50 protein-coding genes (1 of these 50 running past the window's edge) are annotated in these 57,671 nt (G+C 52.8%); 38 read left to right on the top strand and 12 right to left on the bottom strand.

The window, feature by feature from the left end:
• Positions 1–768, bottom strand: the 5' portion of a protein-coding gene (locus BHAP_RS01950; RefSeq protein ID WP_094729116.1) for a carbohydrate kinase family protein. The gene continues 129 nt to the left of window position 1, outside the view; the window shows 768 of its 897 coding nt (coding positions 1–768); the start codon lies at positions 766–768; its stop codon lies off the left edge, out of view.
• An 81-nt stretch (positions 769–849) separates the two neighbouring features.
• Complete coding sequence (locus tag BHAP_RS01945) at positions 850–2,052, bottom strand: ROK family transcriptional regulator (protein ID WP_094729175.1); 1,203 nt, start codon at positions 2,050–2,052, stop codon at positions 850–852.
• A 214-nt stretch (positions 2,053–2,266) separates the two neighbouring features.
• Between BHAP_RS01945 and BHAP_RS01940 the strand changes: the two genes are divergently transcribed.
• The 8 genes from BHAP_RS01940 (at position 2,267) to BHAP_RS01905 (ending at position 12,839) form a co-directional block, all read left to right on the top strand.
• Entirely contained in the window at positions 2,267–3,004 is a 738-nt protein-coding gene (locus tag BHAP_RS01940) for a copper homeostasis protein CutC (RefSeq protein ID WP_094729114.1), read from the top strand.
• A 276-nt stretch (positions 3,005–3,280) separates the two neighbouring features.
• A complete protein-coding gene (locus BHAP_RS01935; RefSeq protein ID WP_244569247.1) occupies positions 3,281–4,606 on the top strand; it encodes an ABC transporter substrate-binding protein in 1,326 nt (441 codons plus the stop codon).
• A gap of 184 nt (positions 4,607–4,790) precedes the next feature.
• Complete coding sequence (locus tag BHAP_RS01930) at positions 4,791–5,762, top strand: carbohydrate ABC transporter permease (protein WP_094729112.1); 972 nt, start codon at positions 4,791–4,793, stop codon at positions 5,760–5,762.
• Positions 5,759–6,709 carry a carbohydrate ABC transporter permease gene (locus tag BHAP_RS01925; protein WP_094729110.1) on the top strand — a complete coding sequence of 317 codons (951 nt, stop codon included), beginning with the start codon at positions 5,759–5,761 and terminating at the stop codon, positions 6,707–6,709. Before BHAP_RS01930 ends, BHAP_RS01925 begins: the two co-directional genes overlap by 4 nt.
• A gap of 16 nt (positions 6,710–6,725) precedes the next feature.
• Positions 6,726–8,975, top strand: a complete 2,250-nt coding sequence (gene gnpA, locus BHAP_RS01920; RefSeq protein ID WP_094729108.1) for a 1,3-beta-galactosyl-N-acetylhexosamine phosphorylase — start codon at positions 6,726–6,728, stop codon at positions 8,973–8,975.
• 263 nt (positions 8,976–9,238) lie between these two features.
• Positions 9,239–10,321, top strand: coding sequence for a phosphotransferase enzyme family protein (locus BHAP_RS01915; protein WP_094729106.1), 1,083 nt, complete (start codon positions 9,239–9,241; stop codon positions 10,319–10,321).
• A gap of 1 nt (position 10,322) precedes the next feature.
• Positions 10,323–11,855: a UDP-glucose--hexose-1-phosphate uridylyltransferase gene (locus BHAP_RS01910; protein ID WP_094729104.1), complete on the top strand. Its 1,533-nt coding sequence runs from the start codon at positions 10,323–10,325 to the stop codon at positions 11,853–11,855.
• A gap of 81 nt (positions 11,856–11,936) precedes the next feature.
• The gene (locus BHAP_RS01905; RefSeq protein WP_094729102.1) at positions 11,937–12,839 is read left to right on the top strand and encodes an ROK family protein; all 903 of its coding nucleotides are present in this window, start codon (positions 11,937–11,939) and stop codon (positions 12,837–12,839) included.
• An 11-nt stretch (positions 12,840–12,850) separates the two neighbouring features.
• Here BHAP_RS01905 and BHAP_RS01900 read toward each other — a convergent pair whose 3' ends face one another.
• Positions 12,851–13,999 (bottom strand): ROK family transcriptional regulator, encoded by a 1,149-nt coding sequence (locus BHAP_RS01900; RefSeq protein ID WP_094729100.1) that lies wholly within the window; start codon positions 13,997–13,999, stop codon positions 12,851–12,853.
• 313 nt (positions 14,000–14,312) lie between these two features.
• Here BHAP_RS01900 and nagB point away from each other — a divergent pair, with 313 nt between their 5' ends.
• The 8 genes from nagB (at position 14,313) to BHAP_RS01865 (ending at position 19,034) form a co-directional block, all read left to right on the top strand.
• Positions 14,313–15,125 carry a glucosamine-6-phosphate deaminase gene (gene nagB / locus BHAP_RS01895; RefSeq protein WP_094729173.1) on the top strand — a complete coding sequence of 271 codons (813 nt, stop codon included), beginning with the start codon at positions 14,313–14,315 and terminating at the stop codon, positions 15,123–15,125.
• A 101-nt stretch (positions 15,126–15,226) separates the two neighbouring features.
• Positions 15,227–16,486: an N-acetylglucosamine-6-phosphate deacetylase gene (gene nagA, locus BHAP_RS01890; RefSeq protein ID WP_094729098.1), complete on the top strand. Its 1,260-nt coding sequence runs from the start codon at positions 15,227–15,229 to the stop codon at positions 16,484–16,486.
• Between the two features lie 192 nt (positions 16,487–16,678).
• Positions 16,679–16,894: a BrnT family toxin gene (locus tag BHAP_RS01885; RefSeq protein WP_094729096.1), complete on the top strand. Its 216-nt coding sequence runs from the start codon at positions 16,679–16,681 to the stop codon at positions 16,892–16,894.
• Complete coding sequence (gene brnA, locus BHAP_RS01880; RefSeq protein ID WP_094729094.1) at positions 16,878–17,162, top strand: type II toxin-antitoxin system BrnA family antitoxin; 285 nt, start codon at positions 16,878–16,880, stop codon at positions 17,160–17,162. The genes BHAP_RS01885 and brnA overlap by 17 nt, the downstream gene beginning before the upstream one ends.
• Before the next feature lie 525 nt (positions 17,163–17,687).
• Positions 17,688–18,071, top strand: coding sequence for a helix-turn-helix domain-containing protein (locus BHAP_RS01875; RefSeq protein WP_094729092.1), 384 nt, complete (start codon positions 17,688–17,690; stop codon positions 18,069–18,071).
• Between the two features lie 6 nt (positions 18,072–18,077).
• Positions 18,078–18,251 (top strand): VapC50 family PIN domain-containing toxin, encoded by a 174-nt coding sequence (locus BHAP_RS12215; protein ID WP_476693223.1) that lies wholly within the window; start codon positions 18,078–18,080, stop codon positions 18,249–18,251.
• Between the two features lie 137 nt (positions 18,252–18,388).
• A complete protein-coding gene (locus BHAP_RS01870; protein ID WP_094729090.1) occupies positions 18,389–18,703 on the top strand; it encodes a type II toxin-antitoxin system Phd/YefM family antitoxin in 315 nt (104 codons plus the stop codon).
• Positions 18,687–19,034: a type II toxin-antitoxin system RelE family toxin gene (locus BHAP_RS01865; RefSeq protein ID WP_094729089.1), complete on the top strand. Its 348-nt coding sequence runs from the start codon at positions 18,687–18,689 to the stop codon at positions 19,032–19,034. Before BHAP_RS01870 ends, BHAP_RS01865 begins: the two co-directional genes overlap by 17 nt.
• Positions 19,035–19,328: 294 nt before the next feature.
• Here BHAP_RS01865 and BHAP_RS01860 read toward each other — a convergent pair whose 3' ends face one another.
• The 5 genes from BHAP_RS01860 to BHAP_RS01840 all read right to left on the bottom strand — a co-directional run bounded on the left by BHAP_RS01860 (position 19,329) and on the right by BHAP_RS01840 (position 27,991).
• Positions 19,329–22,160, bottom strand: a complete 2,832-nt coding sequence (locus tag BHAP_RS01860; protein ID WP_094729087.1) for a transglutaminase-like domain-containing protein — start codon at positions 22,158–22,160, stop codon at positions 19,329–19,331.
• 89 nt (positions 22,161–22,249) lie between these two features.
• Entirely contained in the window at positions 22,250–22,771 is a 522-nt protein-coding gene (locus BHAP_RS01855) for an NUDIX hydrolase (protein WP_094729085.1), read from the bottom strand.
• A 15-nt stretch (positions 22,772–22,786) separates the two neighbouring features.
• Positions 22,787–24,388, bottom strand: a complete 1,602-nt coding sequence (locus BHAP_RS01850) for an aminopeptidase P family protein (protein ID WP_094729083.1) — start codon at positions 24,386–24,388, stop codon at positions 22,787–22,789.
• A 93-nt stretch (positions 24,389–24,481) separates the two neighbouring features.
• On the bottom strand, positions 24,482–26,677 hold the full coding sequence (locus tag BHAP_RS01845) for an alpha-galactosidase (RefSeq protein ID WP_211279662.1): 2,196 nt from the start codon (positions 26,675–26,677) through the stop codon (positions 24,482–24,484).
• Between the two features lie 99 nt (positions 26,678–26,776).
• On the bottom strand, positions 26,777–27,991 hold the full coding sequence (locus BHAP_RS01840; RefSeq protein ID WP_143248705.1) for a hypothetical protein: 1,215 nt from the start codon (positions 27,989–27,991) through the stop codon (positions 26,777–26,779).
• 271 nt (positions 27,992–28,262) lie between these two features.
• On the opposite strand from BHAP_RS01840, the gene BHAP_RS01835 reads away from it, so the two are divergent.
• The 10 genes from BHAP_RS01835 to scpB all read left to right on the top strand — a co-directional run bounded on the left by BHAP_RS01835 (position 28,263) and on the right by scpB (position 37,256).
• Complete coding sequence (locus tag BHAP_RS01835) at positions 28,263–28,589, top strand: type II toxin-antitoxin system HicB family antitoxin (RefSeq protein ID WP_094729077.1); 327 nt, start codon at positions 28,263–28,265, stop codon at positions 28,587–28,589.
• 143 nt (positions 28,590–28,732) lie between these two features.
• On the top strand, positions 28,733–30,091 hold the full coding sequence (locus tag BHAP_RS01830; protein ID WP_094729075.1) for an MATE family efflux transporter: 1,359 nt from the start codon (positions 28,733–28,735) through the stop codon (positions 30,089–30,091).
• A 70-nt stretch (positions 30,092–30,161) separates the two neighbouring features.
• Positions 30,162–31,847, top strand: a complete 1,686-nt coding sequence (locus BHAP_RS01825; protein WP_244569246.1) for a spermidine synthase — start codon at positions 30,162–30,164, stop codon at positions 31,845–31,847.
• A gap of 322 nt (positions 31,848–32,169) precedes the next feature.
• On the top strand, positions 32,170–32,871 hold the full coding sequence (gene infC, locus BHAP_RS01820; RefSeq protein WP_094729073.1) for a translation initiation factor IF-3: 702 nt from the start codon (positions 32,170–32,172) through the stop codon (positions 32,869–32,871).
• A gap of 18 nt (positions 32,872–32,889) precedes the next feature.
• Positions 32,890–33,084, top strand: coding sequence for a 50S ribosomal protein L35 (rpmI, locus tag BHAP_RS01815; protein WP_094729071.1), 195 nt, complete (start codon positions 32,890–32,892; stop codon positions 33,082–33,084).
• Positions 33,085–33,137: 53 nt separating this feature from the next.
• Positions 33,138–33,521 carry a 50S ribosomal protein L20 gene (gene rplT / locus BHAP_RS01810; protein WP_094729069.1) on the top strand — a complete coding sequence of 128 codons (384 nt, stop codon included), beginning with the start codon at positions 33,138–33,140 and terminating at the stop codon, positions 33,519–33,521.
• A gap of 172 nt (positions 33,522–33,693) precedes the next feature.
• Positions 33,694–34,701: a site-specific tyrosine recombinase XerD gene (xerD, locus tag BHAP_RS01805; protein WP_094729171.1), complete on the top strand. Its 1,008-nt coding sequence runs from the start codon at positions 33,694–33,696 to the stop codon at positions 34,699–34,701.
• Positions 34,702–34,909: 208 nt separating this feature from the next.
• On the top strand, positions 34,910–35,749 hold the full coding sequence (locus BHAP_RS01800) for a ParA family protein (protein ID WP_094729170.1): 840 nt from the start codon (positions 34,910–34,912) through the stop codon (positions 35,747–35,749).
• The gene (locus BHAP_RS01795) at positions 35,746–36,594 is read left to right on the top strand and encodes a segregation and condensation protein A (RefSeq protein WP_094729067.1); all 849 of its coding nucleotides are present in this window, start codon (positions 35,746–35,748) and stop codon (positions 36,592–36,594) included. Before BHAP_RS01800 ends, BHAP_RS01795 begins: the two co-directional genes overlap by 4 nt.
• The gene (gene scpB / locus BHAP_RS01790) at positions 36,591–37,256 is read left to right on the top strand and encodes an SMC-Scp complex subunit ScpB (RefSeq protein WP_094729065.1); all 666 of its coding nucleotides are present in this window, start codon (positions 36,591–36,593) and stop codon (positions 37,254–37,256) included. Before BHAP_RS01795 ends, scpB begins: the two co-directional genes overlap by 4 nt.
• 18 nt (positions 37,257–37,274) lie before the next feature.
• On the opposite strand, the gene BHAP_RS01785 is transcribed toward scpB, so the two are convergent.
• Positions 37,275–38,225 carry a hypothetical protein gene (locus BHAP_RS01785; RefSeq protein WP_094729064.1) on the bottom strand — a complete coding sequence of 317 codons (951 nt, stop codon included), beginning with the start codon at positions 38,223–38,225 and terminating at the stop codon, positions 37,275–37,277.
• A 229-nt stretch (positions 38,226–38,454) separates the two neighbouring features.
• Here BHAP_RS01785 and BHAP_RS01780 point away from each other — a divergent pair, with 229 nt between their 5' ends.
• From BHAP_RS01780 to BHAP_RS01760, 5 genes are all read left to right on the top strand, one after another.
• Positions 38,455–39,321 (top strand): NUDIX hydrolase, encoded by an 867-nt coding sequence (locus BHAP_RS01780; protein ID WP_094729062.1) that lies wholly within the window; start codon positions 38,455–38,457, stop codon positions 39,319–39,321.
• A 118-nt stretch (positions 39,322–39,439) separates the two neighbouring features.
• The gene (gene typA / locus BHAP_RS01775; RefSeq protein ID WP_094729060.1) at positions 39,440–41,368 is read left to right on the top strand and encodes a translational GTPase TypA; all 1,929 of its coding nucleotides are present in this window, start codon (positions 39,440–39,442) and stop codon (positions 41,366–41,368) included.
• Positions 41,369–41,777: 409 nt separating this feature from the next.
• Positions 41,778–42,269 carry an alcohol dehydrogenase gene (locus BHAP_RS01770; protein ID WP_094729058.1) on the top strand — a complete coding sequence of 164 codons (492 nt, stop codon included), beginning with the start codon at positions 41,778–41,780 and terminating at the stop codon, positions 42,267–42,269.
• 17 nt (positions 42,270–42,286) lie between these two features.
• Positions 42,287–43,315, top strand: a complete 1,029-nt coding sequence (locus tag BHAP_RS01765) for a prephenate dehydratase (protein WP_094729169.1) — start codon at positions 42,287–42,289, stop codon at positions 43,313–43,315.
• The gene (locus BHAP_RS01760) at positions 43,309–44,349 is read left to right on the top strand and encodes a prephenate dehydrogenase (protein WP_275542092.1); all 1,041 of its coding nucleotides are present in this window, start codon (positions 43,309–43,311) and stop codon (positions 44,347–44,349) included. Before BHAP_RS01765 ends, BHAP_RS01760 begins: the two co-directional genes overlap by 7 nt.
• Before the next feature lie 33 nt (positions 44,350–44,382).
• On the opposite strand, the gene BHAP_RS01755 is transcribed toward BHAP_RS01760, so the two are convergent.
• The 3 genes from BHAP_RS01755 to BHAP_RS01745 all read right to left on the bottom strand — a co-directional run bounded on the left by BHAP_RS01755 (position 44,383) and on the right by BHAP_RS01745 (position 48,659).
• Complete coding sequence (locus BHAP_RS01755) at positions 44,383–44,634, bottom strand: DUF6725 family protein (protein ID WP_094729056.1); 252 nt, start codon at positions 44,632–44,634, stop codon at positions 44,383–44,385.
• Between the two features lie 249 nt (positions 44,635–44,883).
• Entirely contained in the window at positions 44,884–47,814 is a 2,931-nt protein-coding gene (locus BHAP_RS01750; protein WP_094729054.1) for an ABC transporter permease, read from the bottom strand.
• Entirely contained in the window at positions 47,811–48,659 is an 849-nt protein-coding gene (locus tag BHAP_RS01745) for an ABC transporter ATP-binding protein (RefSeq protein WP_094729052.1), read from the bottom strand. Before BHAP_RS01745 ends, BHAP_RS01750 begins: the two co-directional genes overlap by 4 nt.
• A 75-nt stretch (positions 48,660–48,734) precedes the next feature.
• Between BHAP_RS01745 and BHAP_RS01740 the strand changes: the two genes are divergently transcribed.
• From BHAP_RS01740 to BHAP_RS01710, 7 genes are all read left to right on the top strand, one after another.
• The gene (locus tag BHAP_RS01740) at positions 48,735–49,661 is read left to right on the top strand and encodes a tyrosine recombinase XerC (RefSeq protein ID WP_094729050.1); all 927 of its coding nucleotides are present in this window, start codon (positions 48,735–48,737) and stop codon (positions 49,659–49,661) included.
• A gap of 412 nt (positions 49,662–50,073) precedes the next feature.
• Entirely contained in the window at positions 50,074–51,717 is a 1,644-nt protein-coding gene (locus BHAP_RS01735) for a peptide ABC transporter substrate-binding protein (protein WP_094729048.1), read from the top strand.
• A gap of 218 nt (positions 51,718–51,935) precedes the next feature.
• Positions 51,936–52,862, top strand: coding sequence for an ABC transporter permease (locus BHAP_RS01730; RefSeq protein WP_094729046.1), 927 nt, complete (start codon positions 51,936–51,938; stop codon positions 52,860–52,862).
• 22 nt (positions 52,863–52,884) lie between these two features.
• Positions 52,885–53,874 (top strand): ABC transporter permease, encoded by a 990-nt coding sequence (locus BHAP_RS01725; protein WP_094729044.1) that lies wholly within the window; start codon positions 52,885–52,887, stop codon positions 53,872–53,874.
• Positions 53,875–53,891: 17 nt separating this feature from the next.
• Positions 53,892–55,904: a dipeptide ABC transporter ATP-binding protein gene (locus tag BHAP_RS01720; RefSeq protein ID WP_094729042.1), complete on the top strand. Its 2,013-nt coding sequence runs from the start codon at positions 53,892–53,894 to the stop codon at positions 55,902–55,904.
• Positions 55,905–56,083: 179 nt separating this feature from the next.
• On the top strand, positions 56,084–56,917 hold the full coding sequence (locus BHAP_RS01715) for an exodeoxyribonuclease III (protein WP_094729040.1): 834 nt from the start codon (positions 56,084–56,086) through the stop codon (positions 56,915–56,917).
• 74 nt (positions 56,918–56,991) lie between these two features.
• A partial coding sequence (locus BHAP_RS01710) for a DUF3710 domain-containing protein (protein WP_143248704.1) occupies positions 56,992–57,671 on the top strand: 680 nt, incomplete at its 3' end.

Raw genomic sequence — 57,671 nt, 5'->3', positions numbered from 1 at the left:
CAGGATCTTTGCAGTGAACGTACCGGAGAACGAATCACCGGCGCCAACGGTATCGTTGACTTCAACATGCGGAGTGCTCAGCGTGGAGCTTTCGCCATTCTTAGAGATGATGGTCGAGAAGGTCGAGCCACCGGTCAGGATGACATAGTCGAGGTTGTATTCGTTCATAAACCAACGGCATGCCTCGTCGTCGGAGGTGCCGCGAATGTCGAACATGTCACGCAGGAGCAGCAGTTCGGCATCGTTGATCTTGAACACAGTCGCGTAGCCGAGTTCTTCTTCGATGAGTTCCTTGGAGTAGTGGTCACCACGCAGGTTGATGTCGAAGAAGCGCATCGCATTGGACTTGGTGTGCTTGAGCAGCTCGATAATGGTGTCATGCGACTCCTGAGAGCGCAGTCCCAGCGTACCGAAGCATACAGCGTCAGCCTGTTCAGCAACTTCAATGAGCTGGCGGGTGAGCAGCAGGTGATCCCAAGCAACGCCCTTGACGATGGTGTATTCCGGGATACCGTTCTTGAGAGCGACTTCAACGGTGGAGGTCGGCCATGCGTTGCGCTGAATGATGGTGTGAATGCCAGCCTTTTCGGCTTCCACGAGCAGCTCGTCGCCGAGTTCATCTTCGCCAACGGCGCTGATGGACCAGCCTTCGGTGCCGTTCATCATTGCGTGGTAAGCGAAGTTAACAGGGGCGCCGCCTGCGCGCTTGCCGGTGGGGAGCATGTCCCACAGGAGCTCTCCAAGGGACAGGACGATTGGCTTGGACATGATGGTTCCTTTCTGTTTGTGACGTCGTGGCGGCGTCGTTGTTTTTGATGGTTGGTTTGCCGTAGGGGCCGACGGCGTGGTTTACACGTCGTCGAAGAACACTGAGGGGTGCTCTAAAAACTGCGTGATCGCTACAGCTGCGGCTCCGGTGACGGTTGCGTCAGTCGGTAGCGTTGACAGGGCGATGGTGGTGGCTCGTGCGATATCAGGAATAGCGCGCTCGTCGATGACTTCGTGAATTGCGTCGAGTAAGGGCTGTCCGGCTTCGGAAACAATGTCGCCGACAACAATGCGCTCGGGATTGTACGCATTGAGGATGGTAACGCAGCCGTATCCGGCATATCGGCCGATATCGTGAACGAGCACGCGTGCGGCACTGTTACCGGTTTCAGCTGCAGCAAAGAGCGCACGGCAAGCTTGCGCATGAGTCATGGACTGTGTGCCGGCAACGATGTGACTGTTGTTGAGTCGTTCGTGTATGGCAACGGCTGAACAGTATCGTTCAAGACATCCGACGTTGCCGCAATCGCAAGGAATACCGTTGATATCGATACTGATGTGTCCGATTTCGGTGGCGGCTCCTTGCGCGCCGTTGATGAGTTGGCCGTTGTTGATGACGCCGAGACCGACTCCTTCGCCCATGAGATAGTAGGCGAGGTTTTCGCATGTACTGTGCCTGTCGAATAAGTATTGGGCAAGGGCACCTGCGCGTGCATCCTGCTCAATGTAGACGGGAACGGGGAAAGCATCGGCGAATTCAGTGCGGAAGTTGACTGATCGCCAGCTGGTCATCGAGGAGACGACGGCAGTTCGTCCTTGATCGCGCAAGTATGGACCAGGAACTGCGATACCGACGGCGACAATGGCATCGTCGGACGCGATGAGACGGTTAACGTGATCACGGATTGTAACGAGGGTTGCAGGGATCGTGTCTTCGCTGACGGTTGGTAGATCTTCGAGACTGATACGGTTACCTGCGAGGTCAAATAAACCAATTTCGACAAGGCTGCGCGCAAATTTAACGCCAACGACATGGAAACGTGTGACGTCAAGCGTAAGGCCAATCGAACGGCGATTCTTGCTGCCTTCAAAATCACCAGTTTCGGTAATAATGCCAGCTTCGAGTAGCCTCGCAGTAATTTTGGTAATCGCGGCTGGAGTGAGTCCAAGGGCTTTGGCAATCTGTGCTCGGGAGCTAATGCCGTTATGATAGAGGTGCTGTAGGATTCGCGAACGGTTGGATTCTGAGACGGTTGCCTGTGATGTGGTCGTGTTGGTATTCACGGTTTTCACCTCCTCGTGTTCAGCTTCGTTGCACAATTTCTTTCAATCTGAACCTAATTCATATATTAACCCTGTTAATTAGGGAATGCAAATTGAACCTGTTCTGCGTGTCGCAAACGCGGATTCGATCGACCGGTAGATGGTACGCTGGCTTAATCATGAACGGTCGATGACGACACGGTAAATATAAAGGTGAATATAAAGGAGTGACATTATGACAACCATCGAGATCGCAGTGCAGGATGCTGATGGTGCATATATTGCCTTGGAAGAAGGTGCTGACCGTATTGAACTGTGTTCAGCATTGGGTGCTACCGGCGGATTAACGCCGAGCTATGGCATGATTCAATCGTGCGCGCATGCGGGACTGCCTCAAGGTGTGCAAGTGCTCGTTCGCTCGCGTGCGGGGTCGTTTGTTTTTGATGAACGCGAAAAGCAAGTGCAGTTAACTGATGTCAAGTCGGCGATTTTAGCTGGTGCACGAGGTGTTGTAGTTGGCGGCCTGATGCAAGGTGGACGCATCGACGTGGAATTTGCCGAACATCTTATCGATGCGGCGCGCGAAGAAGGGCGGCGCTGCAACCGCAATGTGCAAGTGACATTCCATCGAGCGTTTGATATGGTACCTGACCAGTTCTCTGCACTCGATGTGCTGATTGGTTTGGGATATGACCGGGTACTTACCTCAGGTGGCGCGCCAAACGTCACTGAAGGACTTGGGCGATTGAGCGCGCTGGTACATCATGCGGCTGGTCGTATCCAAATTGAAGCTGGTGGTGGTGTGCGACCGTCTTCGATTGCCGATATTTGTGCAACGGGAGTTGACGCAGTGCATTTATCGGCCAAGATGCTCGTTTCTGCCGCTGGTGGACCAGGCGGTGGTGGAGATACGCCGATTGAACGTACTGATCGCCATGTAGTGCGTGCGGCAGTTGCTGCTGCTCATGCATAATGTGTGGAAGTAGGTAGATGATATCACTCTGTTATATGGTGTATCGATAGACTGCTGGTGACTATTGATAATGAGACCAATGTTAAGTTAGTTAACTATACGATGGTTTGTACTATTGAGCCATTTATCGGTAGTTTATATGGATATAATGCGGCTATATACTGCGGGACACGCTGTTAATGTAAAGGTAGTTGACAATTAATCCTAATCCCTCTATATTGGCATGTAGTTACCGCAATGAGGCGGTGACTCCCATCTCATAGAGGAGTAGGAATAATGATCAATAAACGAATGATGGCGGGATTCGCAGCTGTAGCCGCACTGTCGATGGGCTTAGCTGGCTGCGGTTCAGACACTAGTAACAATACCAACACGAACGCTGGTGGCGATACGGGTAGCACGGATGAAGTAGTCAATATCACGTACATGCATCGTCTGCCTGACAATGACGGTATGGTGCTCGTCAATGACATTGTTGCCAAATGGAATAAAGAGCATCCGAATATTCAAGTTAAGGCCACAAAGTTTGACGGCAAAGCTTCGGAAATGATTAAGAAGCTTGAGACGGATGTTAAGTCTGATACGGCACCGGATCTCGCGCAAATTGGCTACTCTGAGCTGCCAGAAGTATTCACCAAAGGCATGCTACAGGATGTAAGCGAGTATGCCGAACAGTACAAAGATCACTTTGCGGCTGGTCCGTACGCTCTTATGCAGGTCAATGGTAAGTCGTATGGCTTGCCGCAGGATACTGGCCCGCTGACATACTTCTACAACAAGGCTGAGTTTGATAAGCTCGGCATTACAGTTCCTAAGACTGCTGACGAGCTGATTGAAACCGCGAAGAAGACAGCTGCTCAAGGCAAGTACATCATGTCTTTCCAGCCTGATGAAGCTATGATGACTATGTCTGGTCAGGCGGGTGCATCTGGTGCGTGGTACAAGATTGACGGCGACCAATGGGTTGTAGACACGCAGACCGCAGGATCGAAGGCTGTGGCCGACGTGTACCAGCAGCTGCTTGATGCAAAGGCCGCCACCACGAATCAGCGTTGGGATGCGTCGTTCGACGCGTCGCTACAGGACGGTTCTCTGATCGGCACCGTAGCTGCAGCATGGGAAGCGCCACTGTTCATGTCTTCAGCAGGCGATGCAAGCTCCGGCCAGTGGCAGGTTACCCAGATTGGTGACTGGTTTGGTAACGGTACTAAGACTGGTGCTGACGGTGGTTCTGGTGTAGCGGTGCTCAAGACTTCCAAGCATCCCAAGGAAGCAATGGAATTCCTTGACTGGTTCAATACGCAAGTTGCTGACCTTGTTTCGCAGGGCCTCGTTGTAGCTGCTACTACTGCGGACGCCGAAACTCCTGAAGATTGGGCTACGTTCTTCGGTGGTCAAGACATCATGGCTGAGTTCAAGACTGCGAACGCGAACATGAGCGACTTCATCTATATTCCGGGCTTCTCGGCAGTTGGCGCAAAGATGAGCGAGACGGCAGCAAAGGTTGTTGACGGTTCTGCAAAGGTTGCAGACATCTTCGCCGATGCACAAACCACTTCGGTGGCAACGCTCAAGGATTTGGGTCTATCGGTTAAGGAGTAGTGACATTGACCGGGGCCTTTCCCGGTCGATGACATTCATCCTGTCATCACCAATTGTATGAAAGGCCGGAGTACCTTGCTCCGGCCTTTTTACATGACAGGAACGATGACAGTGACGGCATTGACATTATCGTTGAAGTTTTCTTCCATTGTTTCGACCATCGTCTGAAAGGACAGGTTCGATTATGACTACAACTACGAAACCGGCAATGAAGGGGTCTGCTGGACAAACCGCAAAACCGAAGCGAACTGACGCAGAAAAACGCGAAAGTCGTATTGGCTGGGCATTCATGGCACCATTCGGCGTCCTGTTTGCACTTGTATTCATCCTTCCTATTTTCTGGGCTATCTACTCAAGCTTCTTCCGTCAAGTCAGTGAAGGAGGCGGCGCATACGGTGGTGGCGAGCTCGTCAACAAATTCGTTGGGCTCCAGAACTTCCAATATGCCATCACGTCATCTGCGTTCTGGACTGGCGTTGGCAGAGTACTGATCTACACTGTTATTCAAGTTCCGATCATGATTATCAGCGCGCTTGCACTGGCTCTGCTTCTCGACTCATTCATCGTTAAGCGCGTTACTGCATTCCGCCTTGGCTACTTCTTACCGTACGCCATCCCCGGTGTTGTTGCCTCGATCATCTGGGTCTACTTGTATAACGGACAGATTTCACCGATTGTCAAAGGACTTGCAGCAATCGGCATCAATGTCGACTTTTTCGCAACCAATGTGGTGCTCGGCTCAATGGCCAACATCACCACATGGACGTTCACCGGATACAACATGCTGATCTTCCTCGCAGCATTGCAAGCAATCCCGCATGATCTCTACGAAGCTGCTCGCATTGATGGCGCGAACGGATTCCAGATTGCCATGCGCATCAAACTACCTAACGTGCGAGCCGCTGCGTTGCTTGCCATGCTGCTCTCTATTGTCGGCACTATTCAGCTATTCAATGAGCCGCAGGTCATGTCTACTGCTGATTCGGGTATCGGTAAAGCGTACACGCCCATGATGATGGCATTGAGTACTTCGCAAGGCACGCTCACCCCGGGCGGTGACGGACCAGCATCTGCAATCGCCATTGTTATGGCACTTATTGCTGGCGTGCTTGCTGCCCTTTACGCTCTCGTTGAAAGGAAGGTGAATGAGCAATGAGTGATATGACTCGTGGAGGACGTGCGGAACGTCGCGCTCGCAAAAAGGCCGACCGCATCCGTGACTTGCATGCGAATGATTTACCTCGCTCAATGCAACCATCCGTGGCAGTGAAAACCATCACTATTGTCGTGCTGGTGTTTGCGTTGTTCTACTTCCTGTTTCCGATCTATTGGGCGATTATCGCATCCACGAAAACAGCGAGCCAAATGACAGGTAGTAATGGCATGTGGTTTGCGGTCGGTCTTGATCAGTTACCAAACGCGATTGCCTATAACTACGGCAAACTCATCGGCTGGACCCGTGGTAACTTTTGGCGTTGGGTGTTGAACTCGTTGATCTATTCGGGTGTTTCCGCGTTTGTTGGCACATTGGTGGCTGTTATGGCAGGCTATGCGACTGCTAAATTCCGCTTCCGCGGTAAGAATATTGCGATCGGCGTCATTATGGGTTGCATGCTCATGCCGGCGGCTCTCTTGACTATTCCACAGTATTCAATCTTCCACACGTTGCACTTAACGAACACAATGCTCGCAATCATTATCCCATGCTGTGTCTCACCGTTTGGCTTTTTCCTTGGCCGCGTGTATGCGCAAACGTCGGTGCCTGACGAGTTGCTTGAAGCGGCGCGTATTGATGGTGCGAGCGAGGCGAGGATTTTCTTCACGATTGTGCTGCGATTGCTTGCTCCCGCGATGGTGACGATTTTCTTATTCCTGTTTGTGGCAACGTGGAATAACTTCCTGCTACCGCTCATGATGGTTTCGTCTGATACGTTGAAGCCTGTCACACTCGGCCTGTACGGCATGGTGTCACTCGCCACATTCACCGATCGAGGTGCCTTGATGATGGGTGCGTTACTCGGCGTACTCCCTGTAATCGTACTGTTCCTCGGTCTGCAACGCTACTGGCAAGCCGGCCTAGCAGCTGGAGCGGTTAAAGGATAACGAAGGAGTGATCTTTATGACTACTGGACGTTTTACGCTTCCCAGTGAATCAAATTTTGCTGAGAAAACCAAAGAACTTGCCGATCTGTGGGGTGCGGACGCAATCCGCAACTCCGACGGCACACATCTCGATGACGCGGTGCGTGCACTCGGCAAGAAAATCTACAGCGCGTACTTCCCAACGCGTGCTCATAACGAGTGGATCACACTCCACATGAATGAGACGCCGCAAGTCTACTTGCTTACGCAGCGCGTGCTCGCTGAAACAGAGTCAGTCACCATCGATCTCATGTCTGGGTTCTTTGAAGAACAACTCACCCCAAACTATGATGCTGATCCGGCTCGATATTGGGAAGTCATAGACCGTACTACCGGTGGTATTGTACCGACTAAGGACTGGAACGTTGACTCGGCGGCGCACACAGTAACTGTCGCCAACACAATCCCCATGCATGAGTACACGGTTTCCTTCCTCGCCTACATCATCTGGGACCCAGTTGAGATGTACAACCATCTCACCAACGACTGGGGAGACAAAGAACATGAGATTCCGTTCGATATCTACCATCCAGCCACACGCAAATTCGTATTCGATACGTTCACACAGTGGCTTGACGATAATCCCGATACTGATGTCGTACGTTTTACCACGTTCTTCTACCAGTTCACGTTGATTTTCGACCCGCGCCACCGTGAGAAAATTGTCGACTGGTTCGGCTGCTCCTGCACCGTCTCGCCAGCTGCACTCGACGATTTTGAACAACAATACGGTTATCGACTGCGTCCTGAAGATTTCGTGGATGAAGGCTGCTACAACAGCGCATGGCGTGTACCGCGTAAACCACAACGCGACTGGATTGACTTCTTGTCAAATTTTGTACGGGCAAACGTCAAAAAACTCGCCGACATGTCTCATGCTGCCGGCAAAGAGGCAATGATGTTCCTTGGTGACCAGTGGATCGGCGCCGAACCATACAAGGATGGTTTTGCAGATCTTGGCCTCGACGCAGTTGTCGGCTCAATTGGTGACGGAACCACCACGCGTATGATCGCTGACATCAAGGGCGTCCGATACACCGAAGGCAGGTTCCTACCATACTTCTTCCCCGACACCTTCTACGAAGGCAACGATCCAAGCATTGAAGCATGGGATAACTGGCGTAAAGCACGTCGTGCGATCCTGCGCTCGCCGATTGCGCGCATGGGTTACGGTGGTTACCTGTCGTTGGCTGCACAATTCCCGAAGTTTGTAGACGCGGTAACGCATATTGCTGACGAATTCCGCGACATTCACGATAAAACCGGGGGAGAAGCGGCAACTGGCGAACTCAACGTTGCAATCCTCAACTCGTGGGGCCGAATGCGCTCGTGGATGGCGTATACAGTTGCACACGCGCTGCCTAATAAGCAGACGACTACATACTATGGCATTCTCGAAGCTCTATCTGGCATGCGAGTCAACGTACGATTCGTCAGTTTTGACGATGTGCTCGATCATGGTGTTGACAGTGATATTGATGTAATCATCACTGGCGGTCCAGTTGACACTGCATATTCAGGCGGAGATATTTGGGCGACGAATCCACGACTTGCTGAAGTATTGCGTACATGGGTACGTGGCGGAGGTGCGCTCGTTGGTGTTGGTGAGCCGAGTGCGCAATGGTTCCAAGGAAGGTTCTTCCAGCTTGCGGATGTGTTCGGCGTGGATGAGGAGCGTTTCCAGACCTTGTCTGTTGACAAATACTTCCCACCGGTTACGCCTGATCACTTCATTACAGCTGACGTACCTGTTGACTCGGCCGCGCGCGAAGCTTGGCAACATGCAGGCTATCGTATTCCACTGTCTGGTTGCGGTGGAGGCCAAGGGAAAGTGCCGCTGGGTGGTATCGACTTCGGTGAGGCGATTGCGAATACATTCCCGATTAACGAACAAGTGACGTTACTGCGCGCAGACAATGGCCAAGTTCAGCTTGCTGTCAATGAGTACGGATCAGGTCGTGGCGTATACGTATCCGGACTGCCGTATTCGGCGGCGAATGCGCGACTACTCGAACGTATCTTGTTCTATGCGAGCCATCACGAAGATCAGTATGCTGCGTATAGTTCCACTAATCCTGAGTGCGAAGTTGCGCGTTTCGTGGAATCGGGCTGGTATTGCGTCATCAACAATACTGATCGGCCACAGTCAACCGATATCACGCTTCCTGACGGCACGAGTGAGCATGTTGATCTTGATGCTAGCGGTATTGCGTGGCGACGACTATAACACGAACGGTTACATGATCGTGGTGTGTATGGTTCAGCATCCTTCCAGCGGTAGGAAGCTGAACCATACACGCGAATATTGTTCTGCTTCTATGCATACTTTTTGACATTAGTAATGATGCTAATGTTACAAACGCCGAAATTGCGGTTTTTTATTTATGTATATAATATTAACAAATACATGATGTCAATGTGTGCAGTTGTGACATGACTTGCCTAGCCATACGCGTCTGCCATTGTTTATCAGTTATGAAAGAGGTTCCCATGACGGACATCGATGCCACGCTCGCTGCGGTTGCTTCCCGTTTTCCTCTTGAGGGAACGGTTGAAAGCATTGCCCCATATGGTGATGGTCATATCAACGCTACCTATCTGATCACAACCACTGAGAAGCGATATATTTTGCAGCGCATGAACACGAGTATCTTCCCAGATACGGTACATTTAATGCGCAACATCGAACTCGTAACTGCTTTTCTGCGCGAACGAGGTCAGGAAACACTCGACATTATTCGCACCAACGACGGTGCAACCTATATCGACGAGCCGTCTGGCGCGTGGCGAGTATACGCGTTCATCGAACATACGATTTCCTATAACCTCGTCACCGACGCCGCTGTATTCCGCGGCGCAGGAGCAGCATTTGGCGAATTCCAAAACCAACTTGCCAATTTCGATGCATCGCAGTTGACGGAGACTATCGCTCACTTCCACGATACCCCGCATCGTTTTGAAGACTTCAAGGCAGCTGTTACCGCCGACGTGAAAGGTCGCGCAGCCTCATGCCAGCCGGAAATCGACTTCTACATGGCACATGCCAACGTGTATGACACGATTACCACAGGACTGGCCGACGGCACAATCCCACTGCGTGTGACTCATAATGACACAAAACTCAACAACATCCTCATGGATGAGACCACCGGCAAAGCGCGCGCAATTATCGATCTCGACACCGTCATGCCAGGCTCGCTGCTCTACGATTTTGGTGATTCCATTCGCTTTGGTGCATCCACTGCGCTCGAAGACGAACAAGACCTCGACAAAGTACACTTCAGTACCGAACTATTCCGCGCGTATACAGAAGGATTCGTAGGCGAGCTACGCGACAGTATTACTACCCGCGAAGCTGAACTGCTGCCAATGGGCGCGATGATGATGACGCTCGAATGCGGCATGCGTTTCCTCGCTGACTATCTCGCTGGCGACACCTATTTCGCCACCAAATATCCTGAACACAACTTGGTTCGTTCTCGCACGCAAATCAAACTCGTGCAAGAAATGGAAACCAAGACGGATGAGACTGCGTCAATCGTAGCTGACGTGATGAGGGAGGCGAGTCACTGATATGACTAGTGAGACAACGTCGACCGCAACTGCGGCACCACTCGATACTGTGTATGCGAGCATTGATCGACTTATCGATCATGCTATCCATCATCTTGACTTAGATCCTCGCGATGCAGACTGGACGCGCAATCGCATCTTTGCCCTGTTTGATCTGTCTTCGTATCAACCAACCGGCGCAACAGCTGACGGACAGAGCATAGACGAACTCGTAGCTGGATTGTGTCAAGCTGCAATTGCAGCAGGACTGTTCACGCAAGACGAAAACACGTCAATCGCGGACGAAGTCATGGGTCTTCTATCAGCATCGCCGTCGGCTATTGACGATCGATTCAAGGAAATCGAATCACGCGGCGGCGCCGCACACGGCGGCATGCAGGCAATGCAATGGTTCTACGAGTACTGTGTCAACAACACGTACGTAAAAAAGAGCATGCTCGACCGCAATCCGCGATTCGACTCGCATGGCATCGTAGTCACCATCAATCTCGCCAAGCCAGAATTCAAAAACATGAAAAAAGCAGCAGCCGGTAACGCGGTTGCTGGCGGCTATCCTGCATGCACTATTTGCCACGAAAACGAAGGATTCGCGGGACGTAACAAGCGCACATTGCGCACTATCCCAGTCACGCTCGGCAGCCAACCGTGGTTCTGGCAATTCTCCCCATATGGGTATTTCCACGAACACGGCATCTGCGTGAACATGGAACATACACCCATGCACGTCGACCGCGATACCTTTACCCATCTGCTCGACTTCGTAGACCAATTCCCCGGATACTTCCTCGGCTGCAATGCTGCATTACCACGCATCGGCGGCTCAGTACTCGCCCACGACCACTATCAGGGTGGTGGCGAAATACTGCCCATGCTCAAATCTCCAGCATGGGCGTCACTCACCGTGCCACACCATGACAACACAATCGTAGAAATCCTCGACTGGCCAGGCACCGCAATGCGCGTCATCTGCCAATCGCGCGACGAAATCATCGCTATCGCTGACCTCATTCGCACCGCTTGGATCGACTACGATGACGCAGCAGCTGGCATCGCCAGCCATGATGCAACCGGCAACCGGCAATCAGCGCTCTCACCAAGCGTTATTCACACAGCGCGTGGATACGAAATGAACCTCATCTTACGCAATAACACGATCAGCGATGAGTATCCAGAAGGCATATTCCACGCTCACCCCGAATTCTGGCCGGTTAAACAAGAACCAATTGGTCTGATCGAAGCCCAAGGACTCTTCATCCTACCCGGACGACTCACTCGACAACTCAACGTAATCGAAGATGCGCTCGCTGCTGGTAGCGCTAAGCTACCGGATGAAGTCAGTGAATTCACGCTCGTTTGGGATGAGCTGAACACTGCCTTAGATGGTTCACGTGATCGCGATGCCATTCGTACAGCAGTGCGCGACGAACTCGGTAGCATATGTGAGCGTATTCTCGGCAATACCGCTGTATTCAAGAGCAAAGAACAGACGCTTACATTCCTCGAAGAACTTGGAATGCACGCCAATCGTGACTGACCAATCATGACTGACCAATCATGACTGATCGCAGATGATCGTGAGTATTGACGCAATCGTAAAAAACAGAAAGGACTCATAATGACTGAAGGACATCTGGTCGGTGTAGACATTGGTGGCACCAAAATCGAAGCAGTACTGCTCGACCCGAACGATACTGTCGTCGCATCGCATCGCGTACCAGCTCGCCGCGGCGGAAACAACGTCATTGAGGATGTTGTCACACTCGTACGCACAGTAGCTGGCGACCAACTTGCTGACGTGGAACGTATCGGTATCGGTACGCCAGGCCAAGTTGACTCGGCAACCGGTCGTATCGCAAACGTCGTCAATCTCGACATTGATACACTCGAACTTGGTTCTCTCATCGAGGAACAACTCGGGATACCAGTTCAAGTCAACAATGATGTGAATGCGGCTGCAGTAGGCGCAGAAAATGTCGTGTGCGGCAACGACGTTCGTGGCACAGTAGTCATGGTGAACTTTGGTACAGGACTTGCAGCGGGCATTCTTATTGACGGTGAACTGCAGCACGGATATAGCGGCGCAGCGGGGGAGATTGGTCATGTGCCGGTTGACCCAAACCAATTGCCTTGCGCATGTGGTCAACATGGTTGCTTGGAAACCGTGTGCTCTGGTGCATCGGTTGCACGATTATGGCCGACAGCAGACGGCGTGCCGCCTATGCCTGACTTGATTGCCAAAGCACGGAGCGGTGATGCTGAAGCACAGCGTGTGCTTGGCATGGTAACGCATGCGATTGTAGACACATTACAGATCGTCGCTCAGTCAGTTGACCCGCGCATGATCATTCTCGGCGGTGGCATGGCGAAAACTGGACAACCACTACTCGACGTAATCTCGGAAGAACTACAGCGGCGTGAAGCAGCATGCCCGTTCCTCGCTGGGTTAGATCTCAGCGCGCGTATTCAGCTTGCACCAGTCAACGAACCGCTCGGCGCAATCGGTGCTGCGCTCGCCTGATTGAACCAGTATTAACCTTCCTCAATGTAGTGACGTACAACAGCAATCGCACCACCGCGCAAAGTGATGTCAGTGCCGCACTGGCAACGACGAATTACACTACGGGCATGAAACTTTGACGTAGTGGTTCGATCAAGCCGTTCTTGCGCAGCCTCAAGAAACGCGTTGTTGATAATGTCAGCCGGACCGTACACACAGATATCAGTGATATCAAGCAGTCCAATAGGCATTGCCAAAGCAGCTGCTAGATACGTACCAGCTTCACGGATAATCCGCATTTGTTCATCGTGTGATAGTCCGCGCATGCGTTCGCGTAATGCAGTTGCTGAAATCATGCGTTCCATGCAGCCGCGCTTGCCGCACGGACATTCTGGCCCATGATCTGGATCGATGGAGATATGTCCAATTTCACCAGCTGCGTGACTTTCTCCGACTACCGGAACATCATCAATGAGTGCTGCTGCGCCGATACCTTGATCGTTACGGACAAACAGAAGATTTGGTCCACCTTGTCCGAAGAATCGTTCGGTGAGTATTGAACTGGTCACATCGTTGGTAATAGTAACTGGAATCCCAAATCGGCGTTCCAATATAGATTTCAGATCAACGTTGTGCCAGCCGAGCGCTGTAGATTCACGGATAACGCCGCGATCAATCACGCCAGTCGTGCAGATACCGATACCGATAATCCGGTTTACGTCAAGATCAGAACGCAACTCGTCAGCAAATTGAACGATAGTATCCACGTCAATATGGTTATCAGGGCCGAGTGCAATCTCCATGCGTTGCTGCGGAAGACCGAGTAAATCAGTAACGGCACCCTGTATGAGATGTTCTTGGGACAAGTCAATGCTAATAATGCGCAGTCGCGTAGTGTCGATACTCAGTAGCGTGCCGCGCTTGCCTTTGCCAGTGGATGCTGTTTCAAACCCGTTCTCACGAATCAGTCCTTCCTCGAGCATGTCATTGACCACGTCAGAGACAGCCACGCGCGACAAGCCAGTTCGACGTCCAAGCTCGGCGCGCGAGCACTGGTTCGATGGAAAGAGTAGACTGAAAATAAGAGACCGATTCCTGCGACGAACGTCGGAAGGGCTGGCCTTAGTGATCTTCCCCGGGGTATGCAGGGGGAATGAACCCGTGTAGGTATGTTCGGCCATGTGCTTTCCGCCTTTCCTTGACTGTCTCATATCGGTAAACGCTGTGGCGGGAGCACAACGCCGGACTCCCCAAACTGTCTTTTCATTATAGCGGTTGATTATGGCTTTACAAGCTGGAAAACGCCGAAAGATGGCGGTTTTCTATTTATGTAAGTATTATTAACAATTGCGGGTGTCGCTGTGGATGTCATGTATTGCATACAGGCCATCATCATACAGCGTTTCTCGATGGGAACCATAACTGTATCGACGAACGAGCGCAGGTCGTGTGAACGGCCATCGTACGTCGTACGCAACGAACGAAAGGATGACAATGACTGAAGTCATCATCGTTAAGAACGAAGACGAAGCTGGCGAAATCTACGCGAACTGCGTTGCCGGACTAATCAAGAACAAGCCGAATGCAGTGCTGGGACTTGCCACTGGATCAAGCCCGTTGGCTGCATACCGCGCATTGGCTGCAAAGGTCAAAGCAGAACACATTGATGTGTCTGAGGTGCGCGGCTTCGCACTTGATGAGTATCTGGGTCTACCACTCACGCATCCAGAGTCGTATCACTCGACTATTCATCGCACCGTGGTTGAACCACTAGGACTCAACCCGGATCTCGTGCATGTGCCGGGTGACGTGCTCGACGGTGCACCACTTGAAGATGGCGAGAAAATCGAGCATGCAGGCGCTGACTATGATGCTGCAATCGAAGCTGCTGGCGGCATTGACGTGCAGATCCTCGGCATTGGTACGGACGGTCATGTTGGCTTCAACGAGCCGGGTTCCTCGCTCGCTTCTGGTACGCGGGTGAAGACACTTGCCGAGCAGACTCGTATCGATAACGCGCGTTTCTTCGACAATGACATCAATCAGGTGCCGACGCACTGCATTACGCAAGGTATTGGCACGATTATGAAGGCACGTCACCTTGTATTACTTGCATTCGGTTCAGGTAAGGCTGAAGCAATTGAAGAGACTGTTGAAGGCGGTGTGAGCGCATTCTGTCCGGCATCTGCGCTGCAAATGCACCCGCATGCGACCGTGATCATTGACGAAGAAGCAGCGTCGCGTCTTCGTCACAAGGATTACTATCGTTACGCCTTCGAGCATAAGCCGGCGTGGCAAGGTATCTGATCGTATGTTTGGCTCCCCTGCCTGTGTGCTTTCACTCGTAGGGGAGCCGTTTGCTTGTATTTGGTAGATGTACGGCTACGTGGTCAAGGAAGGAACCTGACATGACCCAGACACGAGAGCAGACTGTGACTCAAGTAACGGCAGCACTCACCGGCAAGCCGACGCCGGTTGCTATCCACCGTGCACGTAAAGTCGATGCGCGCGGTGTACAAGATCATTATTGGGTGGTTTCGGATGCTCGTGGTGTGATTATCGCCACCGGAACCAATGAGGAAACGTTTGAATCTGCATGTCGTTCGGTCGGTATTGATCCAGCTGACGAGAGTGCAATTATTGACGCTAACGGGCGTATTCTTACGCCGGGTTATGTTGATATTCACGCACATGGTGCATGGGAGCATAGCTTCGATGATGGGCCAAAAGGCATTGATATTGCTCGTGCTGGGCACGCTGTACATGGCACTACTCGCCAAGTGCTGTCACTGATTACCAACCCGGTTGACGTGATGTGCCATAACCTTGCGAACGTGCGTAAGGCAATGAGCGCGCGTCCAGATATTCTCGGCGCGCATCTTGAAGGACCATTCCTCGCATTGTCGCGTAAAGGTGCGCACGACCCGGAATGTCTCAAAGATCCTGTGCCTGAGCTCGTTGACGAGTTGCTGACTGCGGCGGACGGCTGCATTCGACAAATCACTATCGCGCCTGAACTGCCACACGGTATCAGTGCAATCAAACAGTTTGCTGCAGCTGGCGTAGTGCCTGCAGTCGGCCATTGCGACGCGGACTATGAGACCGCTCAACGCGGTTTTGACGCTGGTGCGGGCATCATGACGCATATGTTCAACGCAATGAATGGATTACATCACCGCAAGCCCGGTCCAATTCCGGCGGCCGTTGAAGACCCGCGGGTGATTATTGAACTGATCAACGACGGTTTCCATGTGCAGAACCCTATGGTGCGACTCGGATTTGGTTTTGAACCGCATCGTATTGCGTTCGTTACCGACGCTATGGCTGCCACTGACTGTCCGGATGGTGCATACAAGCTCGGAGCTCTCGACGTGAATGTGGTTGACGGTCATGCGCGTCTTGTATCAAACGGAGCGATTGCTGGCTCGACTTTGCTCCTCGAGGTTGCTGTACAACGTGCAGTACTTGAACTCGGGTTTGAAGCTCCTGCAGCTGTTGAAGCAGCGACGCTCACACCGGCGCGTGCTCTCGGCCTCGACCGGCCAAACCCGGTTACCGGAGCGCCGCTTGGCTTACTTGCTCCGGGTTACGCTGCTGATCTACTTCTCAGTGACCCGGCTACGTGGCAAGTCAACGAAGTATGGTGCGCCGGTCGCAAGGTGCGGTGAAATGACAGTGTACTAACACGCGTGACTGTGTGACTGTGTGACGCCGATGAGTGACTGACAATCCAATATTCGGAGAGTGAGTCTATCATCGGCGTCACGCGTCTCGCGTCCATTATTGCAGAATGAGCTGGCTTGCGGAATATTTTCGAATACGATCCGGCGTAGAGTGCGAAGAACCTTGCCAAGCACGGCATCGACTTCGAACAGGCCCAGCGCATGTGGGACAACTCGAAGACGGTGACGCTGATCGCTCCGAATCCCGGCAACGACGTGCGTTACATTGTGCTCGGCATGATCGACGGCAAACATTGGACGGCGATCACGACCAAGCGAGGCAAGCGCATCCGCATCATATCCGTACGCAGGTCACGAAAGAACGAGGAGGCATACTATGACAGCCAAGACTAAGCTCGATGCGAAGTCGATCACTAGCGACCAGCTTGAGGAGATGTTCGACAACGGCGACGGCATTCTCGACTACGTCGATCTGGAGCATCCCGTGGTCGAGCATCATCCCCCGCTGGAGAAGCGCATCACGTTGACGATGCCCGCATGGATGGTCAGCGAATTGGACGATGAGGCTGCAGAACTGGCGATCAGTCGCAACGCTGTCGTCAACACATGGATTGCTGACCGTCTACGAGCTATGCGTCAACGTGAGGCCGTCCACGCCTGACCTCTCAAACAAGGAAAAGCCCCCGATCCTGCCGCGAACTGTGGTGAAGGTCGGGGGCTTCGTGTCATTCGGTCTTGAAGACGCGGGCCCTGAGGGCACTTGCGCCGATGGCTACCCCCTCAGTCGATTTCACCGACAGTTCGTCCTACAATTAAGGACGTGCTGTTGCGCGCGTTGTGGCGTTGGCTCGCCTGTTGGCTCGCACAGCACCTACAAACAGCTCTGCTGTTTGCTTAACGGTGCTGTCCTGACAAGTGGAGTTATTTTTCTAACTGAGGGGTAGTGAATTCGTTGACAAAGTAATGACGCAGGGTACTGGATGTTCTTATTTTGTGGCGAGGCGGAAGGCGAGGTCTACGGAACCGACGTTGTAGCCGGTTGAGGCATAGGTGCCGATAATGGTGCTGTCAATACTTCACTTTGAAAATGGAAGTGAGTGTGTAATTCAGTCAATGTAAGTGAACTGATTTACCATGATATAATTGATCATATTGGACATATTGGTCATATTGAAAGGAGTGGGGCATGAGTATCGCCATGATCGAAACCGAGCCGGTGAAGGCTGGGAGTCCTTTCATTTTACAAGGTAATGGGCGAACCTACGCGTTGGATGAGACTGCGTTTAATGCTGCAATGGACGCTGCAATGGCGGCATCGGGATATGCTCGTATCATCGGGACTGGTGAAGCTGCCCGTATCCTTGGGCTATCGCGCAAGACGGTGCAGCGTATTTTGGATGATGGTCGTATTCCGTTCCGTCGCAATGGCGAATCTGGCAATCGCATGATGCGTGAATCTGACGTAATCGCCTACCGTGACGCTATGCGCTCTGATCGTAGTCGTTCCCTTGCCAAGTTGCGTGACATGGCGGGAGATATGGGCTTGTACGTCCTGCCTGACAGCGAGTAGGAGGATTTGTGGTTCAGTTTTCTATGTCGTATATATGACGGTAATCCGCAGATCGCTGATGCAGCGATACGACGTATGATTGAAAATAAGAAACATCCGCCACGAACTCTAGCGGAAGAATATGCAGGTCTTGACAGGGCAGGACTACATAAGTTTGCTCGCCGTATTGTCGCGGGCTGAGTCATGCAAACAGGATGAGCGGGTTCACGGAATGTTTTTATTGGAGTTTCAGTTGAATCGCGTTTACTGTAGCAAGATGTAAAGTATGTTAATATGTATTCAAAAATGAATGCATATTAATGAAAGAGTTTTGTGTTATGGACAGTGTAAGCCTATTAGATCATTTGATTCCTGTCAGCGAATTTAATCATGGTGGAGCTTCTAAGGCATTTAATAGTGTCTCGGATGGTAACCCCCTTATTGTGCTGAAAAATAATAAGCCGTCTGTTGTCATTATTAGCCCCAATGATTACCGTAAGTTAACTGAAGCTCAGGAGGATTTTGCGCTCTATCTCGAAGCGAAAGAGCGTATTGCAAATGCGAATGGTGAATATCTGACGCATGAAGATGTTTTCGGTGAACCTGCATTCAACTACTCTGATGCAGACCTCGCGGATGTGGAGATCGACTGACGTGGGGCAGATTGAGTGGGTTGATGTCTATACGAAGGAGGCTAAGCGTGACCTTGACAGGCTTAAGGAGCCGCGAGCTACCCGAGCGAAGAAGCTCATAGCTAAAGTCAAGCAGAATCCTTTGCCGTTTACTGAGGGAGGATATGGCAAGCCTCTTGGTAATAAACGCGATAATGATTTGTCTGGGCTATTAAAGGCCAAGCTACGTGGTGACGGGATTCGTATCGTATACAAATTGGAACGTTCGGAACGCGTCATGAAAATCATTGTGATAGGCGTACGCGATGACATGGAGGTCTACAAAGAAGCCTCTCGTCGTAATGCTATATAACCACGATCGAAAAAGTTAACTCGGCACTGTCCTGACAGGGGGGGCTGTCGTTGCAGACGACTGAGGGGTAGTTACACGGGTTGAACGTTCCAAGGGTGTGACTACCCCTCAGACCGCTTTGCGGCCAGCTCGTCCTGCATTTATGGACGTGCTACGCACGCGTTGCGTTGGCTCGCCTGTCGACTCGCACAGCACCTACAAAAAGCTCTGCTGTTTGCTTAACGGCACTGTCCTGACAAGGGGAGCCATTTTTAACTAAGGGGTAGTGAATTCGTTAACAAATCTAGATATTTCTTATTTTGTGGCGAGGCGGAAGGCGAGGTCTACGGAACCGACGTTGTAGCCGGTTGAGGCGTAGGTGCCGATGATGGTACCGTCCGGTTCTTTGCGTGTGACAAGAATCATGGGGAGCTTGTCTGGATCAACATACATGCCACGAGTCAAACGCTCGTAAGTGGTTTCATCACAACGCCATACTGGGGGAGCGGTGTGACCTGTGCGAGTAGACAGCTGGTCAAACATCGTACGTAGCGTCGCGCTGAGTGGCGCGTCAACAGGACACGCAACGAACGCAACCGGTACAACGTCGATTGCATCATCACCACTGTCAGAGTTGCCAACAGTCATGCTCTGTGCAGCAAATCCGCCACGAGTGAGCCGCGCAATAAGCTCGTCTAACACGTGAATGCTCGGTTCGGAACCGTGCGCGTCGAGAATCGCAACAATACCACGACTAGCAAGCATCTCAGACAGTTTGCGCGTATGCTGCGAATCATCGTCGGCAGCCGTATGGAACGTTGCATCGTCAACGACAATATGTTCTAACAACTCATCTTCACTCGGTTCGCGCATTGCCAGCGTAACCGACTTATCCTGCCCATTACGCAAATCGAACGTCAGTTCATTCGTCTGCTGATTGCCATTTGGCAAACGAACTGTGGTAATCAGACGGTATCGTCCAACTTCGAGTGTGAGCGGCATACGATCGTCTTGCCACGGCTCGTTCCACAAATCTAGTGACGAAAAATCAGTGCCTTGCTCAGTATTGACAAGTCGACCGAGACTCCAATCCGTACCATAAGACGGATGTGAACCGTGTGGTGTGACGACAGTAAGCTGTGCAGTTTGCGCGATTACTGGCTCAGTAACGGATGTTGGTGTCGCCAGCTCAGCTGTTAAACTGGCTGTTGGATTTCGGAATGCGCCATCACAGTATACTTGCGGTTCTCCTGTTTGCGGGTCGAACCGTGCGGGTATGCCCAGTGCGCGACATATTGAGACGAACGCTATTGCTGTGGAACGCGTCGTCGTCACTCCAGTTGTAAGTACGCCAGTAGGACAGATAGGCTGCGGTGTTTCCGCAATCGTTTCCACGACATGATCACGCAGATACTGCCATACTCGCAAAGGTTGTTCACGCAAAGACTCAATATCCGCGTCCTTCGCAAGCATATGTTGCAATTGTTCGCGGTCGCCAAGCAGCGGCTCATAAGCAACTCGCGAATTCAACACATAGCGCACATACCAATGCCAACGATCGGCTGGGTTACGATCAGACAGCACGTGTTCAAGCGTATAATCTCGCACCGTCGCAGCAGAACAAGCAGCATCATTCAAAGCCTTGATAGATACGTCACACAAGTCTTTACTACTCAATGCGGTGAGTAATGCAAGGCGATCCGTATCCGGTACATGCGTTTGCGTAGCCGTATTATCACTCGACAACAAGAATCGCGCAATAACCGGGGCATTTGCACCAGCTGAGGTAAGTAGACGCTGCAGCACATCGCTGTTCGCAATATCGGTATCGCTGTTCGTAACAGCAGCAATACAATCAGATGAATAACGCTCTGACAGTGATTGCCGAGTCGCGTTATCAACTAAAGCATCGAATCCACGAACTCGCGCAGTACGCAACGTTTCAGCATATGCGCGTCGTGCAATCGTACGACGCTGCTGCTCATCAGTCAACGGCAAACTACGCGGCGTACCACTAGGAGGTGCGACAAGATCAATAGACGACCATACTCTGTCGCGATCAAGTGACTCAGTATCGTCAGTCACAACAGGCACGACGACTGTAAGCTCGTGAATTGTAGTCGTATCCACCATGTGATCAGCAGTACGATCACCAGCACTAACGTGCACACGAACACTGCCGCAGCCAAGCGTCATATGCGCCTCGCCATGATCACTAGTGCGAGCGGTAGCAATCGGATAATACTCAGCCATATTCAATAGCTCAAACGACACGTGCGCATCTGGCATAGGTCGACCACTATCATCCACAACGTGCACCAGCAGATCAACCGTAGGCGCATAATCCGCAGTCAGATTGCACAACAACAGTGACTCATCGCCTCCAGCGCTCGCGGACACATCCACATTGCCTTCGTTAAAATCGCAGAATACGCGAGCATGCACCAACATTGCGCGAGTCGAAGCCTTATCGAACCAGCCTCGATCTGGTACCTCCTCAGGCTCACAAGCTCCGAGAAAACGCCAACGGCCATCCACATATGCTTCGACCCACGCGTGATTGTCATCACAGTGCGCCCAACGCGGTGTATATACTTGGCGTGCCGGAATACCGATCGCACGCAAAGCGGTGACAAGCAGCGTTGACTCCTCACCACAACGTCCAAGCCCAAGATTGAGCGCGCCGATCGCATTGAGCGTGCGTTCATCGGACGGATGATAGGTAACATGCTCCGCGCACCAATAGTTCGTTTCCAACATGGCGTGCGTGGCATCAAGATCGTGTACACGGTTAATGAGTTCGCGATAGCAGAGCGGGCGGCAATCAGCTAATGCTTCATTGTTAATACGCGGCCAAAAAACGAAATGAATAAATATGTCGAGCGGTAAGTTCCGCGTCCAATCCATCGTGCGACGAAGCATGAGCGCATGATCGACAAACGATAGGAGTGTAGACGGGTCATCGTCAATGATGTCGTTACAAGGCAGCGAACCGTAGGCGAGCTTCATGAGAGTGAGTCGGTCGCCATCAAGCGTGGACAGTAGATCGGATATGTGGGGGAGCGTGGCGATCAGATGCGAGCGCTCAGCATATCGGCGGTCGGCGTAGTCGCGCAACTCGTCGTCGAGAAGGGAGAAAATACTCATAAGTCTCCATCATACGTGGCAAGTACGCATAATGAAGACTTATGAGCATTTCCTCATGTGACTAATATCTTAGGAAGCTCTTAATGATATTAGTGGAGCTGATCTTCTGTGATGAAGAAGGCGTGTGCGTCGCCGTGAGCCTTGTTTTCGATATAACGGCGGAACAAGGTGAGACGTTCGACAGTACTGGCTGCGAGTGGCTGGGGGAGATCATCGAGATCGAACCAGCCGACGTTAAGGCTTTCCTCATCGCCAACGAATGGCTTTGCATTACCTCCCGGCTTCAACGTGCACAGGAATGAATGGTCCATGTACATTGTGTTGTCGCCGTTTGCATATGTGATGACCTTGTTAGATGAGATCACCGCTACCAAATCGGTGACGATTGCATCGACTCCGGTTTCCTCTTTGATCTCACGGATCACCGTGTCACCGGGCTGTTCGCCTGGTTCGTTGATCCCGTACACCATAGCCCATTCGCCGGTGTCGGAACGACGGCCAAGTAGGATTCGGCCTTCGTTATCGAGCACACAACCGGTTACGCCCATCAGCCATAGGAGATTATGGCCGATTTTCTCACGTAATTTGAGTACGAAGTCTGGAGTTGGCATGGAACTACCTTTATCTCAGAACGCAGGGGTAGCAGCAGCGCGATCAGCCATCCACTGCTCTACTTCGTCAATCTGCTTTGGAATACCGGCAGACAGCCATTCCGGACCATGCTCAGTCATAAGCACATCATCCTCGACACGAATACCGATGCCGCGCATTTCTGGAGGCAGCAGCAGATCGTTCTTTGCAAAGTAGAGGCCCGGCTCAATGGTGAAGATCATACCCGGAGTGATCTTGGCGCCCTGATACGACTCGTAACGTGCTTGAGCGCAATCATGCACATCAATACCAAGATGGTGTGCCACGCCGCAGGCAAGCCAACGACGATGCTGCTGACCTTCAGGAGAGAGGGATTCTTCCACGTCAACCTTGAGAATACCCCACTCATGCAGACGCTCAGCGATCACGCGCATGCACGCATGATGAATATCCGAATACGTGGCGCCCGGCTGAGCTGCCTCAAAACCAGCCTGCTGAGAGTCGAGTACGGCCTGATACAGACGCTTCTGCAATTCAGTGAATTTACCGCCCACTGGGAATGTACGCGTGATATCGGCAGTGTAGAGGCTGTTGACCTCAACACCTGCATCGATAAGCAGCATGTCGCCTTGACGAACCACACCCGTGTTGCGCATCCAATGTAGAATCGGCGCATGCTCACCTGACGCGATAATCGTGTCATAGCCTAGACCGTTGCCTTCTTCACGAGCATTCGAGTTAAACGCGCCTTCGAGCATACGCTCTGAATTTGGCTTATCGATTACGCGCGGCAGACGAGTCAAAATACGATCAAAACCGTCCTTAGTAGCGGCGATAGCCTTACGCATCTCATTGATTTCGTAAGAATCCTTGATCATACGCGCTTCAGCAGCGAATTCGTGCAGCTTATCGTCATCTGCAGCATTCTTATCCGGATCAGCGTAACCATTTGCTTCACGGATACCTTCGACCATTGCAGTAATCTGCGGATCTGCATCAGCGATCACACGCACACGTACTGCTCCAGCTTCAGAACCGACATCCTTGCTCAGAGCATCAGCAAGCTGCGCAATATCATGAGTTTCCAAACCGGTCATTGCATGCAGTTCCTTCAAACCAGCACGCGGGCCAACCCAATACTCACCGTAATGCGGATCACGGTAGTAATCTTCGGTAGAGTTATCTGCACGCGGCGCCACAAAGAGTTCAGCGACATGCGTCTTACCTGCTTTGGCTTCCTCAGAATCTGGGTCTACCGGATTGAGCACAAGCACGGCGCCCGCCTCGTAATCCTGACCAAGGCCCGTGTAGTAGGCAAACGATGTGTCCGGACGGAACATGTAATCACAATCGTTATTACGCACCTTCGGCTGACCGGCAGGAATCACCAGACGTTCACCGGGGAACGCACGACCGAGCGCTTCAAGACGTGCCGGAGTGAACTGTGAAGACTCCAATGGCTCAACTTCAGGCTCCTGATTGTCCCAACCAGTCTTCATGAATGCCTTGAATGCGTCACTGTTCGGACGCAGCGAACGGTTATTTACTCGATCGCTCATTGGCTGGTTTGCACCCGGCGCGCTAGCCTGCTCCTCAGCTTCGTATGCCTTGTCCTTATCGGTCACCACTTCACTCACTGTTTGTGCTCCTTTACTGTGCATATAAATGCAGTGTTGGATACTTCCATGCCATATCGTAGTCCGAATAATCTTTTCAGCATGTTTCGTGGGTCATAGAGCATTTATCTCGAAAAGCCGAGATAGATAATCACCTTGATACATGTCAGTAGTAAACGGTCCAAATCCAGTGTCAGAGATATCGAACCCGTGTGACATGAGTTCGTCACCGCCATAAGTGAACTGCAAGGCTGGTAACGGGAATTGAGTATCATGCACACTGTATGTTGTTGTCGGATCGAGTCCAGCTAGTTTCAACAGTCTGTAACCCTCATTTAATGGCATGATCATGCGATAATACCCAACGAGTGCATGCCGGCGGTCAGCTGACACTACCATCCAAGCGGCTTCTGACCCCTGTTGTAAGCCGACTTCAGACTCTTCAAATGGGCTGATCAGACGCCAGAATGTACCTGTGTCAATGAGCCCGCGATGCGCTTTCATAAACGCGATCTGATCACGCACTTGTCGCTGTTCATCGTCAGACATTGCATTGACATCCAGCTCGTATCCAAACGTGCCGAAATATGCCACATCAGCTCGCGTTTTCAACGGTGTGACACGCATAATCTGATGATTCGGTACTGCTGACACGTGACTGCCCATACTCGAAATTGGGTACGCATACGATGTACCAAATTGAATTTTCACTCGCTCTACAGCATCGGTATCGTCAGAAACCCAGCCTTGTGGAGCGTAATACAACATGCCAGGATCGAATCGTGCTCCGCCAGAAGCGCACGATTCAAACAACACTTTGGGGAATGTGCTCGTCAGCCTCTCATACAACGCGTACATACCAAGGATTTGCCGATGCAAGAGCTCTCCTTGAAACTCACGAGGCCGGCCTTGCGAGAAAACATCAGTGATACTGCGATTCATATCCCATTTGACATACGATACCTTGCCAGATGAGAGTATCGCGCTCATTGCTTCAAACAGGTAGTTGACTACGTCCGTCTTACTGAGATCAAGCACGTACTGATTACGCCCCTGCAGCGGCTCACGCCCTGGAACTCGAATCATCCAATCAGGATGGGCTCGATACAGATGAGAATCTTTGCTGATCATCTCCGGTTCAAACCACAGTCCAAACTGCATGCCCAACGCATTGATCTTAGATGCTAATCCTTCAATCCCATCAGGTAATTTACGCCGATCAGCAACCCAATCACCGAGAGAGCTCGTCGCATTATCACGATGACCGAACCATCCGTCATCTAATACGAACAAGTCAATACCAAGTTCATGCGCTTTGCTAGCAATTGACAACAGTTTCGCCTCATCGAACTGCATGTACGTCGATTCCCAGCTGTTGAGCAAAATGGGTCGTGGACGGTCACGCCAATACCCGTGAGCAAGTCGCGTACGCAATAGCGTATGCAATGCCTGACTGAGTGCATTCAACCCGTCACACGTGTAAACAGTAATTGCTTCAGGCGTTTGAAAAGCTTCACCGGGTGCAAGCGTCCATGCGAACCCCTGCGGATGAATACCCATCATCAGTCGAGTGACATGATAATTGTCAACTTCCACTGAGCCAAGAAAATTGCCACTGTATACCAGCGCTGTGCCGATTGCTTCGCCTTGAAACTCGTCAGTATGTGGACGTTTGAGCACAAGGAACGGGTTAAATTGATGGCTACTATGACCGCGTAGGCTGTAGATCTCTTGCACGCCAGTATGAATGCGGAACGTTTGAGGATGACGTTCACGCCCCCATGCGCCGGTGAACTCCATCATGTCCCAATTCGCGTCTGGAAGGTCAAGATTAGTGCTTAGTGCACGTTGCAATATGACAGAGCTATTACCGTCATTAATAAATTGCACATTGCGTGTAATCACTGGCAGATCGCGATAAATAGTGTACGAGAGAATCAGTCGTAGACGCAGCAGGTCATCTCGCAAGGTAATAGCGAGTGTTTCAGCTTCATCATCATGCTCCACATATGTAGCCGGAAGTCCTGCGAGCTTAGGTTTACCAGAATGAATCTCATGTGACACATAACGAAAATCAGCATTGCGTGCACCATCCGGCGTTTCAATCACACACGCAACATTGCGCAGATCACCGTTGCCATTAACCGGATACTCTTGCTTAATATCTTCCATCGAGAAATCGCCATTGCCTTCAAACGGGCAAGGCGCCATATCTCGATGTGCTGCGACAAGCATGTGTTCGAAACCATCACGATCTGCTAACGGAGCGCCAAAGTACAACTGCCCGAGCTGCCCATTAGGCAATATCATGCTGATATAGCTAAAACCGTAACCCTGCAAGTGAAATACTCGACCTGAGCTATGAAACGTGATGTTCATCATCACTCCCTCCGACTGTCGTCACAAGCCTCACGTGTATTTACGACTATGACATTGCATGATCGTATTGTGCAATTCGTCATCATTATCTACATTATTCACCGGCTCATAAGCACTCTGGTCGATAATGTGGACCGGTGTAATCGGATACCAATGAGTTTGAGCAATCACATCTTCAGTACGATCAAACGGTAGTGTAATGAGTTCACAGACTGAATCATCTGGAAACGATATGTCATCATAGGGAGGCATCACATACTGTGGCAATATGCCAATAGTGTCTTCTCCACGAACCATGTGTAGCATGTTGTATGCGTGTTGAACCCTTACTGGATACCCCACATCGTGTAACGCTAAGGCGACTCGTATAGCATCAGCACACATCGGATAAGCTGCACTGCCCAGTTGCAGTATCCACCCATTATTAGCATGTAACGGCATAAGCGTGAGCCATGAAAACGATGGGCCCGGAAGTATTTGCCACGTATACTCATCTGCTCGGGAATCTGCAATCCATGATGCAAATTCTTGTGGCGAACTGCGGTCAAGCATCTCCAGTGATGTCTGCCCTCGTGGGTTCGCATACCGGCGATACCAGTCTTCAGATGAGTGGGCATCACATGGAGCCGGCAGCTGCATAGTGCTATATACGACACGGCACACGTCAAAATAATCATTCAGCGTGAACAAGGCTACGCTGCAGGCTTGCTTAGATTGAGTATGCAGTGCTTGGGCGCAAAATACTGCTTCAAATCGACGTATATCTTCATCGCTGACAATACTTCGAACATAGGCGAGACTTTCAGGGAAAACCGTCCAATAATCCTTACGAGACAGCACGCCGGTGCGCATAGTGAACGGCAGCTGTTCACGCACCCAAGTGTTATATGTTCCCTGAGCGCATTGACGAACGCATTCTTCAACACCCGTAATTAGCCACGACATGAGCTGCATAACAAAAGCTGGGTCATCATCGTCTGGTGCGTGGGCAATAAATCGGATTGACAGACGATCATTGATGGTGAGTCGGCGAACATCGTCATGTTCGGTGTAGGTAAGTCGATACCATTGACATTCCTCTGGGTAACAGGCCAGCCAATGCTCTTTAAATTGCTCATACGATTCGAATACACCGTCACCATGTGGATCATAAGTGCCAAATGCTTCAATTGGCCCGCGCTCAGAAGTAATCCATAATGAGCGAGTATCGTGCAGCGGCACAATATTGTGCAGTAGCGCGATCAATGTCTGTGCATACAGATCAAGCGGAAGGATGAGGTCCGGTGAATGTGAGTTATGTATGTGCATGAGACTATCAACTTCGGGCGCATATAAGGTTGCGGATGTCATGATCACTCCTTTCTATAGATCGCGACACTGCGCTGTGTGGTATCAATAGTGATATCATATCGGTCGTACAAATGTTCGATTGGCGTGTTTGGCGTGTCGAAGTCGTTCTCAAGCGGCCCGGGCATGCGATATGGTGAGCCTAGACACGATGCTGAGGAGGTGCGCTATGCCTGATGAAAGCGATCGATATGTGTATCGCATCCACTGGTCGAATGAGGATAATGGATTTGTCGCGACTGTGGCAGAACTGCCTGATCTCAGATTCATCGCGCAGTCATCAGTAGACGCGCTTGCCGGACTGCGTGTCATGGCTTCTGAACGTGTCGCCGCATTGCGGAGTAAAGGACAGACTGTCCCTGAGCCATTTGAAGAACGCCACTATTCGGGACATATTATGCTGCGCGTGCCTCCTGAAGTTCATCGCCGTTTGACGATCGAAGCTGCTGAACAAGGCGTTTCGCTCAGTCGACTTGTACAATCTCGTTTGGCTTAACGGTCTTACTTAGCCGCGTGGAATTGTGCTCGAGCTATGTGACATGATGAGGTCAGTCAATATCGGCAAAGGCATAAGTCTTGTCTTGCATGCCGGGCATGCGTATTCGTATACAGTCAATACCGCGAGTACAGTAACCAAACGTGGCACAGATTCATACGATTAAACGAGCGAGCGCAGACGTGAAATACCGGCAGATGACCGGTCAGCCAATCCGTCCACTTATTCTTAAGTTGTGTATTCCAGCGGTAATATCGAATCTGGTCACCACTGCGTATAATCTCACCGATACGTTCTTTATTGGACAGCTTGGTACTGCACAATCAGGTGCTATTGGCATCGCATTCTCGATTATGACTGTGCTGCAAGCTATTGGGTTTTTCTTCGGTAATGGCTCGGGCAACTCTATGAGCCGTGAACTCGGCAAACAGCATAATGAGCGTGCGGCGAAACTGCTTGCTATTGGTTTTTCGGGAGCGGTTTTATGCGGTTTAGCTGTGGCTATCATCGGATTAATCACGTTGCGCCCGCTCGTCATTGCACTTGGCTCAACATCGACAATTGCACCGTACGCAGTGCAATACCTTACGCCGATTCTGATCGCAGCACCTTGTGTATGCGGCTCATTCGCGCTTAACGGATTACTGCGTTATCAAGGACAGTCGGCGTTCGGTATGGCAGGGCTTGTATCTGGAGCATTGCTGAACTTTCTGCTGGCGCCACTATTCATCTTCGTATTTAATCTTGGTATTTTTGGAGCTGGACTTGCAACAGGTATTTGCCAGGCGACAAGTTTTATCATCCTAACGACGCTCAGTCGCAAGTTAGGCGTGATCAAACTGTCGTTGCGCAATTGCCAACCAGATGCGCTATTAATGCGTGAAATTATTGGTGGTGGTTTGCCGTCGCTTGTGCGCCAAGGAGCTGGTTCAATCGCAACCACGTGCGTCAATATCGCTGCCAATCCGTTCGGTGATGCAGCTATCGCAGGCATGGCAATCGTTATGCGCATTATGCTCGGCGCAAACTCGGTAATCATCGGACTCGGCCAAGGCTTCCAGCCAGTATGCGGTTATAACTACGGTGCTGGCCGATATGATCGAGTTCGGCAAGCATACTGGTTCTGCGTTAAACTGTCGACTGGCGTACTTGTCGCGATTGGAGCACTGGTCTGGATATGTGCGCCGCAACTGATCGGAATCTTCCGCTCTGATCCAGCCGTGGTAGAAGTAGGCGTGGCAGCACTACACTTGCAATGCGTGACGGTCGCGCTCAACGGCGTCAACATGATGGGCAACATGTCTACACAGACTATGGGAAAAACCGGCATAGCCTCATTCCTCGCCGTATGCCGTATGGGACTATTCCTCGCCCCAGCGGTGCTCATTCTGCCGCATTTCTTCGGCGTACTCGGCGTGGAAATGGCCCAATCCGTATCGGACGTGCTCTCGTTTGCGGTGACTATTCCAGTCCAGCGCAAGATTTTGCGTGAATTGCGCTAAGTGAGTAAATCTCGATCACGGCATATCAGTACGCTATGCATAGTTACGCACAACGGGGAAGAGGTCACGCATGGCACAAGCAGCGACAGACAACAAGCGTCCAATCCTGACATCAAAAATCTTCCTCTACGTCACCGAATTCTTCTCCGGCATGGCCGTTATGGCCGCAGAACTCGGCGCATCACGCTTACTCGCACCATACTTTTCCAGCTCGCAAATCGTATGGACCATCATCATCGGCACCATCATGATCGCACTCGCACTCGGTGCCGTATTCGGAGGCCGCTGGGCTGACCGCGACCCTAACCCCGACAAACTCTACATGCGCATCCTCATTGCAGCGGTATGGATCGCGCTTATTCCACTCGTTGGCAAATACGTCATCCTTGCAATCTCCGGACTCTTGATCGTCACTGTATCGACAAACTTTCTCGTTATCGCAGCATTCGTCAGCTGCATGATCATCTTCGTACCACCACTGTTTTTACTCGGTACCGTCACTCCAGGCCTCAACAAATTCGCCACCGACTCACTCGACGACAACGCATCCGTCGTCGGACGACTATCCGCATGCAACACGGTCGGCTCCATCCTTGGCACATTCCTGCCAACATTCGTCACGATTCCCGCAGTCGGCACCTTCGTCACCTTCCTCATTTTCTCCGGCGTACTCTTATGCCTGCCAATCATCTACTTCCTCGCCGCACGAATCCGTCGCATCGCATGCGCAATCGCTGTCGTCATTTTTATCGTGTCAGCAATCCTGTCACCAATGACCGGCTTCGCATTCTGGGAACGTCGTTCAACCATCGCATACGAAGGCGAATCAATCTACAACTATCTACAAGTCAAAAACCTCACTGACCGCACTATTCTCTCCACCAACGTACTGTTCGGCGTGCAATCAGTCACCATGAAACAGCCCGGACTAACTGGCATGTACTACGACACCGCACTCGCAGCTCCTGCGCTCGCCGATCAAGCTAACTCTGCGCTTATTCTCGGTATGGGCACCGGTACGTACGCGAGGCAGTTACGCCAGTATTATCCAAATATTGCAATCACTGGTGTAGAAATTGATCAGAAAATCACTGATTTAGCAGGAACATATTTCGACGAACCGGCTGACATTGACGTCAGTACGTACGATGGTCGCGCGTGGCTCGCAGCAAGCCACGATACGTACGATGTGATTATGGTCGACGCGTATCAGGACATCACGATTCCGTTTCAGATGAGTTCGACTGAATTCTTTACGATGGTGCGCAATCATCTCAATCCCGGTGGTGTGATGGTCGTCAATATGAACATGATTTCAGACGGAACAGGCTCAATTAACGAAGCGCTGACAGACACGATCTCGTCAGTATTTGGTTTTGCAAATGTGCGCACTGCGGATGTACCGAATACGACGAACCGTGAACTGTTTGCGAAAAAACTTGACGATTCGGCAGGGAGCAAGAATGCTGACGATGCGATGAGTGCGCTCTCGAATGCGGCAACGCTTGAGTCACGTACCTATGATCGTACGCACAGTCATGAGCTGGCAGCGACGATGGGCGCTGTAGCGCAGCGAATGACTGCCGTGAGCAATCCAGCAGATCGCGCGAACGCGACGATTTTGACCGACGACAAAGCACCGGTTGAAGTACTTGGTATGCGCGCGATCGACAACATTATTGCTGAGCAAGCTGGACCGTATCGTGACCTGTTACGCAAAGAAGGTATCGCAGGACTGCTCAGAGCAGTACAGTAAAGTGCGGCTACTAGATATGCTGATGAACCTTTTCATGCATTGAGATCGGTGCGACACGCGCAGGTCTGGGCATGTGGTATTATCTACAAGGCTTGAGAAATCAAGAAAGCGGGGTAACCCCACCTGGAAGCCTGTTATGGCCTCGGGTTCAAGGCAAGAGCCTAACTTCAGCTGTATAAGTTGAAGCGTATATCGCATGCAAGAATGCAGATATACATGTACGACACGGTATGTGTTGTAAGTAGCCGCGCGTTGACGTCGGCTGTGACTTGCTTTGAATCCGTCATGCATGGCAACCAATCGGGTGAACCGCTGAAGGAACATGAGGATTGGAGTCATCATTAGCGACGAACCACGCATTAACGACGAGATTCGCGTCTCCCAGGTGCGTCTGATCGGACCGAACGGCGAACAGGTGGGAGTCATCGCGACTTCCGTCGCGCTGAACCTGGCCAAGGAAGCGAACCTCGATCTCGTCGAGGTGGCACCCAACGCGAAGCCTCCGGTCGCCAAGCTCATCGATTACGGCAAGTTTAAGTACAACGAGAAGATCAAAGCTCGTGAAGCCCGCCGTAACCAGAGCACTGCGGAGATCAAGGAGATCCGCTTCCGCCTGAAGATCGACGACCACGACTTCGAAGTCAAGAGAGGGCACGTCATCCGCTTCCTAAGTGGCGGCGACAAAGTCAAGGTCACCATCATGCTGCGTGGCCGTGAACAGTCCCGTCCGATCGGCGGTGTCGAGTTACTGCAGCGTCTAGCAGACGACGTGCAGGAGTACGGCACTGTCGAATCTGCGCCTAAGCAAGAAGGCCGCAACATCATCATGACGCTTGCGCCTAAGGGCAAGAAGGTGCATACGCAGTCCGAACAGCGTCGCCGCGGAGACCAGTCCCGCGCCGAACGTCAGGCCCGTCAGGCCGCCCGTCTAGCCGCTAAGCAGGAAGCACAAGCTCAGGCTGTAGCTGATGCGAAGGCCACCGTGGCCGGTGCCGACGACAATACGACTTCCGAAAAGAAGTAACCAACAAGGAGGGCAGCAATGCCGAAGATGAAAACCAATTCCGCCGCGTCCAAGCGCGTCCGCATCACTGGCAAGGGCAAGCTGGTCCAGAACGGTAGCGCCATGCGCCACAACTTGGAGCACAAGTCTGCTCGCAAGCGTCGCGCTCTGAAGGCCGATGCCGTGCTGGCTCCGTCGCAGACCAAGGTTATGAAGAAGCTGCTGGGCCGCTGAGTCGCCTGAAGCCGAATTCGCGAAGATATTTTCAGAAAGCTGAGGAATAGATTATGGCACGTGTCAAGCGCGCAGTGAACGCCCACAAGAAGCGTCGCGTTGTTCTCGAGAGGGCTTCCGGCTACCGCGGCCAGCGCTCCCGCCTGTACCGCAAGGCTAAGGAACAGCTGCTCCACTCATTTACTTACAACTACCGCGACCGTAAGGCTCGCAAGGGTGACTTCCGTAAGCTGTGGATTCAGCGTATCAACGCTGCCGTCCGCGCTGAAGGCATCACTTACAACCGCTTCATTCAGGGCCTGCGTCTGGCCGACATTGAGCTCGACCGTCGCGCTCTCGCTGAGCTGGCTGTTTCCGATCCGGAAGCCTTCAAGGCTATCGTGGACGCCGCTAAGGCTGCTCTGCCGGAAGATGTCAACGCTCCTGTTGAGGCGTGAGCGTCGATTTTTTGACGACTTTCGTGTCACGCATCAATCGACACTAAACACAGATTGATGTAAAGCACGACATATTGTGTAACACCCCGCCAAAGTGCGGGGTGTTCGCATATCATAAAGCATCATGACAGGCACAATACGCGACGCGAACAGCGCAACAGCAGCTGTTGATATGGCAACAAACACGTCAAACACAGTGAAAACAGCAAGTGCCGCGTCGCACGCTGCCAGCACTGCACTTACTTGTCTACTCGATCGATTCGTCGCGCATATTGCTGTCGAACGCGGACTGGCAACGGCGACAGTCGAAGCGTACGAATCCGATCTCAACGCCTACCTTGTGTGGCTTCATGAACGCCGCAGTATTGACGACCCGCGTGCTATCAGCAGGCAAGATGTGGAAGACTACATTGCAGCACTTGATCAAGCCGGTGACGGCGCACGAAGTAAAGCGCGTCGTCTCGCCAGTATCCACATGTTTCACCGATTCGCTGTAGCCGATCATGCAGCCGAAGAGGACGCATCAGCGTCCATTAAAGCACCTAAAGGTGCCAGTACTTTACCTGACGTGCTCACAATAGACGAAGTCACGCGCTTACTCGATGCAGTTCCAGTTCCGGCAGATGCTGCGCAAGCTGCCACTTTGGACGGTGCAGCAGCCTTGCGCGATAAAGCATTACTTGAATGCATGTATGCCACGGGCGCGCGCGTTTCGGAAGCCGTCGGCATGAACCTTGACGATCTTGACCTCGACGATGCGCATGTTGTTCGGCTGATGGGCAAAGGGTCTAAGCAGCGTTTGGTTCCGATCGGCCATTATGCGTGCGAAGCGTTACAGCAATATTTTGCGCTCGGTCGTCCAATACTTGAAGCACGAATCCGATCAGGACATCCAGAACGACGTGCAGTTTTTCTCAATCGTCGCGGTCATCGATTATCACGTCAATCGGCGTGGCAGATCATTGTCGATACTGGCAAACGCGCGCATATCGATAAACCATTGCATCCGCATACCTTGCGCCATTCGTTCGCAACACATCTCATCCAAGGCGGTGCTGACGTGCGCACTGTGCAAGAACTTCTCGGCCACGCGTCAGTCACGACAACGCAGATTTACACGCATGTTAGCCCGGAAAATCTTATCGAAACGTATCTCACCGCTCATCCGCGGGCGAGATGAGTTGTAAGCGTTAAACTTATACAGGGGACTTATGCAAGGAACACACGACGCGAGCAGCGTCAACTTGACGGGTGAAGGTGCGATGATAAGAAACGTGAAATTTCAACAAGATGCCTTCGACATGCCCGATCTGGATGAAACCGCGCCGCAAGACGCGCCCAGTGACGAACAAGAGGACATCGATGATGGGGATGATACAGTAAACGGTATGCCTACCGATCTGCTTGGACGTGAATATGAAACCTTTCCCGCGCCGCAGCCGTTGCATCAGCACGGCCCTGCGAGGGTTATTGCTATGTGCAACCAAAAAGGCGGTGTCGGTAAGACTACGAGTTCCATCAATATTGCCGGCGCGCTCAGCCAATACGGTCGTCGCGTACTTATTGTCGACTTCGACCCTCAGGGTGCTGCCAGCGTAGGACTTGGTATTAACGCGAACAATATTGATAATACGATTTACACGGCTTTGTTCAACCCGCGTATGGACGTGCACGAGGTTATTCAACATACGGAGTTCGAAAACCTCGATATTATTCCGGCAAATATCGACTTGTCTGCTGCCGAAGTGCAGCTAGTGACTGAAGTTGGACGCGAGCAGATTCTTGCCAGCGTACTGCGTCCGATTATCAACGAATATGATGTGATTATCGTTGACTGCCAGCCGTCGCTCGGATTGCTTACGGTGAATGCTCTCACTGCGGCTGACGGTGTGATTATTCCTGTCGCTGCAGAATTCTTCGCATTGCGTGGCGTGGCATTGCTCATGCAATCGATTGAGAAAGTACAGTCGCGTATTAACCCGGGTCTGGAAATTTACGGCGTGCTCGTAACCATGTACACGCGCACCTTGCACTGTGAAGAAGTTTTGCAGCGCATTTATGAAGCGTTCCAAGACAAAGTGTTTCACACGGTGATTTCGCGTTCGATTAAGCTGCCTGACTCCACGGTAGCTGCAGCGCCAATTACGATTTTTGCGCCGAATCATAAGACCAGCAAGGAGTATCGTGAGGTCGCACGTGAACTAGTTGCGCGCGGCGTGATCGCATGAGTGAAACCGCACTGGTAGAGCCGGACATGACACAGGATCGTGACCGGCTTGGTTTCCGTGTAGCTCTTGACGTCTACGATGGTCCGTTTGACGTGCTACTTGCGATGATCGCGAACCGGCGGCTTGAGCTGACTGAAGTATCGTTGTCTTCGATCACGGAAGAGTTTCTCGCGTACGTGCGCGGCTTAGATATTGCGCACAACATGGATGAAGCAAGCGCGTTTCTCGATGTCGCTTCTGTGCTGGTTGAGGCGAAAAGTGTTGCGTTACTGCCTGGGGGAGAGGACGAGCGACGCGATGAGCAGAGTCTTGAAGCGTTGCGTGAGCGAGACTTACTCTTCGCTCGTCTTTTGCAGTATCGCGCGTTTAAGGCTGCTGCAGCTGATTTTCGAGAGCGTATTGCTGCGAATGCTGGCCGGTTTGCGCATCCAGCTGTGATTGACGAGACGATGAGCGCGTTACTGCCTGAACTCGTGTGGACAGTGACGCCTACTGATTTGGCTCGTATTGCCGTGCATGCGTTTGCTAATGCGCCGGCTGATGAAGTTGCTACGCATCAGTTGCACGTTCCGCTTGTGGATATGCGTGCACAAGCGGCGTTGGTGCGCGAACGATTGAGTGCACTGCCATCTGGTTCGTCGATGACGTTCGCACAATTGATTGCGGACACGAGTTCACGTATTGAAACAGTCGCCAGATTCCTTGCGATACTTGCGTTTTTCAAACAGGGCGTACTGCAGTTTCGCCAGAGTGGACCGTATGAGCCATTGTATTTGCGATTGGTTCCCGGAGCAGATGACGACGATCAAGATTTGCTTGATATCAGTGATAAGGATTTCGCATGACATCATACGTTGAAGGTCACAAGTTACGTGATGCCGATTCTGATTCGGCTGACCATAATGTTACTGATCATGCTGATGACATAGCTCAGGCGGATCAGACATCTCAGACAACATATCCGGGCGGATTGCGCGCTTGCCTTGAAGCGATTTTGATGGCTGCTGAGCAGCCGCAGCAGTCGGCTGACCTAGCTTTGGTACTTGATACGGATGAGGTAACGGTCGAAAGTCTTCTCAAGAGTATGCGTTCCGATTATGAGCGTGAGCAGCGCGGTTTTGAACTGCGCCGAACTGCACGCGGATGGCAGTACGCGAGTCGCGCTGAGTTTGAACCGGTTGTTACCTCGTTCGTGACTGACGGGCAAACTGCTCGTTTGTCACAGGCGGCGTTGGAAGCGTTGGCGATTATCGCGTACCGACAGCCGGTGACTCGTGCGCAGGTGGCAGCGATTCGCGGTGTCAATTCGGATGGTGTGATTCGTTCGCTCACGGTTCGTGGATTAATTCGCGAGGATGGGGTTGATGCTGAGTCGCGTGCCGCGCTGCTGGTGACTTCTGCGCTATTTCTTGATCATATGGGATTGGATTCGCTCGACCAATTGCCATCGCTCGCCCCATTCTTACCTGACTCAGCTGACGAGGTTACCGCTGACTCAGAGTACTAGCTCGCCTGTCGGCGGAATTCATCCTTCGACCATCGCCATATATCCACGCAAACGCAAGCCGTCATATTCGCCACTGGCTGTGGCATTGGCTTCCATTGTAAACACTAGCGACGGTTGTGCAGAATCGGCGTAAACCGGGGTGCCAGCTTCAAGTACAGTCGCATCCCAATCACGCAGATACAGATCACCTTCCAGCGTAAGCACTCCGTTCTTCCCGTTGAGCTGGCGTCCAATTTCGCCAATATGAGTCAGTTTGGCAATCGCGTCAGTACTGTTGTCCACGGTCTTGTCAGCCCAATCAACATGGGCGTAGACCGTTCCATTGATAATAATCATGTCATCGTCAGGCTGCTGGAGAACAATGACTTCAGGAATCGACGACACGTCAGTGGCAAGATGCGTAAGCTTTGGTGCGTCGGTGAGTGTGTCTGGCGGATTCGTTGCCCAAAACACGAGATCACCTAGTTCAACTGCAATTCGATCTCCTATAGGGCGGCGTAGTGTGGCATGCATTGAATCAAATGTTGCACCAGTGCGGTCAAACGTACAGGCACGGTCCGCAGTACTTCCCTCAACCAGTCGTACGCCAACATATTGAGATGTTTCTCGCACAATAAGACGATACGCACAGGTTGTTGATGCTGCGAAAAACACACGAATACCACCATCATCAGTAGGCGCGTAACGATACCATGACAAACCATGTTCCTGCGTAAGATCTGGTGTTTCAGACAAATCGTTGCGTGCTTCGAGCGGCTCCTGTTGATATCGAACCGGCAGTTGATCGGTTGACTGCGAGGAGGATTGCGGTTTGATAGATGGATCTGCCGTGCGCTGCTCGGTAGTACTGTTGGTATTGCCGGAACCACATGCACTGATCGGCAACAGTATGGATAAGAGCACGATAAGCAAATAACGAGTTGTCTTGACGTTCTCGCACGGTGTTGTCGTATATATAGCGGTCGTCATGGTATGTAACCTTTCCTCGCTACAGTGCTGTTCCCTAGACCTTGATGATCGTCATTGCCTCATCATTATGTTTGGAATACCACATTACGATTCTATGATACGTCACACGTGACTACAACTCACAGGGACATTGGGGAACGTGGTGATGCTTGTGCCGCTATGATGAAAGACGCGACAGGTTGATGAATGAATGGTTGTGCGATGAGATCGCAGGCGAGGAGAGGCACGGATGGGCTACGGCAATGTGAGCGAACGACGTCGGCAACCGCCGCAGGTTGGCGTATCAGTGGTGATTCTCGCTTTAGGACCATCCTCAGTTGCACCAATCGAGCCACACGTAAACGACAATGAGGAAACTGGGGCTGACACTGAGAATATAACCGCTGAACCACACGGCAGACTGTGGATGCCGCTGGTACGGCGTATCCGTGAACCATATCTTGGTATGTGGGCATTGCCCGGTGGTGAATTGCGGGCCGACCGCTCTCTCGAACAGTGCGCGTATGAGGCACTGGAATCTACTACAGACTTGCATCCGCGCTATCTTGAACAATTGCATACATTCGGCGGTCCTTCGCGGTCTCGTGGCGGCTTACCGATGGTGTCGATTGTGTACTGGGCACTCGTTGGGCAAGCAGAAACGCGTGATTTTGCTGAAGCGGATAATGTGAAGTGGTTTCCAGAAAACGCACTGCCATCACTCGCGTTCGACCATCGTACAATCATCGACCATGCGCTGCGCCGGTTACGTGAACGTATTGAATATCCCGATCTGACCACACGACTCGTCGGTCCTGAATTTACACTTCGCCAACTGCACGATGTAGCTGAAGCAGTCACCGGAGCACCAGTTGATCTCGCAAACTTTCGTCGTCGTATGCTCGCCAGCGGCCAGCTTGAGGAAACGGGACAAAAAGTACGTATCGGACGACAGCGTCCGGCTACAGTGTATCGTTACGTGCCGGATGCTGATAGTCATTCGGACGCTACTGCCGACGCTGTTACTGATTCCACAGCAGCTTTGCTGCGGTCTGCAGTTGCGCACGATAGTGACGATTCACTAGACGCTGTTCTTGGCCCACTTACGACTGATTAATCGGCGGCAGGTCTACGCATATAGGTATAGTTGTGCCGGTTTGTGTGTAAGTAACAGGTAACGATACGTATCCGAAAATTACGCAAGCAACGACAATCGATGATTAAGAGAGGTTTCGATGGCGGTTCGTGGTGATATTCGAAATGTGGCGATCGTAGCGCACGTCGATCACGGCAAGACCACGCTAGTGAACGCGATGCTCAAGCAGTCCCATGTCTTCTCCGATCGCGAGGAGGTACCGGACCGTGTGATGGACTCCAACGATCTTGAACGCGAGAAGGGCATCACCATCCTCGCTAAGAACACGGCTGTGGAATACACTGGTCCGCTGGCTGCCAAGTACGGCTACCCGGACGGCATTACGCTTAACATCATCGATACCCCTGGCCACGCCGATTTCGGTGGCGAGGTCGAGCGCGGTATTTCGATGGTCGACGGTGTTGTACTGCTCGTTGATGCGTCTGAAGGCCCGCTGCCGCAGACCCGTTTCGTGCTGCGCAAGGCACTCGAAGCCAAGCTACCGGTTATTCTGTGCATCAACAAGGTTGACCGTCCGGATGCGCGTATTGAAGAGGTCGTCTCCGAATCCACTGATCTGCTGCTCGGTCTCGCACAGGATGTTGTCGAGGAAGGCATTGACCTCGATCTCGACCACCTGCTTGATCTGCCGGTCGTCTACTGTGCTGCCAAGGCTGGATACTCATCCACCAATCAGCCGGAAAACGGCGGTATGCCAGATAATGACAACCTTGAACCGCTGTTCGAGGACATCATCAAGTACATTCCGGCTCCGGAATACGAGGAAGGCGCGCCGCTGCAGGCTCACGTCGCGAACATTGACTCTTCTGACTTCCTCGGACGTCTAGGCTTGGTACGTATCTACAACGGCACGCTCGAAAAGGGCAAGACCTACGGCCTGTCCCGTGTCAACGGTTCCATCGAAAACTTCCGCGTCGCCGAACTGCTACGTACGCAGGGCCTTGAGCGTATACCTGTCGAATCCGCAGGTCCCGGCGATATCGTCGCCGTTGCCGGCGTGGGCGACATCATGATCGGTGAGACCATCGTCGACCCGAACGATCCTAAGCCGCTGCCGCTTATCCACGTTGACGATCCGGCCATCTCCATGACGTTCGGTGTGAACGATTCCCCGCTCGCCGGTCGCGAAGGCAAGGATCACAAGCTCACCGCCCGTATGATCAAGGATCGTCTTGAGCGTGAGTTGATCGGTAACGTGTCCATTAAGGTTTTGCCGACCGATCGCCCGGATATGTGGGAAGTGCAGGGCCGTGGTGAGCTTGCACTGGCTGTGCTTGCTGAAGAAATGCGTCGCGAAGGTTACGAGCTGACCGTTGGCCGTCCGCAGGTGGTTACCAAGGTCATCGACGGCAAGATCAACGAGCCGATGGAAAACACCACGATCGATGTACCGCAAGAGTACATGGGCACTGTCACGCAGCTGCTCGCCGATCGTAAGGGTCGCATGGATTCCATGTCTAATCACGGTTCCGGATGGGTGCGTCTGCAGTTCACCGTGCCGTCTCGCGGCTTGATCGGCTTCCGTACTGCGCTGCTGTCCGCTACGCGCGGCACGGGTATTGCATCCTCGCTATCTGCCGGCTACGCGCCGTGGGCTGGCCAGATCGTCACCCGCCAGAACGGTTCAATGGTTGCCGATCGCGCTGGTGTCGCCACCCCGTACGCTATGCAGCGTCTGCAGGCGCGTGGCGTGTTCTTCGTCGAGCCGCAGTCCAACGTGTACGAGGGTCAGGTTGTCGGCATGAACAACAAACCTGACGAGCTTGACGTGAACATCACGCTCGCCAAGCACATGACCAACATGCGTTCTTCGACCGCTGACGTGCTCGAAACCCTCACCCCGCCGGTCAAGATGAGCCTTGAAGAATGCCTCGACTTCGCGAACGAAGACGAGTGCGTCGAGGTCACGCCGGAAGCTACCCGCGTGCGCAAGATCATCCTCGGCCGTGAGGATTGGTACAAGTGGCGCGCTAAGCAGCGTCGTCAGAACAATCAGGCTACGAAGTAGCTCGATTATTCTGACGACGCTGCCTTCGCGGATGCCCGTATTGCATCCGCTCACCTCGGCTACGAACGGTCCAGTGGACCGTTCGTTTTACGCCTCGGCATCGTCAGAACAACCAGGCTACGAAGTAGCCTGATTATTCTGACGACCTTCGCGGGCGCTTATAGTGCGCCCGCTCACTTCGCCTACGGGATGTCGTCCACTGGACATCCCGTTTTACGGCTCAGCAGAATAATCAAGCTACGGAGCAACCCGTAATTTATCCTGATTGAGGGGTGGTTACGAACCTGAGATTTCACAGGTTCGCAACCACCCCTCAATCATTCGAGAGTGAGCATGGGCTGTCCATACAGAGCCTATTTTAGGGCTGATATACGAACAGTTCATACCCACAATGCCTATACTGGTACGCATGACTTCACGAAGCGACATCGATCCTAGGCCTTGGTCTCATCGGCAGAGTTATCCGGTGCGAGTACTCGTTACGCTGCTTGCCGGTGTGGGTGCAGCGGTTATTGGTACATTTGCGCATCGTATGGGTGCTTCGATGAACATTCCCTATGGGTTAGTACTCGCATACGTGATTCTTGGCGCCTCTACATGGTGTGCACGTGCCCGCAGTGGCATCAGCGGTTTGGGACTTCATCTCATCGCATCAACGGCGACGGCGTGGATGATTGCCGCTGGCAGTGGCAATGATGCACTCACGCCGATCGGCTTTAACAGCGACACAATGCCATACTTCAGTCAAAAAGCTGGGTATTTATGGCTCATCGGCATGATCGTCGTGCAACTGGCATTCATGTTCATGCCACCGAAGTGGTTTCGTATCGAAACTCCGAAGCCGAAAACGTCCACCGAACAACCGGTCAAATCATTGGCTGACAAGCCCTACGAACAGTGATGGATGAACTAAGCATCATGACTCACGTCTTGCATTATCTCGGCCCAGAAGGCACGTTTACTCATCAGGCGGCTCTCGATGCGGCCCATGTATTGCAATCCTTCGCTGATACAGATGATATGCAGTTGGTTGCCCAACCTGATGTCGCCACTATTCTCAATGCCGTCGCATCGAACGGTGATTGGGGTGTGATCGCGTGGGAAAACAATATTGAAGGCTACGTGGTGCCAAATCTCGACGCAATGATCGACGCGAGTAATGTTGCCGCGTTCGCTCGTGTTGGCGTTGACGTATCCTTCGACGCGTTCGTCAGCGCTGACACTGCGCCCGACAGTGCAGGCGCACCTTCGCGGCCGGACGATCTCATCGCACAGTGCACGACGATCAGCGCGCATCCGCACGGACTCGCACAATGCCGTCGATTCGCGCAGTCTCATCATTTGCAAGCCGTTCCAGCAGCCTCAAATGGTGCAGCTTGCCGCGATCTTAAACCCGGATGTGTCGCTCTCGGACCATCTATCTGCGGCGAACTCTACGGACTGACCCGTGTTGCAACCGCGGTAGAAGATTACCCGGGGGCACATACGGAATTCCTTGTGCTCGCCCCGCGTGCTGATGTTCCGACATTGCTAGCAACATGGCGTGCGCATGATACGGTCGAATTTGAATCAATTGTCGCGTTTATTCCGCTCTATACCGGCCCTGGCGTACTCGCCAACCTGCTCGATGTGCTGCGTGACGCGGGCCTGAACATGACGAGCTTCATTTCCCGGCCGATCAAGGGACGGGACGGTACTTACAGTTTTATCGCGACCGTTGATGCTGCTCCGTGGCAAGATCATTTCCGTAGCGTACTTGCTGAAGTTGCCGAACACGGAGACTGGGTGAAAACACTGGCTGTGTATCCTCGGCGAGAACGACCGAATCCACCTGTTTACGCATGGTCACTGCCCAACGGGGGAGTACGACTGGACTCCGGCAACGAAACCGGCACCGATGATGCTTGGCGGAACGACGATATGACGCGAAAGGAGCTGTTGTGGTAGCTGGGAACGGCGATATTCGCGTACCTGAAATGGCTGATATGACCGTCGGCATTATCGGTCTTGGACTGATCGGTGGCTCGCTCGCGCGCAGGCTCGCCCGCCGCGGTGTGAACGTCATCGCATGGAACCATCGCGATCATCCGTACGTGCAGGCCGAAGCCGACGGTATCCATTGCATGCGAACGTTGGCTGATCTGGCCGCGGCGAAACCGGCCGTGATCGTGCTGTGCAATCCGCTCAAGGCCATGCCGGCGGTGTTGGCGGAACTCAAGCCGGTACTCGATCCGACCGCGACCACGCTCACCGACGTCGGCAGCGTCAAAGGTATGGTCCGCGATCAAGTCGAAGCGGCCGGACTGGGGGAGTGCTATGTTGGCGCGCACCCGATGGCCGGTAACGAACTGTCCGGTTGGCAGGCCGCCGATCCAGCGTTGTATGACGACGCATTATGGGCGGTGACGGTGTGCGATGATACGTCGTATGCGCGCTTTCATATGGTATCGCAGATGATTCTTGACGGTATCGGCAACCGCGTGATCGTGCTCAACGACACGGTGCACGATCAGGCTGCCGCGTTGATCTCGCACATGCCGCACGTCGTCGCCACCGCACTGATCAACCAGTTGACCGACGATCCGAACCGCAATATCGCGGCCGCGCTCGCTGCCGGATCGTGGCGTGATATGACGCGCGTCGCGCTGACCGACCCCGATCGCACGCGTGCGATGGTCGACGAGGATGCGGTGAATGTAGAATCGTTGCTGCGATCGATGGCCGCAAGACTCACCGCCGTGGCCGATGCGCTGCACGACGGCGATAACGATGAACTGACCCGTTTCTTCGCGGATGGTCAGCCGTTCCGCAACTACAAGATGGCGCAACAATCGGGAACCATCGACTATGCCGAACGCGACGTGGCATTCGACCCGGCATACTGGCAAACCGAACTGCTGTCGTCGGCACGTCGCGGCGAACATATCATCGGATTCGCCGGCGACCATATCGTGCGCGTGCAGGTGCGTTCCGCGGTATAACGCCGCAGCACCCGCACGCGTCGCTCGGCAAGGTTATGGACGGGTGAAATGACGCTCGGGAACCGGCTTGAGCGTAATGATCGTATCGGCGTCGATGCTGACACGCTGGGCGGGACGTGAACCGTTGGCCGCCGCATCTCGGGATAGCTCCAGCAGATGACCATCCCATGAGAGCACATGCCCCACGTAATCGCGGTATTTCATGCGGTGATCGATCGGGTCGACGCCTTCTGACACTCGTACCACCACGCGCGCGTGGGCCGGAATCTCATTGGGAATCGGCATAATGGCCTCCTTCGGCAGTGTGTGCTGACTCCATCGTAGCGGATCCACCCCGGTTGCGCTGAGTTACGGTCGTTTTTTCGGTACACAACGGCCGTAACTGAGCAGTAGGTACTGCATGCTGCTCAGTTACGGCCTTCAAAAAACCGTTTGGAGGCCGTAACTCAACAAGAGCGATGTGATACTGCTGAGTTACGGCCTTTTGGAGGGAGTTTGGAGGCCGTAACTCAGCAGTAAGGGTAGGGTAACAAGCTAGTCGGTTGCAACCGCGTTCAGCACTGGCACCATGAGTGCACGACGAGCGGGTGGCAGAGCCGCAACTACGCCGATCACAATCGAGAGCACTAAGAACAGTCCCAACTGACTCCACGGCACGCTCAATCGCTCCAAACCGTTCGACTGGTACACCTGTTGAATCACCGCGCCGGCGCCGGTACCAACCACAACGCCCAATAGCGTGCCGAGGACGGCGATCATCGACGCTTCAATTGCCAACATGCCGCACACTTGTGGGCGAGACGTGCCAATCGCGCGTAACAATCCGATCTCGCGTGTGCGCTCTGACACACTCAGTGCCAGCGTGTTCACGATACCGAATACGGCAATCACAATCGACAACGCGAGCAGCGCATAGAGAATAATGAGAATCTGATCAACCATTGTGCTCATGGTCGACTTGAATTCCTCACGATCCTGCACGTTCACCACATAGAAGGATTTCACCGCGTCAACCAGCCGAGTTTTCAATGTTGCTGTATCCACGCCGTGCTTTGCATTGATGAACAGCATGATGGTGAACATCGTATACTCGTTGGCGATCTTTCCAGCCAGATCATCGTTCATGAGCACCATTGACCGATACACGGAGTTTTCGATAATCGCGCCCACTTTTGCTCTGACCTGTGTGGTCTGCGTCTTGGTTTTCACCAGTGTAGACGGGTCTACGTTCTTCGCGTCCTCAGCCGCCTTCTGTGCTTCAATGGTTTTCGCTTGCGCGCCAGCCGTATCCCCAGACGCCAGCAATGCTTGTGCTTGCGCGCTGAGATCCGCAATATGCGATTGTACTTGTGCCTGATAATCAGCCTGTGCTTTAGCCGTTGCCTCCTCATCGACAACCACCTGCTTACCGTTAACGGTAACGGTATCGCCGACTTTCCAACCGTTATCCTTCGCGACCGTGATACCGACCACTAGTTCACCATCGCGCAGTGCACGATCGGCATCACCAGAGTTCGTGACTGGTGCGAACACGTCAGTGAATAATGATGGCTGTTCCGCGAACGTCATCGCACTGGTTTTGTCATCGCCTGAACCATAGGTGACGCCGAGCAGCATCCGCGACTGCGAGACGGAGCCCACGCCATCCGTTTTCTTGATCGCATCAATCGCATCATCTGGAATACGGCCGTTTGCAGCAGACATCGCTGAAAAATCAGACTTCAGACCAGAATCGACAATGCCGGCAACCGAAGCCTTGGCAGAAGACGCAACCACGCCCAAACAGCTCACGATGGCAACGCCCACGAACAATGCCGCCGCTGTATTTGCAGTACGTCGTTTGCTGCGAGCCAAGTTACGCGTCGCCAATCGGCCGGTGACCGTAAACACATGCGCGGGAATCCATCCAAGGATGACACTCGTCGGACCAACCAATGCTGGAGCTAACACAATGACGCCAAGCACAACCAATCCTGCACCCACGCCAAGCGGCCAGCCGGTACCTATTGCGGTAGCCCAATCATTGAACCACGTCAACGGCGAAATAGCCACCGCATCATCGCTCTTCGCTAATGCGATGCGCCAGCACAACAGCCATGAGATCGCGCCGAGCACGATCATCACGCAGCCAATTACGCCGCGAGGCCACACTGGTTTTTCTGGATTCACTGTTTCGTTCATCGCTTGAATCGGGGGAGCCATTGCCGCGCGACGAGCCGGCAGTGCGGCACCGATCAACGTAACCAGTACGCCAACGATCAAGCCGATCAGCATATCGCTTGCACTTGGGTCAACCGCGCCGGACATAGGCATACCTATGCGGCCGAGCACTGCCACAATCAGCCGTACCATACCCCAGCCAAGACCAATACCCGCGCCGGAACCGACCAATCCCAGTACGATCGCCTGCACGATCACTGTCGAGAAAACCTGTGCAGGAGAAGCGCCCACCGAACGTAGCAGCGCGTATCCGCGCATCGACTCGCGCACGATCATTGAGAACGTGTTCGCAATAATAAACGAGCCAACAAACAGGGCAATAATCGCGAAAATCAGAATAAGCGGCTGAATAAAACCAAGCGCTTTCTTCGTAGCAGCAGCACTGTCGTCACGTACTTGCTGGCCGGTAACGGCGTGTGCTTTTGCGTCGGCGGGCAATACCTTATTAATGCGGTCAACGAGCGTTTGTTGCTGTTCGACACTCAATGGCGCACCGCCATCGGCTGACCCGTACACACCGATATTGCGCACCATGCCGATTTGCCCGGTCTGCTGCTGAAAATAATCCTTGGCCGTATCGGGCGCAAGACCGACAATAATCGCGCCAGCTTGGCTCGACACCGTGTCAAAAATACCGACCACCTTGACATCTGTCACGCCATCGGGGTAAACGATTTTAGTAGTGTCACCAATGGCTAAACCAGCGGTTTGTGCGGCAAACGAGTGCAAGGCGATCTCGTTTTTATTTGTCGCCCAGCGGCCGTTTCGCAATGTTGCTGAACGCCATGTGCCCTCGCCTAAGCCCAGACTGACGGTGGGAGCACCTGTGGTTGAGACCGCATTGCCATCATGGCCGACCAGTACAATGCCGGAAATAGAGTAGGTAATAGATACGGTTTTAACACCGTCGACCTTGGCGATATCGTCCACGAGAGATGCGTCGATGCGATTGTATGTTTTTGACGCATCATCAGACGATGACGATGAGGACGATGACGTCGAAGCTGAGGACGACGATGACGAGTCCATCGTCATACCAGTCTCGTCATCCTTCTGTTCTTGCGTGCCACGCACGTACACGTCAGCATCAGAATTCGACGCCATCATCTGATCGACTTGGCTGCTCATCATCTCGCGGAAACAGAACGAGCCAACCACGAACGAAACGCCAAGCGCAATCGCAATAATCGACATAATAAATCTGCCGAAATGTGCGCGCGCATCACGTAAACCAATGCGAATCACTGGGCGACCTCCTGCTGGTCGGCTACTTCATCGCCCTCGCCAGCGAAAACCTCAAGAATCTCCTCATATGTCGGATGCTGCAAATCCTGTGTAATGCGGCCATCCGCGAGCACGAGCACACGGTCTGCGTAGGAAGCAGCACGTGGATCATGCGTTACCATCACAATCGTCTGACCATACTCGCGTACCGAATTCTTCAGGAAACCGAGTACTTCTCGACTCGAATGCGAGTCAAGATTACCGGTCGGCTCGTCGGCAAAAATCACGCTTGGCCGTGCCATAATCGCACGAGCGCACGCGACGCGCTGCTGTTGCCCGCCTGACAGCTGACTCGGCCGGTGCGTTAAACGAGAACGTAAACCAACCACATCGACCACTTTGTTAAACCATGCGCGATCAATCGGCCGCTTTGCAATCTGCAACGGTAACAAGATATTTTCTTCGGCGGTAAGCGTTGGTACAAGATTAAACGACTGGAAGATAAAGCCAATCTGCTCGCGGCGTAGCTTGGTCAGTTGCCGCTGGTTCATCGAAGATACTTCGAGTCCCTCGACGATTACTTTGCCGCTCGTCGGCTGATCGAGACCAGCCATGCAATGCATCAGCGTGGACTTGCCCGAACCGGATGGTCCCATGATTGCCGTCATTTGGCCGCGGATAAATGAGACGTCAACATGGTCGAGCGCGACGACTTGTGCATCTTTGTCTCCGTACGTTTTGGTCAAGTCGATTGCTTGCGCGACGATCTCGCTGTCATTGCTGCCACCGCTGATGTTGCTGACAGTTGTTTTACGAATCTTGGTAGACTGGTTGTTCGCCGATGCTGCCGCTGAATGCCGTCCCATACCCACCCCGTTTCAGTCGATGATGCTATGCATAGTCTATAAGGACGCGAGTATTGGTTAGGGGAGGTAAGCGCTATGATATGTGACGACGATGTGGCTGCATTTCTTGCCTATCTCAAGGCGAATCGTGGTCTGAGCGCGAATACGCTGAAGGCGTACCGCATTGATGTGACTGATTGCTTGCATGCGCTCGAATTACGCGGTATTGGTGCGCTGGACGAGATTGATACAGATGATTTGCGTTCGTGGATGGCGTCTGCTTCGCGTACGCATGTCAAGTCAAGCATGGCGCGCAAAGTCGTTGCCGTGCGCGGTTTTTTCTCATGGGCAAGTGCGCATGGACGTATTCCTACCGACCCGGCAGCGACGCTGATGACGCCGAAAATAGCGGACACGTTACCGGTCGTGCTTACTGAACAACAAGCTGAGCGGTTAATGGATGAGGTAGATGACGAGTCAGCGAATGATCCCAATGCAGGAACGTGTAAGCCGCTGCAGCGTGCGATTGCATTGCGTGATGCGGCGATGCTGGAGGTATTGTATGCGACCGGTATGCGCGTGGCTGAGCTTGTTGGTCTGAATGTTCATGACGTGGATTTTTCGCATCGTATGGCGAAAGTGACCGGCAAAGGAAATAAACAGCGGGTAGTACCGTTTGGTCAGCCTGCGGCGGATGCGCTTGAAACATGGTTACGTGACGGCCGGCCAATGATGATGCGCGATGATCGTACTGCGTTATTCCTTGGCGCGCGCGGCGGCAGGATTGATCAGCGTATCGTGCGTGACGTCGTGCATCGTGAGGCACGATCGGCGGGCGTGCCGGATATTGGACCGCATGCGTTGCGGCACAGTGCGGCAACGCATTTGCTCGATGGGGGAGCGGACTTGCGTGAAGTACAGGAGATGCTTGGTCATGCGTCGCTTAAAACCACGCAACGGTATACGCATGTGTCAATTGAACAGCTGAAGGCACGATACGAGCAAGCGTTTCCACGAGCGTAGCTGCACGCGATTGATAACGTAATCATCAGATAAAGTTAACGTGGATGTAACATACATACAGAAACTTGATTCGTTTCAATCGCTAGATCAATGATGATATGTCTATCTCGCAATCATGAGAAAACCCTTGGAATGTATGGGATAAACGCTATGTGAATGCAGGTTGGACACACATCATTGATGTGATTCCACGTTACGGACAAGGATATGGCGCCCATCTTGAAAATAGGTGAGAATAACAATTGATCAGCAAAGGGGTTGGCCGATCCGGGCAGTTGGGCCGCAGGGTTCGTTGCAAGGATGGCCAACCCTTTTGCGTACGTCGGTTCGATGGATCTGTATGCGGCTAGCCTTATATGACGGAACCGCAGATATGGAGCGAACCGGCCCATCAATGGAATAGGAGATATTCATGAAGAAGAAAGCGCTCGCTTTCGCAGCTGCGGCATGCTCTCTGGCTATGCTGCTGAGCGGTTGCGGTTCGTCCAACACCGCTAAGACCGGCGCCGACAGTGGCAAGATGATCATCACTGCTGGCAACTCTGAGCCGCATAACCCGCTTATCCCGACCAACACCAACGAAACTGGTGGTGGCGTGGTTATTGACCTGCTCTTCTCTCGTCTGGTGTCCTTCGATGCAAAGGGTGCTGCGCAGAACGAGGTCGCCGAATCGATCACCCCGAACGACGATGCTTCCCAGTACACGATCAAGATCAAGTCCGGCTGGAAGTTCACTGATGGCACTGATGTCACCGCTGAGTCCTTCACCAAGGCATGGAGCTATGGCGCAAATGTGAAGAACGCGCAGAAGTCCTCTTCGTTCTTCTCCACGATTGCTGGCTTCGAGGATCTACAGAAGGACGGTCTCGAGGGCACCGAGCAGCTGTCTGGCCTCAAGGTCGTCGACGACACCACGTTCACTGTGGACCTGAACCAGCCTGACGCTACTTTCCCGATCAAGGTTGGCTACTCTGCATTCGCTCCGCTGCCGGAATCCTTCTATAAGGACCCGAAGGCATTCGGTGAAAAGCCGGTTGGCAACGGCCCGTACAAGTTCGAATCTTGGGATCACAACAAGGAAATCAAGGTCGTCAAGAACCCTGATTACAAGGGTGTCGATCCAGCTAAGAACGACGGTGTTACCTTCAAGATCTACACCGACGATGACGCTCAGTATGCTGACGTGCAGTCTGGCAGCCTGAACATCATGGGTTCTGTTCCGGCAGCCGCCACCAAGACCTTCCAGACCAACAAGAAGATTCAGGCGTATAACAAGGCCGGTTCGGTTTCCCAGACCTTCACCATTCCGTCCAACCTCGAGCATTTCGATGTGACCACTGAGGAAGGCGTGCTGCGTCGTCAGGCTATCTCGATGGCTATTAACCGTGAACAGCTCGTTGACAAGGTCCTCAACGGCATCGGTACGCCGGCTGTGGACTTCACCTCGCCGCTGACCCCGGGCTACTCCGACTCGCTCAAGGGTGTGGAGAACCTCAAGTTTGATGCTACTAAGGCAAAGGAACTGTGGGCCAAGGCTGACGCTATCTCCAAGTACGACGGCCAGCTGACCTTCTCGTACAACGCTGATGGCGGTGCAAAGCCGATTTACGACGCTATCGTGAACCAGTTGAAGAACAATCTGGGCATTGATGTCGCTACCGCTCCGATGCCGACCTTCCAGGAGTTCCGTAACGCTGTCTCTGAGCGTAAGATCAAGGGCGCCTTCCGTACTGGTTGGCAGCCGGATTATCCGTCTGCTGAGAACTATCTGTACCAGCTGTATGCTTCGGCTGCTGCTGACGGTAAGGGCTCGAACGATGGTGATTACAAGAACGCAAAGTTCGATGACCTGATGAACAAAGCATACGCTGCTACCAGCACTGACGACGCTAACAAGCTGTACCAGCAGGCTCAGGAGATTCTGCTCAACGATCTACCGTCTATTCCGCTGTACTACTCTAACGCTGTGGCTGCTGCGTCTCTCGACGTGGAAGGTCTTGAGCTCAACTGGCAGAACGTGCCGATCTACGAGAACATCACCCTCAAGCAGGAGTAATCGTTCTCTGATCGACCGATAAGCTGATCACATAGTGAGACGGGGAATGGAAGCAATTCCGTTCCCCGTCTTCATTTTTATCTTCACGTCATCCTTACGAAACATTCTCGTCAATCAATAAGGTAAACTTACGGGGTACTTGGCGATCGGCCGGTACGTTCCAATATGCCCCTGACTGCATAGGTAGCCGGCCGATCCATAAGAATAAGGAGAAACCGATGGGTAAATATCTTCTGCGTCGTATTCTGCAGATGATCCCCGTGGTTCTCGGCGCGACCCTGCTGGTCTATGCACTTGTCTTCGCGTTGCCGGGCGATCCGGTTAAGGCGATGTTCGGTGATAAGCCGGTTAACGAAGCGGTCGCTGCCCAGATCCGCGCCGAATACAATCTCGACAAGCCATTTATCATTCAGTATCTGCTGTTCTTGAAGAACGCGTTCACGCTGGACTTTGGTAACACTTTCGCCGGCCAGCCGGTTATCGACGAAATCGCTCGTGCGTTCCCGGTTACCATTAGGCTCGGTTTGATGGCATTCTGCTTCGAGGCGATTTTCGGTATTATCTTTGGTATCATCTCCGGCTTGAACAAGGGCAAGTGGTACGACACCGTTATTCTCCTCATCTCCCTCCTTCTTATCTCTGTGCCGACGTTCGTGACCGGCTTCGCTGGCCAGTACTTCCTCGGTGTTGAATGGAGTCTTATTCCAGTAACCGCCGGCAGTGACCCAGGCTTCTTTGATTTGCTGTTCCCAGCTATGGTGCTCGGCTCTGTTTCTATGGCGTACATCATTCGACTGTCTCGTTCTGAGATTTCTTCCAACATTGCCGAAGACTATGTTCGTACTGCGCGCGCTAAAGGTATGAGTAACGGTTCAGTGATGATTCATCATGTGCTGCGTAACTCGCTTATTCCAGTGGTGACGTACCTTGGCCAGGATCTTGGTGCGCTGATGGGCGGTGCAATGATTTCCGAACAGATCTTCAATATCCACGGTGTTGGCTTCCTCACCTACCAGAGCATCCTCAAAGGTGAAGGTAACCTCGTGGTCTCCATCGTTACCCTGTTGCTGCTTATCTTCGTGATCTGCAACCTGCTCGTCGACTTGCTGTACGCGGCGCTCGATCCGCGTATCCGCTACGCCTGATCGCAAGGGAGAATGTGAAATCATGACTGAAGAAACTAAGAACAGCTCCCTCGACGACTTCAACCCGGCAACTGTTGTGCTGCCCGGTCAGGAACGTTACGTCGCGCCGCTCGAAGAAACTCCGCTTCAGGATGTTGACAAAGTTGACGAATCTGCTCCGGCATCCAGCATGTGGGCCGATGCGTGGCGCACACTGCGCAAGAACCCGCTGTTCATCATCTCGGGTATTTTGATCATCTTCATCGTGTTCGTCGCCCTGTTCCCCGGCGTATTTACGAAACTTGATCCGAACTACTGCAACCTGGATAACTCGCTTGGAGACCCGGAAGCTGGACACCCGTTCGGCTACGACTTCCAAGGTTGCGACGTGTTCGCACGTACGGTGTATGGCACTCGTACCTCGCTGTCTGTCGGTATTTTATCGACGTTGATTGTGGTCCTTATCGGTACGCTTATCGGCGCACTGGCTGGCTTCTTCGGAGGCTGGGTAGATGCAGTGCTGAGCCGTATTATTGATATTTTCTACTCCATTCCGTTCCTGCTCGGCGCTATCGTCGTGCTGCAGATGTTCCGTACGAACAGCTCCATCTGGAAGGTCGTGCTCGTGCTTGCACTATTCGGCTGGGTATCGACTGCACGTATCGCTCGTGGTTCGGTTATGGAAGCTAAGAACCTTGAGTTCAACACGGCATCTACGGCACTGGGTTCTACGCCAATGCGTAACCTGTTCAGCCATATCATTCCGAACGCAATGGCTCCGATCATCGTGATCGGTACTACCTCCCTTGGCTCGTACATCGTGTCTGAAGCGACGCTGAGCTTCCTCGGTATCGGCTTGCCGACTACGACGGTCAGCTGGGGTGGTGATATTTCACAGGCACAGACCAACCTGATGACCAACCCGATGGTGCTGTTCTACCCGTCAGTCGCACTGGCTATTACCGTGCTGAGCTTCATTATGATGGGCGACGCGGTTAAGGATGCCATCGATCCGAAGAGCCGTACTGCCTGAGCGTGAAGGATACAGACATGGAAACGAATAATATGAATGAAAAGCTCGTCGCCATGCAGAAGGCTCAGGGCCCGCTGCTCGAGGTTAAAGACCTTAAGGTTGACTTCACTACTGACGACAAGCGCGCGGTCCACGCAGTGCGTGACGCCTCCTTCAGCGTGTATCCGGGACAGTGGGTGGCTATCGTAGGCGAATCGGGTTCCGGTAAGTCTACGTCCGCTATGGCTGTGCTCGGTTTGCTGCCCGGTACTGGTCATGTGGTCGGAGGTTCGATCAAGCTTGACGGTCAGGAGATCGCAGGCTTGAAGCCGAAGGAATATGACAAGTTGCGTGGTACCAAGATGGGCCTTGTGCCGCAGGACCCGATGAGCAACTTGAACCCGGTATACCGTATTGGTACGCAGGTTCGTGAGGCGCTCAAGGCCAATGGCATGGATGTGGCTCATGAAAAGCGTTCTGCTCTTGCTAAAGCGTTGGCCGGTGACGAAGTTGCGGTGAAGACTAAGGATGATGAAACCTTCATCGGTTCGTCCGAACTGCCTGCTTTGCTTGACGCCGCCAAGGATGCGTTGGCTAACATCGGTGTAACCGGTGAACGTGCCGACGCGTTTATGAAGGCGTTCAAGGACGAGTGGGTGCCGGGCTCGGAAACTCGTTGGCGTGTGGCTGACGACCTCATCAAGGCCGGTGTGAAAGATGACGACGCGTGGGTGATCGCCAAAAAGCACGTGACCGGCTCTACGCTCAACGACCGTATCGCGGGCCTCTTGTCTGAGGCTGGTCTGCCCGATGCTGCGACTCGTGCACGTCAGTATCCGCATGAGTTCTCTGGTGGTATGCGTCAGCGTGCGCTTATTGCGATCGGTCTGGCCTGCCGCCCTGATCTGTTGATCGCCGACGAGCCGACTTCTGCACTTGACGTAACGGTGCAGAAGAAGATCCTTGATCATTTGCACTATCTGACCGATTCGCTGGGAACTGCCGTATTGTTCATCACCCACGATCTTGGCTTGGCTGCTGAACGCGCCCAGCATATCGTCGTGATGTACAAGGGTCAGGTTGTTGAATCAGGCCCATCGCTCGAAGTACTGCAGCATCCGCAGCATCCGTATACCAAGCGTCTGGTTGCTGCTGCGCCGTCGCTGGCTTCGCAGCGTATTATCTCTGCACATCAGCGTGGTGAGAATGCGGACGGACTGCTCGAACATCATGTTGTCGGTGAGGCAACGCTTGAGAAGAGCGAACACATTATCACTGTTGAGCATTTGACCAAGGAGTTCAAGCTCCCGCGTAAGAAGGAAATGTTCAAGGCTGTTGATGATGTTTCCTTCTCTGTTAAGCGCGGCTCTACGCTGGCAATTGTGGGTGAGTCCGGTTCTGGTAAGTCCACTGTGGCCAACATGGTATTGAAGCTGCTCGAACCGACCGCTGGTACGGTGACCTATGAGGGCAAAGATATTGCCGGATTTAAGGGCAAGGAGCTGCTCGATTTCCGCCGCCACGTACAGCCGGTGTTCCAGAACCCGTACGGTTCGCTTGACCCGATGTACTCGATTTACCGTTCAATTGAGGAGCCACTGCGCATTCACAAGATCGGCGATACGAAGAGCCGTCAGAAGCGTGTGCGCGAACTGCTCGACATGGTTGAAATGCCGGAATCGGTGATGACTCGTTACCCGAACGAGCTGTCCGGCGGTCAGCGTCAGCGTATTGCTATCGCGCGTGCTATGGCATTGAATCCGGACGTGATCGTGTGCGATGAGGCGGTTTCCGCGCTTGATGTGCTGGTACAGGATCAGGTCTTGCACCTGCTTAACGATTTGCAGGCGGAGCAGGGACTGAGCTACCTGTTTATCACCCACGATCTGGCGGTCGTTCGTCAGATTGCCGACGAAGTTGTGGTGATGCAGCACGGCAAGTTGGTCGAGCATGCCACCACTGACGAGGTATTCGCTCATCCGAAGATGCAATACACGCGTGATCTTTTGGATGCTATTCCGGGTGGCAAGTTGAAGCTCGGCCTCGACTAACAGCGAATCGTTCTCAATAAGAAAAGTGTGAGCCTGACTCGACGTCAATCGCACATGCCAGCCTTGAAAAGGCTTATATTTCAAGGCTGGCCTCAATGTGCGATTGTGCAGTTTTGTGCGTTTGGCTCACACTTTTCTTATTGAGAACGATTCGCTGCGCAGCGTGTATCATAAGCCGCATGACCATCACTATCACTACGTCAAATGTGAACGGTATTCGCGCCGCCCAGCGCAAGGGGATTACCAAATGGGCGGAACGCAATACTCCCGATATTTGGTGCATGCAGGAAGTGCGCGCGCCGCAAACTGACATTGACCGCATCATTAATGGGTTTAAGACCGCATATGGCCAATTAACCGCCCTTAATGAGATCTGCCGTATCAAAGGCCGTGCCGGTGTCGCCCTGCTAAGTGACTTGCCAGTCGTCGCTCAACGCTATGGATTGCCCGGACTTGACGAAGATGTTGACTCTGGCCGTTGGATTGAAGCTGACATCCGTACACCGCAAGGCTATATCGTGACTGTTGTCAGTGTATATGTGCATGCTGGCAACGCTGATGATCCAGTCAAAATGGAGCAAAAATATTGCTTCCTTAATGCGATGTTGAACCGTATGAGCCAACTGCGCGATGAAGCGGCGCACGGCGGCAAACAGGCTGTGCTGTGTGGTGACTTTAATATTGCGCATACGCCTCTTGACATTAAAAATGCGAAAGCGAATGAAACTCACGCTGGATTCATGCCCGCTGAGCGCGCGTATGTCGACAAATGGTTGAATGAACTTGAATTCGTAGATGTGGTGCGTTCTCTCGCCGGTGATATCCAAGGCCCGTACACATGGTGGAGTCAGCGTGGCCGCGCATTCGACAATAATGTCGGTTGGCGTATTGACTATCAACTCGCCACGCCCGAACTTGCGGAAACCGCACGCGGATTTGTGATCGACAAAGCTCCCAGCTATGACGCACGATGGTCTGACCACGCGCCGTTGACCATTAGCTATGATGTGTGAGCGTTCCCAGCCAATCACAAGGCGTGGTGCTACGCTAGTCGAGGTTGCAACCGCATAACGAAACGAGGACACCAATGGGATTATTTGGATTTGGCAAGAAGAAGCATCAGGACGAGGACGCCGCTGACGCCGAGGCACAGGACGTTGACGAGGTGCAGGACACTAATGAGCCGTCTGTTCACCCAGCCGAGATTGTAGCCGAATACGAAGGCCGTGGCGAAACATACGGTCCGTGGGACGTTAACGACGAGGATGTCATCGATTACGACATGCATCTTGATCTCGGCGCATATTATCTGCCGTATCTGCCGGGTCTGTCGCTGCGCCTCAAAGCCAGCCGCGCTGACCAGCAGATTCTCGGCTCTACTATCACGTATGGCTCGTCCAGCCTTGAAATCGAAGCGTTCGCTGCGCCGAAGAGCGCCGGCCTATGGGATGACGTGCGTGCCGACCTGCTCGCCGCAAACAAGGGCGCTTCTGAGCAGCCGGGCGTGTTCGGTACCGAGGTCACGCTACCCGTGCAGCTCAAGGGTGGGAAGACCCTCGACACGCGTATCGTAGGCGTGGACGGCCCGCGTTGGATGCTACGCGGTATTTTCTCCGGCAAGGCCGCAACCGATCCAACTGACCCTGAGACGCAAGCACTCAATGGATTCTTTGCTGATATTGTCGTTGATCGTGGTGAGGAACCGCTTGCACCGCGTGATCTTATTCCTATGCATCCGCCAGTTGCCGCAGTAGTCGAAGATTGTGA

Source organism: Bifidobacterium hapali, from assembly GCF_002259755.1.
Lineage (GTDB): Bacteria > Actinomycetota > Actinomycetes > Actinomycetales > Bifidobacteriaceae > Bifidobacterium > Bifidobacterium hapali.
The sequence above is the reverse complement of the archived record's forward strand: the minus strand, read 5'-3'. Positions and strand labels throughout refer to the sequence as shown.

Excerpts from the sequence above, each read along its gene's own strand:
- BHAP_RS01940 (WP_094729114.1), top strand. The coding sequence starts at position 2,267 with ATGACAACCATCGAGATCGCAGTGCAGGATGCTGATGGTGCATATATT.
- BHAP_RS01935 (WP_244569247.1), top strand. The coding sequence starts at position 3,281 with ATGATCAATAAACGAATGATGGCGGGATTCGCAGCTGTAGCCGCACTG.
- BHAP_RS01930 (WP_094729112.1), top strand. The coding sequence starts at position 4,791 with ATGACTACAACTACGAAACCGGCAATGAAGGGGTCTGCTGGACAAACC.
- BHAP_RS01925 (WP_094729110.1), top strand. The coding sequence starts at position 5,759 with ATGAGTGATATGACTCGTGGAGGACGTGCGGAACGTCGCGCTCGCAAA.
- gnpA (WP_094729108.1), top strand. The coding sequence starts at position 6,726 with ATGACTACTGGACGTTTTACGCTTCCCAGTGAATCAAATTTTGCTGAG.
- BHAP_RS01915 (WP_094729106.1), top strand. The coding sequence starts at position 9,239 with ATGACGGACATCGATGCCACGCTCGCTGCGGTTGCTTCCCGTTTTCCT.
- BHAP_RS01910 (WP_094729104.1), top strand. The coding sequence starts at position 10,323 with ATGACTAGTGAGACAACGTCGACCGCAACTGCGGCACCACTCGATACT.
- BHAP_RS01905 (WP_094729102.1), top strand. The coding sequence starts at position 11,937 with ATGACTGAAGGACATCTGGTCGGTGTAGACATTGGTGGCACCAAAATC.
- BHAP_RS01900 (WP_094729100.1), bottom strand. The coding sequence starts at position 13,999 with ATGGCCGAACATACCTACACGGGTTCATTCCCCCTGCATACCCCGGGG.
- nagB (WP_094729173.1), top strand. The coding sequence starts at position 14,313 with ATGACTGAAGTCATCATCGTTAAGAACGAAGACGAAGCTGGCGAAATC.
- nagA (WP_094729098.1), top strand. The coding sequence starts at position 15,227 with ATGACCCAGACACGAGAGCAGACTGTGACTCAAGTAACGGCAGCACTC.
- brnA (WP_094729094.1), top strand. The coding sequence starts at position 16,878 with ATGACAGCCAAGACTAAGCTCGATGCGAAGTCGATCACTAGCGACCAG.
- BHAP_RS01875 (WP_094729092.1), top strand. The coding sequence starts at position 17,688 with ATGAGTATCGCCATGATCGAAACCGAGCCGGTGAAGGCTGGGAGTCCT.
- BHAP_RS01870 (WP_094729090.1), top strand. The coding sequence starts at position 18,389 with ATGGACAGTGTAAGCCTATTAGATCATTTGATTCCTGTCAGCGAATTT.
- BHAP_RS01865 (WP_094729089.1), top strand. The coding sequence starts at position 18,687 with ATGTGGAGATCGACTGACGTGGGGCAGATTGAGTGGGTTGATGTCTAT.
- BHAP_RS01860 (WP_094729087.1), bottom strand. The coding sequence starts at position 22,160 with ATGAGTATTTTCTCCCTTCTCGACGACGAGTTGCGCGACTACGCCGAC.
- BHAP_RS01855 (WP_094729085.1), bottom strand. The coding sequence starts at position 22,771 with ATGCCAACTCCAGACTTCGTACTCAAATTACGTGAGAAAATCGGCCAT.
- BHAP_RS01845 (WP_211279662.1), bottom strand. The coding sequence starts at position 26,677 with ATGATATTGCCTAATGGGCAGCTCGGGCAGTTGTACTTTGGCGCTCCG.
- BHAP_RS01835 (WP_094729077.1), top strand. The coding sequence starts at position 28,263 with ATGCCTGATGAAAGCGATCGATATGTGTATCGCATCCACTGGTCGAAT.
- BHAP_RS01825 (WP_244569246.1), top strand. The coding sequence starts at position 30,162 with ATGGCACAAGCAGCGACAGACAACAAGCGTCCAATCCTGACATCAAAA.
- infC (WP_094729073.1), top strand. The coding sequence starts at position 32,170 with ATGAGGATTGGAGTCATCATTAGCGACGAACCACGCATTAACGACGAG.
- rpmI (WP_094729071.1), top strand. The coding sequence starts at position 32,890 with ATGCCGAAGATGAAAACCAATTCCGCCGCGTCCAAGCGCGTCCGCATC.
- rplT (WP_094729069.1), top strand. The coding sequence starts at position 33,138 with ATGGCACGTGTCAAGCGCGCAGTGAACGCCCACAAGAAGCGTCGCGTT.
- xerD (WP_094729171.1), top strand. The coding sequence starts at position 33,694 with ATGGCAACAAACACGTCAAACACAGTGAAAACAGCAAGTGCCGCGTCG.
- BHAP_RS01800 (WP_094729170.1), top strand. The coding sequence starts at position 34,910 with ATGCCTACCGATCTGCTTGGACGTGAATATGAAACCTTTCCCGCGCCG.
- BHAP_RS01795 (WP_094729067.1), top strand. The coding sequence starts at position 35,746 with ATGAGTGAAACCGCACTGGTAGAGCCGGACATGACACAGGATCGTGAC.
- scpB (WP_094729065.1), top strand. The coding sequence starts at position 36,591 with ATGACATCATACGTTGAAGGTCACAAGTTACGTGATGCCGATTCTGAT.
- BHAP_RS01785 (WP_094729064.1), bottom strand. The coding sequence starts at position 38,225 with ATGACGACCGCTATATATACGACAACACCGTGCGAGAACGTCAAGACA.
- BHAP_RS01780 (WP_094729062.1), top strand. The coding sequence starts at position 38,455 with ATGGGCTACGGCAATGTGAGCGAACGACGTCGGCAACCGCCGCAGGTT.
- typA (WP_094729060.1), top strand. The coding sequence starts at position 39,440 with ATGGCGGTTCGTGGTGATATTCGAAATGTGGCGATCGTAGCGCACGTC.
- BHAP_RS01770 (WP_094729058.1), top strand. The coding sequence starts at position 41,778 with ATGACTTCACGAAGCGACATCGATCCTAGGCCTTGGTCTCATCGGCAG.
- BHAP_RS01765 (WP_094729169.1), top strand. The coding sequence starts at position 42,287 with ATGACTCACGTCTTGCATTATCTCGGCCCAGAAGGCACGTTTACTCAT.
- BHAP_RS01755 (WP_094729056.1), bottom strand. The coding sequence starts at position 44,634 with ATGCCGATTCCCAATGAGATTCCGGCCCACGCGCGCGTGGTGGTACGA.
- BHAP_RS01745 (WP_094729052.1), bottom strand. The coding sequence starts at position 48,659 with ATGGGACGGCATTCAGCGGCAGCATCGGCGAACAACCAGTCTACCAAG.
- BHAP_RS01740 (WP_094729050.1), top strand. The coding sequence starts at position 48,735 with ATGATATGTGACGACGATGTGGCTGCATTTCTTGCCTATCTCAAGGCG.
- BHAP_RS01735 (WP_094729048.1), top strand. The coding sequence starts at position 50,074 with ATGAAGAAGAAAGCGCTCGCTTTCGCAGCTGCGGCATGCTCTCTGGCT.
- BHAP_RS01730 (WP_094729046.1), top strand. The coding sequence starts at position 51,936 with ATGGGTAAATATCTTCTGCGTCGTATTCTGCAGATGATCCCCGTGGTT.
- BHAP_RS01725 (WP_094729044.1), top strand. The coding sequence starts at position 52,885 with ATGACTGAAGAAACTAAGAACAGCTCCCTCGACGACTTCAACCCGGCA.
- BHAP_RS01720 (WP_094729042.1), top strand. The coding sequence starts at position 53,892 with ATGGAAACGAATAATATGAATGAAAAGCTCGTCGCCATGCAGAAGGCT.
- BHAP_RS01715 (WP_094729040.1), top strand. The coding sequence starts at position 56,084 with ATGACCATCACTATCACTACGTCAAATGTGAACGGTATTCGCGCCGCC.